The organism is Streptomyces sp. NPDC051315 (assembly GCF_044455165.1).
In the GTDB taxonomy this organism is placed as follows: Bacteria; Actinomycetota; Actinomycetes; order Streptomycetales; family Streptomycetaceae; genus Streptomyces.
Window position 1 is genome coordinate 170,051 of the sequence record NZ_JBITEN010000016.1, and the last position, 43,905, is coordinate 213,955.

General features: G+C 69.3%; 46 protein-coding genes and 5 pseudogenes. 35 read left to right on the top strand and 16 right to left on the bottom strand.

The window, feature by feature from the left end; translation table 11 throughout:
- Nucleotides 1–173: 173 nt before the first annotated feature.
- Nucleotides 174–353: pseudogene (locus ACIBBD_RS28200) on the top strand (hypothetical protein); the annotation flags it as partial.
- Between the two features lie 72 nt (nt 354–425).
- On the opposite strand, the pseudogene ACIBBD_RS28205 reads toward ACIBBD_RS28200, so the two are convergent.
- The 3 genes and pseudogenes from ACIBBD_RS28205 to ACIBBD_RS28215 form a co-directional block, all read right to left on the bottom strand.
- A pseudogene (locus tag ACIBBD_RS28205) lies at nt 426–701 on the bottom strand (glycerate kinase); the annotation flags it as partial.
- Between the two features lie 561 nt (nt 702–1,262).
- Nucleotides 1,263–2,987, bottom strand: a complete 1,725-nt coding sequence (locus ACIBBD_RS28210) for an acyl-CoA dehydrogenase family protein (protein WP_399422383.1) — start codon at nt 2,985–2,987, stop codon at nt 1,263–1,265.
- A gap of 98 nt (nt 2,988–3,085) precedes the next feature.
- Nucleotides 3,086–3,658, bottom strand: coding sequence for a PadR family transcriptional regulator (locus ACIBBD_RS28215; RefSeq protein WP_399422384.1), 573 nt, complete (start codon nt 3,656–3,658; stop codon nt 3,086–3,088).
- Nucleotides 3,659–3,771: 113 nt separating this feature from the next.
- Here ACIBBD_RS28215 and ACIBBD_RS28220 point away from each other — a divergent pair.
- From ACIBBD_RS28220 to ACIBBD_RS28270, 11 genes and pseudogenes are all read left to right on the top strand, one after another.
- Nucleotides 3,772–3,879 (top strand): annotated as a pseudogene (locus tag ACIBBD_RS28220) (IS5/IS1182 family transposase); the annotation flags it as partial.
- A gap of 104 nt (nt 3,880–3,983) precedes the next feature.
- Nucleotides 3,984–4,637, top strand: coding sequence for an SUKH-4 family immunity protein (locus ACIBBD_RS28225; RefSeq protein WP_399422385.1), 654 nt, complete (start codon nt 3,984–3,986; stop codon nt 4,635–4,637).
- A 6-nt stretch (nt 4,638–4,643) separates the two neighbouring features.
- Nucleotides 4,644–5,630 carry an alpha/beta hydrolase gene (locus tag ACIBBD_RS28230; RefSeq protein WP_399422386.1) on the top strand — a complete coding sequence of 329 codons (987 nt, stop codon included), beginning with the start codon at nt 4,644–4,646 and terminating at the stop codon, nt 5,628–5,630.
- 70 nt (nt 5,631–5,700) lie between these two features.
- Nucleotides 5,701–6,300 carry a flavodoxin family protein gene (locus ACIBBD_RS28235; RefSeq protein ID WP_399422387.1) on the top strand — a complete coding sequence of 200 codons (600 nt, stop codon included), beginning with the start codon at nt 5,701–5,703 and terminating at the stop codon, nt 6,298–6,300.
- A 48-nt stretch (nt 6,301–6,348) separates the two neighbouring features.
- Nucleotides 6,349–6,741, top strand: coding sequence for a nuclear transport factor 2 family protein (locus ACIBBD_RS28240; protein ID WP_399422388.1), 393 nt, complete (start codon nt 6,349–6,351; stop codon nt 6,739–6,741).
- Between the two features lie 25 nt (nt 6,742–6,766).
- The gene (locus tag ACIBBD_RS28245; protein WP_399422389.1) at nt 6,767–7,465 is read left to right on the top strand and encodes a type 1 glutamine amidotransferase domain-containing protein; all 699 of its coding nucleotides are present in this window, start codon (nt 6,767–6,769) and stop codon (nt 7,463–7,465) included.
- 153 nt (nt 7,466–7,618) lie between these two features.
- The gene (locus ACIBBD_RS28250; RefSeq protein WP_399422390.1) at nt 7,619–8,488 is read left to right on the top strand and encodes a helix-turn-helix domain-containing protein; all 870 of its coding nucleotides are present in this window, start codon (nt 7,619–7,621) and stop codon (nt 8,486–8,488) included.
- A gap of 74 nt (nt 8,489–8,562) precedes the next feature.
- A complete protein-coding gene (locus ACIBBD_RS28255; RefSeq protein WP_399422391.1) occupies nt 8,563–9,021 on the top strand; it encodes an alcohol dehydrogenase catalytic domain-containing protein in 459 nt (152 codons plus the stop codon).
- 65 nt (nt 9,022–9,086) lie between these two features.
- A complete protein-coding gene (locus tag ACIBBD_RS28260; protein ID WP_399422392.1) occupies nt 9,087–9,257 on the top strand; it encodes a hypothetical protein in 171 nt (56 codons plus the stop codon).
- 55 nt (nt 9,258–9,312) lie between these two features.
- Nucleotides 9,313–9,786 carry a transposase gene (locus ACIBBD_RS28265; RefSeq protein WP_399422393.1) on the top strand — a complete coding sequence of 158 codons (474 nt, stop codon included), beginning with the start codon at nt 9,313–9,315 and terminating at the stop codon, nt 9,784–9,786.
- A complete protein-coding gene (locus ACIBBD_RS28270) occupies nt 9,738–10,178 on the top strand; it encodes a transposase (protein WP_399422394.1) in 441 nt (146 codons plus the stop codon). Before ACIBBD_RS28265 ends, ACIBBD_RS28270 begins: the two co-directional genes overlap by 49 nt.
- Before the next feature lie 144 nt (nt 10,179–10,322).
- Here the strand turns inward: ACIBBD_RS28270 and ACIBBD_RS28275 are convergent, their stop codons facing one another.
- A complete protein-coding gene (locus ACIBBD_RS28275; protein WP_399422395.1) occupies nt 10,323–10,787 on the bottom strand; it encodes a hypothetical protein in 465 nt (154 codons plus the stop codon).
- Between the two features lie 152 nt (nt 10,788–10,939).
- Here ACIBBD_RS28275 and ACIBBD_RS28280 point away from each other — a divergent pair.
- A pseudogene (locus tag ACIBBD_RS28280) lies at nt 10,940–11,116 on the top strand (RidA family protein); the annotation flags it as partial.
- Nucleotide 11,117: 1 nt separating this feature from the next.
- Here ACIBBD_RS28280 and ACIBBD_RS28285 read toward each other — a convergent pair.
- Together ACIBBD_RS28285 and ACIBBD_RS28290 are read right to left on the bottom strand one after the other, a co-directional pair.
- Nucleotides 11,118–11,987: a helix-turn-helix domain-containing protein gene (locus tag ACIBBD_RS28285; RefSeq protein ID WP_399422396.1), complete on the bottom strand. Its 870-nt coding sequence runs from the start codon at nt 11,985–11,987 to the stop codon at nt 11,118–11,120.
- Nucleotides 11,988–12,007: 20 nt separating this feature from the next.
- Nucleotides 12,008–12,961 carry a helix-turn-helix domain-containing protein gene (locus ACIBBD_RS28290; protein ID WP_399422397.1) on the bottom strand — a complete coding sequence of 318 codons (954 nt, stop codon included), beginning with the start codon at nt 12,959–12,961 and terminating at the stop codon, nt 12,008–12,010.
- A 422-nt stretch (nt 12,962–13,383) separates the two neighbouring features.
- Between ACIBBD_RS28290 and ACIBBD_RS28295 the strand changes: the two genes are divergently transcribed.
- The 8 genes from ACIBBD_RS28295 to ACIBBD_RS28330 all read left to right on the top strand — a co-directional run bounded on the left by ACIBBD_RS28295 (nt 13,384) and on the right by ACIBBD_RS28330 (nt 19,879).
- Nucleotides 13,384–13,722 (top strand): carboxymuconolactone decarboxylase family protein, encoded by a 339-nt coding sequence (locus ACIBBD_RS28295; protein ID WP_399422398.1) that lies wholly within the window; start codon nt 13,384–13,386, stop codon nt 13,720–13,722.
- 93 nt (nt 13,723–13,815) lie between these two features.
- Nucleotides 13,816–14,217, top strand: a complete 402-nt coding sequence (locus tag ACIBBD_RS28300; RefSeq protein ID WP_399422399.1) for a cupin domain-containing protein — start codon at nt 13,816–13,818, stop codon at nt 14,215–14,217.
- Nucleotides 14,218–14,251: 34 nt separating this feature from the next.
- Nucleotides 14,252–15,268 carry a zinc-dependent alcohol dehydrogenase family protein gene (locus ACIBBD_RS28305; RefSeq protein ID WP_399422400.1) on the top strand — a complete coding sequence of 339 codons (1,017 nt, stop codon included), beginning with the start codon at nt 14,252–14,254 and terminating at the stop codon, nt 15,266–15,268.
- Nucleotides 15,269–15,290: 22 nt separating this feature from the next.
- A complete protein-coding gene (locus tag ACIBBD_RS28310) occupies nt 15,291–15,716 on the top strand; it encodes a nuclear transport factor 2 family protein (protein ID WP_399422401.1) in 426 nt (141 codons plus the stop codon).
- A 105-nt stretch (nt 15,717–15,821) separates the two neighbouring features.
- Nucleotides 15,822–16,193, top strand: coding sequence for a DUF2255 family protein (locus ACIBBD_RS28315; protein WP_399422402.1), 372 nt, complete (start codon nt 15,822–15,824; stop codon nt 16,191–16,193).
- Nucleotides 16,194–16,263: 70 nt separating this feature from the next.
- The gene (locus ACIBBD_RS28320) at nt 16,264–17,850 is read left to right on the top strand and encodes a Na+/H+ antiporter (RefSeq protein ID WP_399422403.1); all 1,587 of its coding nucleotides are present in this window, start codon (nt 16,264–16,266) and stop codon (nt 17,848–17,850) included.
- A 56-nt stretch (nt 17,851–17,906) separates the two neighbouring features.
- Nucleotides 17,907–18,872 carry an amidohydrolase family protein gene (locus tag ACIBBD_RS28325; protein ID WP_399422404.1) on the top strand — a complete coding sequence of 322 codons (966 nt, stop codon included), beginning with the start codon at nt 17,907–17,909 and terminating at the stop codon, nt 18,870–18,872.
- A gap of 20 nt (nt 18,873–18,892) precedes the next feature.
- Nucleotides 18,893–19,879: an aldo/keto reductase gene (locus tag ACIBBD_RS28330; RefSeq protein ID WP_399422405.1), complete on the top strand. Its 987-nt coding sequence runs from the start codon at nt 18,893–18,895 to the stop codon at nt 19,877–19,879.
- Here the strand turns inward: ACIBBD_RS28330 and ACIBBD_RS28335 are convergent.
- The 3 genes and pseudogenes from ACIBBD_RS28335 to ACIBBD_RS28345 form a co-directional block, all read right to left on the bottom strand.
- Nucleotides 19,843–20,184 (bottom strand): hypothetical protein, encoded by a 342-nt coding sequence (locus ACIBBD_RS28335; RefSeq protein ID WP_399422406.1) that lies wholly within the window; start codon nt 20,182–20,184, stop codon nt 19,843–19,845. The two genes, ACIBBD_RS28330 and ACIBBD_RS28335, sit on opposite strands and share 37 nt — an antisense overlap.
- A 7-nt stretch (nt 20,185–20,191) precedes the next feature.
- Nucleotides 20,192–20,494 (bottom strand): annotated as a pseudogene (locus ACIBBD_RS28340) (IS5/IS1182 family transposase); the annotation flags it as partial.
- Nucleotides 20,495–20,706: 212 nt separating this feature from the next.
- On the bottom strand, nt 20,707–21,060 hold the full coding sequence (locus ACIBBD_RS28345) for an ArsR/SmtB family transcription factor (RefSeq protein ID WP_399422407.1): 354 nt from the start codon (nt 21,058–21,060) through the stop codon (nt 20,707–20,709).
- Nucleotides 21,061–21,172: 112 nt separating this feature from the next.
- Between ACIBBD_RS28345 and ACIBBD_RS28350 the strand changes: the two genes are divergently transcribed.
- From ACIBBD_RS28350 to ACIBBD_RS28390, 9 genes are all read left to right on the top strand, one after another.
- A complete protein-coding gene (locus ACIBBD_RS28350) occupies nt 21,173–22,282 on the top strand; it encodes an alkene reductase (RefSeq protein WP_399422408.1) in 1,110 nt (369 codons plus the stop codon).
- A gap of 134 nt (nt 22,283–22,416) precedes the next feature.
- A complete protein-coding gene (locus ACIBBD_RS28355) occupies nt 22,417–22,695 on the top strand; it encodes a hypothetical protein (protein WP_399422409.1) in 279 nt (92 codons plus the stop codon).
- Between the two features lie 296 nt (nt 22,696–22,991).
- Entirely contained in the window at nt 22,992–23,318 is a 327-nt protein-coding gene (locus tag ACIBBD_RS28360; protein WP_399422410.1) for a PadR family transcriptional regulator, read from the top strand.
- Entirely contained in the window at nt 23,315–23,671 is a 357-nt protein-coding gene (locus ACIBBD_RS28365) for a DUF1048 domain-containing protein (RefSeq protein ID WP_399422411.1), read from the top strand. Before ACIBBD_RS28360 ends, ACIBBD_RS28365 begins: the two co-directional genes overlap by 4 nt.
- Before the next feature lies 1 nt (nt 23,672).
- Nucleotides 23,673–23,999: a DUF1048 domain-containing protein gene (locus ACIBBD_RS28370; RefSeq protein WP_399422412.1), complete on the top strand. Its 327-nt coding sequence runs from the start codon at nt 23,673–23,675 to the stop codon at nt 23,997–23,999.
- Between the two features lie 345 nt (nt 24,000–24,344).
- Nucleotides 24,345–25,331, top strand: coding sequence for an ATP-binding cassette domain-containing protein (locus ACIBBD_RS28375; protein ID WP_399422413.1), 987 nt, complete (start codon nt 24,345–24,347; stop codon nt 25,329–25,331).
- Nucleotides 25,328–26,113 (top strand): ABC transporter permease, encoded by a 786-nt coding sequence (locus ACIBBD_RS28380; protein WP_399422414.1) that lies wholly within the window; start codon nt 25,328–25,330, stop codon nt 26,111–26,113. Before ACIBBD_RS28375 ends, ACIBBD_RS28380 begins: the two co-directional genes overlap by 4 nt.
- 223 nt (nt 26,114–26,336) lie before the next feature.
- Nucleotides 26,337–26,771 carry a DUF1707 domain-containing protein gene (locus ACIBBD_RS28385; RefSeq protein ID WP_399422432.1) on the top strand — a complete coding sequence of 145 codons (435 nt, stop codon included), beginning with the start codon at nt 26,337–26,339 and terminating at the stop codon, nt 26,769–26,771.
- The gene (locus tag ACIBBD_RS28390; protein WP_399422415.1) at nt 26,768–26,995 is read left to right on the top strand and encodes a ferredoxin; all 228 of its coding nucleotides are present in this window, start codon (nt 26,768–26,770) and stop codon (nt 26,993–26,995) included. The genes ACIBBD_RS28385 and ACIBBD_RS28390 overlap by 4 nt, the downstream gene beginning before the upstream one ends.
- A 135-nt stretch (nt 26,996–27,130) precedes the next feature.
- On the opposite strand, the gene ACIBBD_RS28395 is transcribed toward ACIBBD_RS28390, so the two are convergent.
- From ACIBBD_RS28395 to ACIBBD_RS28425, 7 genes are all read right to left on the bottom strand, one after another.
- Nucleotides 27,131–27,769 (bottom strand): FMN-binding negative transcriptional regulator, encoded by a 639-nt coding sequence (locus ACIBBD_RS28395; RefSeq protein ID WP_399422416.1) that lies wholly within the window; start codon nt 27,767–27,769, stop codon nt 27,131–27,133.
- 50 nt (nt 27,770–27,819) lie between these two features.
- The gene (locus ACIBBD_RS28400; protein WP_399422417.1) at nt 27,820–29,340 is read right to left on the bottom strand and encodes an FAD-dependent monooxygenase; all 1,521 of its coding nucleotides are present in this window, start codon (nt 29,338–29,340) and stop codon (nt 27,820–27,822) included.
- A 66-nt stretch (nt 29,341–29,406) separates the two neighbouring features.
- Nucleotides 29,407–30,456: a zinc-binding alcohol dehydrogenase family protein gene (locus tag ACIBBD_RS28405; protein WP_399422418.1), complete on the bottom strand. Its 1,050-nt coding sequence runs from the start codon at nt 30,454–30,456 to the stop codon at nt 29,407–29,409.
- Nucleotides 30,457–30,638: 182 nt separating this feature from the next.
- The gene (locus ACIBBD_RS28410) at nt 30,639–31,577 is read right to left on the bottom strand and encodes a 3-oxoacyl-[acyl-carrier-protein] synthase III C-terminal domain-containing protein (protein WP_399422419.1); all 939 of its coding nucleotides are present in this window, start codon (nt 31,575–31,577) and stop codon (nt 30,639–30,641) included.
- The gene (locus ACIBBD_RS28415; protein ID WP_399422420.1) at nt 31,574–32,122 is read right to left on the bottom strand and encodes a biotin/lipoyl-containing protein; all 549 of its coding nucleotides are present in this window, start codon (nt 32,120–32,122) and stop codon (nt 31,574–31,576) included. The genes ACIBBD_RS28410 and ACIBBD_RS28415 overlap by 4 nt, the downstream gene beginning before the upstream one ends.
- Nucleotides 32,119–33,099, bottom strand: a complete 981-nt coding sequence (locus ACIBBD_RS28420; protein ID WP_399422421.1) for an alpha-ketoacid dehydrogenase subunit beta — start codon at nt 33,097–33,099, stop codon at nt 32,119–32,121. The genes ACIBBD_RS28415 and ACIBBD_RS28420 overlap by 4 nt, the downstream gene beginning before the upstream one ends.
- The gene (locus tag ACIBBD_RS28425) at nt 33,099–33,938 is read right to left on the bottom strand and encodes a thiamine pyrophosphate-dependent dehydrogenase E1 component subunit alpha (RefSeq protein ID WP_399422422.1); all 840 of its coding nucleotides are present in this window, start codon (nt 33,936–33,938) and stop codon (nt 33,099–33,101) included. Before ACIBBD_RS28425 ends, ACIBBD_RS28420 begins: the two co-directional genes overlap by 1 nt.
- A gap of 457 nt (nt 33,939–34,395) precedes the next feature.
- Between ACIBBD_RS28425 and ACIBBD_RS28430 the strand changes: the two genes are divergently transcribed.
- From ACIBBD_RS28430 to ACIBBD_RS28450, 5 genes are all read left to right on the top strand, one after another.
- Nucleotides 34,396–34,611: an MbtH family protein gene (locus ACIBBD_RS28430; RefSeq protein ID WP_399422423.1), complete on the top strand. Its 216-nt coding sequence runs from the start codon at nt 34,396–34,398 to the stop codon at nt 34,609–34,611.
- Nucleotides 34,612–34,789: 178 nt separating this feature from the next.
- On the top strand, nt 34,790–36,463 hold the full coding sequence (locus ACIBBD_RS28435) for an amino acid adenylation domain-containing protein (protein WP_399422424.1): 1,674 nt from the start codon (nt 34,790–34,792) through the stop codon (nt 36,461–36,463).
- Entirely contained in the window at nt 36,411–36,644 is a 234-nt protein-coding gene (locus ACIBBD_RS28440) for a phosphopantetheine-binding protein (RefSeq protein ID WP_399422425.1), read from the top strand. Before ACIBBD_RS28435 ends, ACIBBD_RS28440 begins: the two co-directional genes overlap by 53 nt.
- 9 nt (nt 36,645–36,653) lie before the next feature.
- Nucleotides 36,654–37,841 carry an NAD(P)/FAD-dependent oxidoreductase gene (locus tag ACIBBD_RS28445; RefSeq protein ID WP_399422426.1) on the top strand — a complete coding sequence of 396 codons (1,188 nt, stop codon included), beginning with the start codon at nt 36,654–36,656 and terminating at the stop codon, nt 37,839–37,841.
- A gap of 52 nt (nt 37,842–37,893) precedes the next feature.
- Nucleotides 37,894–43,905: amino acid adenylation domain-containing protein (locus ACIBBD_RS28450; protein ID WP_399422427.1), on the top strand; the 6,012-nt coding region annotated here is incomplete at its 3' end.

Sequence of the window (43,905 nt, forward strand, 5' to 3'; positions counted from 1 at the left end):
TCTGGCGGGTGCGTTGGTCGCGCCGCGTCTGCGGCTGCCGGTCTCGTCTTTCCCTCCAGGGATCCCCCTCGGCGGCCGAGGGGGAACTCGTCGTCGCCCGCCGTCAGTTGGATGAGGGTGGTCAGCGGCTCGATGCCGGGCGAGGGCATCGTGGCCACCTCGACCGTGCCGCCGTGCAGCCCGGCGAGCGCGGCGGCAGTGTCGCGTACGGCGGCCAGGTCCCGCAGGACGCGGCGGCTGGGCTCCAGCAGTTCCACGCCCGCCTCGCTGAGGAACCGCTGACCGCCACCAGCCGAGGCATCGGTCAGGCCGTCCAGTACGCCCTGGCAGGTGGGGCCGACACCATCGTCCTCGCCCTCGGCGGGGTCGCCACCACCGACGGTGGCGCGGGCCTGCTCCGCCTTGCGGCCGCCCGGCAGGACGCCGAGGCCGCAGACGGCCGCGGCTTCGACGAGGACGGTACGGCCGTCGACCGCGACGGGCGCCGTCACGGGCTGCCCGGTGGGTCCGGTGACGGTGATCGTCTCCGCGCGGAAGCGGCCCGCGCAGACGGCGGTGACGCTGCCCTCTCCTCCGTCGGCCAGGGCGAGTCGGGTCACGCGGGTGTGCGGGGCGGCTTCGCGCAGCCCGCGCTCCAGCGCGCGGGCCACGGCGTCGGCGGTGAGGGAGCCTTTGATGCGATGAAACCGCAGCCAGGTCATGGCGGACGCAGACGTCGCTCCCAAGGTCACCGAGTGCGGTCCGGCGAGGCGGAGCTGAGCCGGATCACCGGCGCCAAGGCACCCTCCGGGGAGCCTCTCGACGGGGGTCGGCCGTAGCCCCCCTAGAACCACAACGCTCCGTTCCGCGGCCTGGACAGCGCCAAGGACGTGAAGAGCGGCTCCGGTGGCAGGTCGTTCCGCAAGAGCAGCGAGGCCCGCAGGCTCGCGGAGGCCCGCAAGGCGGCCCGGGTGCGGCACGGCGGCTGAGCCCGGCTTCCCGGACCGCCGGGCGGTGTCTTTCGTCCACGCTGCTTGACGGACACGCGGGACCGGAGATCGGCCGCGGTGCGCCGGACGGCGTCCGGTACGGGCGATCGTGCGCAGGGGGAGGCGTGCAGGCGATGGACGACGGCGCAACCTGCCGCGGCGGATCGGTGTCTGCACCGTCGGGTCGTCGTAGTACCGCGCCAAATCAGCCGGTCAGGGCCATTGAGCGGGGCTCTGAGCGACCGGTGGCCGGGCACCTGCGCGGCCCAGCCACCGGTGATGCGTACGGCCCGACTACGGGGCCATCTCGTACGCGCCGGACAGCGCCTCGACCCGCTGCCAGACTCGGTCCGTGCGCGCCTTGTCGACGACCGGCCGCCGGACCGAGCTCAGCGCCCACTCCTGCTGCTGTTCGGTCGCCGAGTCCTTGCCGTGCAGTTCGATGGCGTGCCCGGAGAAGTCGCGTACGAGGACGGCGAAGAGTTCGTCGAGTACGTCCTCGTCGAGTCCGGTCAGGCCGGCCTGCTCCAGGACGAGCTGCCCGTGCACGACGAGCGCGAAGAGCTGGCCGATCGCGAGGACGAGGTCGAGGTCGCGGCTCTGCTCCGCGTCGGGGGCGGCTGTGGCGACGAACTCGCAGAGCGCGTCGGCCTGTTCCCGCAGGCGAGCGACGTTGGGCAGATGCGCGTACGCCTCGAAGGCCGGGCGCCAGTCGTGGAAGCGCACGGAGCCGAGGCCGCGGGCCGGCCCTTGGCGGAACAGGAAGTCGTCGTCGGCCGCGTCGAGGCGGGTGGGCACGCTGGGGTACTCGGCCGGGTCGAGGAGGTGGTTGCGCATGAACTTCAGGATCAGTGCGAGGTTGACGTGGACCGTGCCCTCCAGCTTCGGCAGACTGCGGATCTCCACGGCTGCCTGGCCGAAGTAGTTGTCCTTCTCGAAGCCCTTGGCCGCGATGACGTCCCACATCAGGTCGATGACCTTCTCGCCCTCCGTGGTCACCTTCATCTTCGTCATCGGGTTGAAGAGCAGGTAGCGGCGGTCGTCGGGGCCGGCGGAGCGGAAGTAGTCGACGGCGCGGTCGCTGAACAGCTTCATGCCGACGAGCCTGACGTATGCGTCGGTCAGCTCCCGCCGCACGTGCGGGAAGGCGGTGACGGGGCGGCCGTAGAGGATGCGGTTGTGGGCGTGGGTGACGGCCTCGTACATCGCGTGTTCGCAGATGCCGATCGAGGCGGTGCACAGGTTGAACTTACCGACGTTGACCGTGTTGAGGGCGGCATCGAAGGCGGCGCGTCCGGTGTGCAGGACGTCCTCGGCCGTTACGGGGTAGTCCTCCAGGCGGAACTCGCTGACGAACTTCGACGAGTCGACGACGTTCTTGACCAGGTGGTAGGCCGGGTGACGGCTCTCGGCGGCGAAGAACACGTAGCCGTCGGGGCCCTCGACGTCGGTACGGCGGCCGAAGACGGAGACAAGTCCGGCGGCGTTGCCGTTGCCGATGTAGTACTTGGAGCCGGTGGCGCGGAAGCCGCCGTTGCCGTCGGGCTCGAGCAGCATGTCGGTGGAGTAGATGTCGGCGCCGTGGGCCTTCTCGGACAGGCCGAACGCGAACACCTCTCCCTGGGCGAGGAGTTCCGCGGCACGGGCTCGCGCGGCCGCGTTGTCGCTCTGCCAGACCGGGCCGAGGCCAAGGATGGTGACCTGCCAGGCGTACCAGTAGTCCAGGCCGTAGAAGCCGAAGATCTCGTTGAGCGCGGCGATACGGGCGGTGTCCCACCGCTTGTCCGGCTCCCCCTCCCCGGCGGCGGACGACGGCGTCAGGAAGGTGGCGAACAGATTCTCCTTGGCGGCGAAGGCGAGGAAGTCACCGAGCCACGCACGGGTCCGGTAGTCCTCTATCAGCTGCCGCTTCCCGCGCTCCTCGAACCAGTCGACGGCGGCACGCAGCAAGCGGCGTGTCTCGAGGTCGAAGTGCGCGGGGTCGTAAGTGCGCGGGTTGAAGAGCAGTTGGTCAGCCATGGTGAGGACCCCTTTCGGCTGATGGACGGACGGCAATCGGAAGGTTCGGCGGCTGGAGGAGCCGAGGGGAGAGGAGTCGTCGGCGGGTGCGGCAGTAATCAGCGGCTCGGGCCGAAGCGGGCCAGCGTGGTGAGCACGTCGTCCAGCCAGTCGATCATCATCCGCTCGTACGCGATGCCGCCGCGCAGAACGGCGTGCTGGAGCTCTCGCTCCGCGTCGAGCGGCGCCTCGGGAGCGGCCGCGCTCGCCTCGGGCCCAGTGAAGTCCCGCTCCTCGCCCGCGAGATAGTGCGCCAGCCGGTCAAGGTGCGCCCGCCGGTGCCGCTCCACCTCGCGGATCAGGGCGGCCGGGTCGTCGAAGGCGGCACCGCGGATCTTCACCGCCAGGTCGTGGCGGACGCTCTCGGGCTCGATCGGATCGTGCAGCCACGAGGACAGCGCGGCCCGGCCGAGGTCGGCGACGGAGTACTCCTTCTTGTCCGGCCGGCCCTGCTGCGCGACATCCCGGACGTCGACCCAACCATCGTTCTCCATGCGCTTGAGCACGCGGTAGATCTGCTGGTGGGTCGCGGTCCAGAAGTAGCCGATGGACCGCTCGAATCGCCGGGCCAGCTCATAGCCGGATCCCGGCTTCTCCAAGAGCGACACCAGGATCGCGTGCTCGAGCGCCATGACACCGATCGTGCTATGCAACTCGTTGCATAGCAAGTCTCATCGGCTCCGATGCGACGCGGCTCACCCTCCGGACGTGACCCATGCCTCAGCGGCAGAGCCCCGTCCAGTGACCCAAGGACTTCGTCGTCCTCCCAGGCCGCTGGCGCGTCGAACACACACGGGGATGGATCATGAACGCCCGTCGTAACGCGAGGGACTACGAGCGGCTTCCCCAACACTGCTCGTTAACCGAACTAAGGGTTGTCCCGCAAGTGCGGTCGCGCTCTGAGCAGAGGCCGGCTCGATAGGGTCAGAACCGCAGCCAGCCGAAGAGGATCGTGCCATGGCGACCTATGACCAGCTGACTGAGTGGGCCGGTCGCGGCCATGTCACGCGAGCCAGACGGGACGTTGTGGCCGGCTGGCGGATCCCGGACTTCATGAAGATACAGCTCGTCGAGGTGGGCATCCCGGTAGCTCCACGCCTCATCGAGCGAGTAGCGATTCAGAGCGAGGCCGATCCGGTCCTGTTCCCGTCCCGCCGGCCGCTCTACCGTCTCACCGAGCAGGCGGACCCCGATGAGCCGACCGAGCGGTCATCGTTCGGCGTCCAGCCGGAGACCGGGGCGGTCTTCTTCGTTGTGCCGCACGGGGAGGCATGGTTCGCCAACTCGAGTGTCGATGTGTGGCTCGACGTCCTTCACCGGTACGGCAGCTGCGTCACCGCCTCAGAGCTTCTCAGCGAGCCGGACGGCCCGGAGGAATACCTCTCCGAAGAGGAGGAAGAACAGGCTCTCGCCTGGCTGAACCGACTGGCCGAGGAGCTGAAGGAGATCGACCCTCTGGTCCTCGCAGGGCTGCGTGCCTCGGCCGCCGACCGGCCCACCCGACCGCGCTGCCCGGCACCGCACCCACCACTTATGGACCCTGGAACCCGCCCGAGGAATGGCCTGCCCGGTAAATCATATCCAGAGGACAGTTTCTTCCCCCCATCGTGAGTGGACATGATCTCGGCGCCGGCGAATCATGGTGTGCGGATCGTCGGTCGGCGGATCGAGGGCGACAAAGGGACAGGCGCAATGGTCGAGACTGTTTCATTCAGGAACAAGGCAGTAGAAATCGCGGGACACCTTCACCTGCCGGACGAATTCGACGAAGGAGAGAAGTACCCGGCTCTCGTCGGAATTCATCCGGCCGGCGGCGTGAAGGAACAGACCGTCGGCCAGTACGCGAAGCGGCTGGCCGCCCACGGATTCGTCACCGTGGTCTACGACTCCTCCTATCAGGGAGAAAGCGGCGGCGAACCGCGTCTTCTGGAGGACCCGACGACCAGAGTAGAGGACGCCCGCTGCGCGGCGGACTTCCTCACCACTCTCCCGTACGTCGACACCGAGCGGATGGGCGTCTTCGGCATCTGCGCCGGCGGCGGTTACGTGATCAGCGTGGCGCAGACCGAACGCCGCTTCAAGGCGGTGGCCACCGTCAGCGCAGCTCCGATGGGCGAAGGCTCCAGAGGCTTCCTGGGGCACCTGTCTCCGGTGTCCGAGCAGATCAAAACCCTGGAAATGGTGGCTCAGCAGCGCACGGCGGAGGCGAAGGGAGCAGCGCCTGTCTACGCTCCGTTCGTCCCGGAGGCGCTGGAAGAGATCGACGACAACACGCCGGACCTCCTTCGTGAGGGATACGACTACTACCGGACTCCGCGTGGCCAGCATCCCAATTCGAAGGGGCGTTTCCTGCTGACCAGCATGGACAAGATGTACGCCTTCTCGGCATTCGGCCAGATTCCGGAACTGCTGACCCAGCCGATACTCCTCGTCGCGGGGAGCAAGGCGGACACCAAGGTGTTCAGCGACCAGGCGTACGAGCTTTCCAGGGGCCCGAAGGAACTGTTCGTCGTCGACGGCGCGACGCACATCGCCATGTACGACGTTCCCGAGTACATGGACCAGGCGATCACCAAAATGGTGAAGTTCTTCGCCGTCCTTTAGTGAACGAACCGCAGGGGAAACGCCCGGAGAGCCGGTCCCGCAGAAAAATCATTCGAGGAGCACGATCACCATGTCCCATCCCGGCCGGCCCACCGTCGCCATCGCCTTTCATTCGGGTTACGGCCACACGGCCGTCATCGCCGACGCCGTGGCGCGTGGTGCTGCCGGAGCCGGCGCCGAGGTCGTCTCGATCTCCGTCGACACAATCACCGACGAGCAGTGGGCACAGCTGGACGCCGCCGACGCGATCATCTTCGGTTCCGCCACGTACATGGGCACCGCCTCTGCGGCCTTCCACACCTTCGCCCAGGCCAGCAGCAAGCGCTGGTTCCCGCATGCCTGGGTGGACAAGCTCGCCGCGGGCTTCACCAACTCCGGCGCCAAGAGCGGCGACAAGTCATCCACCCTGGGTTACTTCGCCACTCTGGCCGCCCAGCATGGCATGCACTGGATCAGTCTGGGTCTGCTGCCGGGCCGGGATTCCACCAAGGGCAGCGAGGACGACATCAACCGGCTGGGCTTCTTCCTGGGCGTCGGCGCCCAGAGCCCGACCGACGCCGGCCCCGAGGCGGTCCACACGTCGGACATCGCCACCGCGGAACACCTGGGCGCGCGCGTCGCACGCCAGGCCGCGATCTTCCGCGCGGGGCGAACCGCCCTCGCCGCCTGATCACAGGACCTTTTCCCGCTTCATCCACCCCCCTGCAAGGAGCACGCCATGTCCGATTCCCCGAGCCTCGCCCTCGTCCGCCGGGTCTACGAGTTCCGAATGGCACCCGAGGTCACCAAGGAGGTGATGGCTGCGGACTTCGTCTGGGACATCACCCCCGGCTTCCCGAACAGCGGTGTCTACCACGGCTGGGGCAGCGTGGCCACGGACTTCTTCGGCAAGACGATGCCGAACTACGAGTCCTTCGCCGCGGTGCCCGAGGGGTTCTACGCGGACGAGACCGGCCATGTCTTCGTCTACGGGCACTATCACGCCGAGACCAAGACCGGGAACAAGGCCGACGTCCGGTTCATCCACATGTGGACCGTCCGTGACGGCAAGGCCGTGGAAATGCGGCAGGCCGCCGACAGCCACGTCCTCCAGGAAGCCTTCAAGGGCTGACCCTTCCTCTCATCAGGAGCTCCCCGTGGCGAAGATCCTCTTCGTGATCACCGCGTCCGACCACTGGACGCTGGCCGACGGAACCCGCCAGCCCGCCGGCTTCTGGGCCGAGGAGGCCCTCGGCCCGTACCAGGTCTTCAAGGAGGCCGGATACGAGATCGCGGCCGCGACACCGGGCGGGGTGCCGCCCACGGCGGACGCCCTCAGCCTCACTCCCGACTTCAACAACGGCGAGGAAGGCGCGGAGCGCATGCGGACCGCGCTGCGGGAGGCGACCGAGCTGGCGCACCCGATGCGCATCGAGGACGTGGGCATCGACGACTACGTGGCCGTCTTCTACCCCGGCGGCTGGGGTCCCATGGAGGACCTACCCGAGGACGCCGCCTCCGGCAAGCTGCTCACCGACTGGCTCGCCTCGGGCAAACCGGTGTCCCTGGTGTGCCACGGCCCCGCCGCACTGCTGGCGACCATCGGGCCCGACGGGACCTCCCCGTACGCCGGCTACCGCCTGACCGGCCTGTCCAACGCCGAGGAGAAGCAGAACGGTCTCGCGGACCGCGCGAAGTGGCTGCTGCAGGACCGCCTCGTGGGCGAACTCAAGGCCGACTACCGTGAGGCCGACCCGTTCACCCCGCACGTCCAGGTCGACCGCACCCTGTTCACCGGACAGAACCCGTACTCGGCCGTCCCCCTGGCCCAGGAACTGATCAAGGCACTGAGCTGACGACCCTGAAGGCTCACGCCGGTGGCCCGGTGGCCCGGTGGCCCGGTGGCCCGGTGGCGCTCGCGCTCTGGGCAACCGGCCCCGTCGCAGGATCAGACAGGGGAAGGATCTGTCCCCCTCACACGACGCGGCGTTTGTGCCAGGCTGAGGGCCATGAACCGCAACCCGCGTCTGAACGAGCTGGGTGAGTTCCTCAAGGCCCGTCGGGCCGAGCTCACCCCCTCCGAGGTCGGCCTCCGCGGCGGGCCACGGCGGCGTGTGAAGGGTCTGCGCCGTGAGGAAGTGGCACTCCTCGCCGCGATCAGCACCGAGTACTACACACGGATCGAGCAGGGTCGGCTCCAGGCGTCGACTCCCCTCCTCGACGAGATAGCCCAGGCCCTGCGACTGAACGACGACCAGCGCACCTACCTCTTCGACCTCGCGGCGAAGGAGAAGGTGCGCCCGTCCACGTACCGCGAGCGCCAGCAGGTGGACCCGCAGCTGCAGCGCATGCTGAACGATCTCACCGCCTCCCCGGCCTTCGTCATCGGCCGGTGCACCGACATCCTCGGCTGGAATCAGCTCGCCGCCGCCCTGTGGACCGATTTCGGGCGCTACCCCGAGCAGGAGCGCGTGTTCGTCCGGCTGCTGTTCACCGAACCCTGGATGCGCGATCTGTACGTTGACTGGGAAGAGGTCACGCGACTGGCCATCGCCCAACTGCGCATGGAGAGCGCGCGCTACCCCGACGACCAGCCCCTCACCGCCCTGGTCGAGGAACTCTCCGCCCGTGACGGGCAGTTCCGGCAATGGTGGACCGAACACGACGTTGCGATGCGGGGCCAGGGCGTCAAGAAGCTGCGCCACCCGGTGGTGGGTGAGCTGACGCTCGACTGGAACACGCTCACCTGCGGCACGGACCCCGACCAGCACATCATCGTGTGGAACGCCGAACCCGGCACCCCCTCCCACCACGGACTGCGCCTCCTCGCTTCCTGGGCCGCCGACCACAAGAGGACGGCGTCCGACGCGGCGACCTGATCCGTCTGTGCGCGCGCCCACAAGGGCTGACCGGCGGCGTGATGTCACGCATAGGGGGAGAGATGTGTCCCCCTATGACCGTATCCCCGCCAAGATGTTTCCCCTTGTCCAGGCGGACGCGAGACGGAAAGGTCGGGCGCCTCAACGACCGCGTGTCAGACAACGAGGTGCTTCGCGTGAAGGCTGTAGGTATCACGGAATTCGGTGGCCCGGAGGTGCTTCAGGTCCTTGAGCTGCCTGTCCCGGATGCGAGGCCGGGGGAGGTGCGCATACGGGTGCGCGCCGCGACCGTCAACGCGGTCGACGCCCTCCAGCGCAGCGGACCCGCCCGGTCCCCGGAGGCCCGGCTGCCGTTCGTTCCCGGCATGGAGGCCGCCGGCGTCGTGGACCGGATCGGCGCGGGTACCGACACGGACCTGAGCGTCGGTGACCACGTGAACTGGTCAGATCCAGCGAACTCTCGGCCCACCAGACCCGCGCGGGGCTTGCCTGCCTGCGGGACATCATCACCGAACGCGGCTGGCCGCCGCTGATCTGGAACCTGAAGGACGGCTACAAGTTCTGCGCCGACCCCGCCAAGCTCCATGCATACGAGGTCGTGATTCTCCGGGACAAGCTCACCCAGATCCGGCGGTTCATCACCGGAACCGTCGCCCCGCATACTGCCCTCCCTCCCGAAGGCCGGTGGGTCAAGCACTTGAACACCCAGCTCAACTCGGTCGAGTCCACGCTCGACGTCATCGCCGACTACACCGATGCCGACGCCTGATCGGCGGGCCCGGCCGCTTCGCGACCGGGCCCGCCCCGTCTCTGACGGAGGAACATTGCCACGCAGGCCTTGCTACCCCTCCGACACCTGGGACGACGAGTGGGTGCTGATCGAACCACTGCTGCCGGTTCCGGCCTGCGAGACCCCGGCCGGCGGCCGTCCAGAGAAGCACCCCCGCCGGGAGATCGTGGACGCGATCCGCTACGTCGTGGACACGGGTTGCGTGGCGGGCCTCGCCCAAGGACTTCCCGCCCTGGCGCACGTGTACGGGTTCATGGCCCGCTGGGCCGCCCGCGGCGTCGTCGGCCAGATTCGTGACCATCTCCGCATGCGGATCCGCCGCGAGATGGGCCGGGCGCCAGGGGCGGTGGCCACCGTCATCGATTCCCAGTCGATCAAGCCCGCCGACACCGTCGGCAAGGATTCCCGCGGCAACGACGCCGGCAAGAAGATCAACGGCCGCAAGCGGCACACCTGGTCGTGGACACCAAGGACCTGCCGCTGTTCGTGGTCACCCCGGCCGACATGACCGACCGCAACGCGGCCAAGGAAGTGCTGTTCCGGCTGCGACTGATGCACCCCGAGATCACCATCGTCTGGGCCGACTCCGCCTATGCCGGACAGCTCGCCGACTGGGCGAAGACCTTCCTGAACCTGACGATCAAAACCGTCAGCAGGCCGAAGAACGTCCCCGGGTTCGTCGTCCTGCCCCGGCGCTGGGTCGTCGAACGTTCCCATGCCTGGGTCATGCGTGCCCGTAGACACGCGCGCGACTACGAACGGCTCATCCAGCACTCAGAACCGCTCATCACCTGGGCCGCGATCACCCTGATGACCAGGCGTATCACCCGTCGAAACTCACGCAGGAGCAGACAGTCGGCCTCCCGCGAGACCCACCGCGACCGATCCTCTCGGCACTGACGGTCAGCAGTGCCACCAAGAGGTCACCAGGCCCCAAGCCCGCCCAATTCTCGCAGCCCCACAACGGTTTCACCGGGCAACCGGCAACCAGCACCGTTCGAATCAGGCTGGACAAACGCGCAGCTCCAGGACTGAGGCAGGAATTCAGGCGTCGTTTGCTTGCTGATTTGGGCGAGCGCTGCCGAGGTCAACCGTCTCGGCGGTGATCTGCGCGAGGGCGCCCTGGAGTCGGCGGACGGCATCTTCCGCCTCCGTGTATTCACCAGGGCTCGGGAGGATGGTGCCGAAGGTGCCGCCGCCGTCAGATGGCAGAGCGCGCCAGCGCAGGACCGGTTCGAGGGCGTTGAGAGCGCCGGAGAGGAACCAGGCCAGGCGGCCGTGAGTGCGCGCGAGGGAGATGGCCAGAACGGCGAGGGTTTCGCGCAGGTGTTCGAGCCGCTTGATCTGCGGCAATGCCTCCTGGACGTCCTGCGGGCCGACAGCGTCGCGCAGGCGGGCCTCGGTCTCAAGGGCGAGTGCGCGGTCGCTCGGCTCCAGTTTCCACACCTGACCTTGGATCTGCTGTTCAGCTTCCTCAGCCAGCACTGCGACGATTCTCCGCATGTCCATGCGGATCACTCTAAATGAACGGACCCCGCCGCTCGACGCGGCCTCTGTTCGAACAGGTACTGAGCTTGTTCTTTTACCTCGCGCCGCGTCGGACGGTCGCGCGGTAAGGCAAATCTCGGTGCGTGTCGGGGCGGCGTGGTCAGACTCGCGGCATGACAGCGAAGATCAGCCGCATCAACCCCGATCAATTGCATGAGACGCCGGGCTACCACCACATCACCGTGGTGGAGACGGGCCGAACGGCTTACCTGGCGGGGCAGTGCCCCCTCGACCAGGGCGGCTCTCTCGTCGGCCCGGGCTCCCTCGAGGTGCAAGTCGCTCAGGTTGTCGTCAGACTGCCGCATCCTGTGCGGGCTGGTCCGGTTCCGCGGTCCACGACGCCAGGAACAGAAGCCCGTCGTGGGACGGAGTACCGGGATCGGCGGTCGCGATCACCAGCTTCTGTGTGGGATCGGCGGTGCAGGTCAGGCTGTCCCAGTCGAGGGTGAGGTCGCCGACGATCGGGTGGCGCAGCCTCTTGGTGCCCATCCGTCGGCCGTTCATCTGGCGTCCTGCCCACCACTGCCGGAAGTCGGCGTCGGCGACGGACAACTCGCCGACGAGCGCGGTCAGTCCGGGGTCGCCGGGGTGCCGGGCGGCCTCCATGCGCAGATGGGCGACGCAGGTGCGGGCGTTCGTCCTCCAGTCGAGGCAGAGCTCTCGGAAGGCGGGGTCGGTGAACATCAGCCGCGCGTAGTTGCGCTTCTTGGCGGGCACGTTGTCGAAGTCGGTGAGCAGAGCGGCCGCCAGGGGATTCCAGGCGAGGATGTCGAGGCGCCGTCCGAGGACGAGTGCGGGGGTCGTGGTCAGCTCGTCCAGGATGCGTCTGAGCTGTGGGTGAACCTTCTGTACCGGTCGACGGCGCGGTTCGCACGTGCCCCTCGCCGCCAGCTCGAACAGGTGGTCGCGCTGGACGTCGTCGAGATGCAGGACGCGGGCGAGCGTGGCGAGCACCGACCTCGACACGGGGGCGCGCCCCTGTTCCAACCGCGCGTAGGCGTGGGTGCTGATCCCCACGAGTTGAGCGACCTCCTCACGGCGCAGCCCGGGAACTCGCCGGGGCGTCCCGGACTCGGGCAGACCGACGGTCCGCGGGCTGAGCTGGGCCCGGCACACCTTGAGGAATTCTCCCAGTTCAAGCATTTGCACCTTGGCGTACATGGCAGCGAGTGTCACAGTATTCAGTCGGACTGTAAGGGGGAGGTTTTTCTCCCAGGTCTCTCGTCTGTTCTTCGCGAATCGGCGGAGCCGGTGAGACCGTCGTAGCAGCCGGGCTGACCGGCCGTGAGCCCGCCGGGCCGACCGGTGGCTCGCGAGGCGAGGGCGCGCAGTCCGTCGTACGACGGCGTGCCCGGCTCCGCCGTCCAGACGACGAGTTCCTGATCGGGATCGCCGCCGCAGACGAGGGTGTCCCAGTCCAGGACGAGTTGGCCCACGAGGGGATGGTGGAACCTCTTGACGGCCGCCCTGCGCGACGGCGCACGACGACTTCCCCACCATTGACCGAATTCCGTGTCCTCCATGGAGAGTTCGCCGACCAAGCTGATCAACTGAGGATCGCCGGGGTGTTTGGCGGCCTCCATGCGCAGATGGGACACGCAGTCACGGGCGACGGCCCGCCAGTCCGCGTGGAGCGTCCGCATGGAGGGATCGGTGAAGAGGATGCGGACGTAGTTCCGCCTGCCTTCCGGCACCTTCGCGAAATCGGTGAACAGAGCGACGGCGAGCGGATTCCACGCCAGGATGTCCATACGGCGGCCGATCACCAAGCCAGGACTCAGAGTGAGATCGTCGAGCAGGCGGCGCAACTGCGGATGCGCCTCCTGTGCGGCCGGACGGCGGTGTCGTGTCCGTTGCCGGCCGCCCAGCTCGAACAAGTGGTCACGCTGGTGATCGGACATGTGCAGCACATGGGCGAGAGCGGCCAGCACTGACGCGGACGGTTGGATGCGGCCCTGCTCCAGCCGTGTGTAGTAGTCGGTGCTGATGGTGGCGAGCAGGGCGACTTCTTCCCTGCGCAGGCCGGGTACCCGTCGGCCGGCGGTGTCGGGCAGACCGACGGCGCGGGGGGTCAACTCGGCCCTCCGCGCCTTGAGGAATTCTCCCAGCTCATTCAGATGCGCGTCGCCGGTCATGACGTCAGTGTGGCATCGCTCGGCCGCCAAGAGGGGGGTAGAAATCTTCCCCCTGGATAAGGCGTTCCCCGGATGGAATTATCCCCTTTGCAGGTTCCCGTGAAAGTGACAGGGTCGGTGGCGCGTTCGGTGACCGGGATCGGTCTGCGGAGCGCCACGAGCGGAATGTCCGACCTCCGGAACAAATCAGCCCTCGGATGTCACCGATATCCAGCATTTCTGTGCAGGCGGAGGAGGCGAGGAGGGACAGTGCGGACGGATGCCCTCTTCCTCGGCAACAGCCCGGCGCTCACCGGTGACCCGCTGCGCGTACCTCTCCTCTGCCCTCGCCTCGATGCCCGGTGGGCCCACCCAGCCCCCCGGGTCGAAGCCGGGCAGCGTGGAGTCCCCCCACCCGAAGACCACGCCAGGAGCACCACCCCATGTCTGAACGGAAGAAGTTCGCACCGCCGGCCATCCAGGAGTTCGCCCCCAAGCTCGCGGAGGTGACCGACACCGTCCTGTTCGGCGACATCTGGGAGCGGCCGGGCCTGTCCCCGCGCGACCGCAGCCTCGTCACCGTCACCGCTCTGGCCTCTCTGTACCGGATCGACCAGCTCGGCTTCCACCTCGGCAAGGCGCTGGAGAACGGTGTCACCAAGGACGAACTGATCGAGGCCATCACCCATCTGACCTTCTACGCCGGATGGCCCAACGGCATGTCGGCGATGACCCAGCTCAAGGCGATTGTGGACAAGGCCGACCAGTCCGAATCCGGCTGAGGCCCTCCCCACCCCGCGCCACCATCGCGGGCTCGCCCCCCACGCTGCCGCCGCACCACCGGCGGCAGCACCGCCCAAGGGAAAAGACGCACGATGGAACTGCTGAAGCAGCCCCCGACCATGAAGCTTCCCGCCGAGTGGTTCACCGGCGACGCCTACGCCGATGTGATCCACCGCGGCGAAAACCCCTCCCGCATGCGGGCGAACATGGTCCGGTTCACTCCCGGGGCCCGCACCGCGTGGCACTCCCACGGCCTGGGCCAGACCCTCTACATCGTCGAGGGCATCGCCCTGGTGCAGTCCCGTGGCGGTCACATCATCGAGGCCCACCCAGGCGACGTCATCCACACGCCCCCGGGTGAGGAGCACTGGCACGGCGCCGCGCCCGACCAGTTCATGACCCACATCGCCTTGTGGGAGACGGACGACACCACGTGGCTCGAACACGTCTCGGACGACGAGTACAACGGCCCGCGCGTCAGCACCCGCGCCTGACGCGTCGGCACATCCAGAAGCCGGAGAGAGCATCATGCGAGCAACCATCATTCACGCGCCCGGTGACATCCGGGTGGAGAACGCTCCCGAGCCGAAGATCACGGCGCCGACCGACGCGGTCATCCGCACTGTCGCCACCTGCGTGTGCGGCTCCGACCTGTGGAGCTACCGGGGCATCAACCCGGTCACCGAGCCGCAGCCGATCGGCCACGAGTACGTCGGCATCGTCGAGGAGGTCGGCAGCGACGTATCGACCGTCATACCCGGCCAGTTCGTCATCGGCTCCTTCATCGCCTCCGACAACACCTGCCCGATCTGCCGGGCCGGCTACCACACCTCCTGTCTGCACCGGGACTTCCCCAACGGCTGCCAGGCCGAGTACATCCGCGTCCCCCTCGCCGACGGCACCCTCGTCGCCACCCCGGAGCAGCCCGCCGGGGAACTGATCCCCAGCCTGCTGACCCTCTCCGACGTCATGGGCACCGGCTGGTACGCCGCCAAGGCGGCCGAGGTGAAGCCCGGCTCGACCGCCGTGGTCGTCGGTGACGGCGCGGTCGGCCTGTGCGGCGTCATCGCCGCGAAGGAACTGGGCGCCGAGCGCATCATCGTCATGAGCCGGCACGCCTCCCGGCAGAAGCTGGCCCTGGAATTCGGCGCCACCGACATCGTCACCGAGCGCGGCGAGGAAGGCGTCGCCCGCGTCAAGGAACTGACGAACGGCATCGGCGCCGACTCGGTCCTGGAGTGTGTCGGCACCCATCAGTCGATGCACCAGGCCCTGCAGTCCACCCGACCCGGCGGCAACGTCGGCTTCGTCGGTATGCCGCACGGCGTGCAGATCGACGGCCAGGAGCTCTTCTTCTCCCATGTCGGCCTGCGCGGCGGCCCTGCCCCCGTACGCGCCTACCTCCCCGACCTCATCGACCGCGTCGCCGGCGGCCGTATCAACCCCGGCAAGGTCTTCGACCTCACCCTGCCCCTGGACGAGGTCGCCGAAGGCTACAGGGCCATGGACGAGCGCCGCGCCATCAAGACGCTGCTGCGTCCGTGACCGGAAGAACGGGCCGGCCGCCATGACCAGCCAGGCGATCGCCACTGTCGAGGCGTACTTCGATGCCCTCGGCGCGCGCGACATGGAGCGCGTCCTTTCCCACTTCCCGCCCGATGCGACCTGGACGATCCCGGGAAATCCGGCTCTGACGCCCTGGGCGGGGAGCCGCACCGGCCCGGAAGGGATCCGGCAGTCCCTCACCGAGTTCTTCACGGCTGTCGAGCCGCTCGCGTTCGAACTGGGGCCCATGGTGGAGGCCGACGGGCGGGTCCTGGCACCGGGCCGGTACGCGTCCCGGTTCCATCCCTCGGGGCAGGTGCTCGAAAGCGAGATGATCATGCGTTTCACCGTCGCGGATGGCCTGATCACCGACTACCGCGTCTTCGAGGACTCATTCGGTATCACCCGTGCCCACCTCGGTGGCTCCCTCACCGCCACTCCCACCTGAGTCCCCACGTGACCGCGCCCTTGGCCCCTTCCCGGCCGACCGCAGGCGCCCGACGAGCTTGACGGGCTTTTCTCCCGGAGGAGCCCAAGGATTGGAAGGTCACCGATGACGACCTGGACGAGCGACGAACTCGACCGCATCGCCAAGGCCGACGAACTGGAGATGGCCCCGCTCCGGCGTGACGGCACGCTGCGCGAGCCGGTGCCGATATGGGTCGTCCGCGACGGCGACGACCTGTACGTCCGCTCCTTCCGCGGTACGGGCGGCAGATGGTGGCGCACCGCCCGCGTGACCCACGTGGGACGCATCCGTTCCGGCGGGGTCGACAAGGACGTCACCTTCGCCGAGGTGCCGGACCCCGAGACCAACGACCGCGTCGACACGGCGTACCGGAGCGAGTACGGCCCGTTCGGCGGCGCGTACGTCGACCCCATGGTGGCGGCACGTTCCACGACGCTGCGGCTGCTCCCCAGATGACCAGGACGATCCCGATGGAAGCCGCTGAGCCACCGCCCACGCGGGCCGGCCCCGCACAGGAGTAAGTGTCATGCTCGGTCTCGAACTCGTCGTCATCCTGGGTGCAGCCGTGCTGGCGGGGAACTTCCTGGGACAACGCTTCCGTGTCGCGCCACCTGTCGTGCTACTGGCCCTGGGCGCCCTCATCGGTCTCGTCCCGGCCGTCCGCCGGTCCCAACTCCCGCCCGAAGTCGTGTTGTTGCTGTTCCTTCCCGTACTGCTGTACTGGGAGAGCCTGACCACGTCGATGCGGGAGATCCGCTCCAACCTGCGCGGCATCGTCCTGCTCAGCACCGTGCTGGTGATCCTCACCGCAGGAGCTGTGGCGGTCACCGGGCACGCACTCGGATTGCCATGGGGGCCGGCGTGGGCCTTGGGCGCGGCCGTGGCGCCGACCGACGCCACAGCGGTGAGCGCCCTGGCAGGTTCCCTGCCGCGCCGTCAGATCACGGTCCTGCGCGCGGAGAGCCTCGTCAACGACGGCACCGCTCTGGTGGTCTACGGCCTGGCGGTCGGTATCACCGTGGGCGAGGAGCACCTCACCCTCGCGCATGTAGGCGCGCTGTTCCTGCTGGCGTACGGCGGCGGAGCCGCGGTCGGCGTCGCGGTCGCCTGGGTCAACATGAACCTGCGCCGCCGACTGGACGATCCCCTGCTCGGCAATCTGGTCATGATCCTCGCGCCGTTCACGGCGTATCTGCTGGCCGAGTTGATCCACGCCTCCGGTGTCCTCGCGGTCGTGGTGAGCGGCCTGATCATGGCCCAGGTGGCGCCCAGCCTCATCCGCGCCGAGCACCGTCGCCAGGCCCTGGCCTTCTGGCCCCTGGCCACGTTCATCATCAACGGGGCTCTGTTCGTCCTGGTGGGAGTGGAACTGCAGTACGCGTTGCGCCACCTGAGCCGGGCCGACCTCAGGGACGCTCTCATCGCGGTCGGGGCGGTCAGCGTGGTCCTCGTCGCAGTCCGGTTCGCGTTCCTGTTCTCCTCCGCCTACCTGATCCGCGCGATCGACCGGCGTCCCGAGCAACGGCTGCGGAGAATGAGCGACCGGGCACGGGCGGTCAGCGGGCTGGCGGGCTTCCGGGGCGCGGTGTCGCTGGCCGTGGCACTGTCCGTGCCGGAGACCCTCGACTCCGGTGCGCCGTTCCCCGGCCGGGCGTTCATCGTCTTCGTCACCTCGGGCGTCATCGTGGTGACCCTCGTGGTGCAGGGGCTGCTGCTGCCGGGCGTGGTGCGCTGGGCCCGGCTGCCGCGCGACACCTCCGTCGACGAGGAGCAGATCCTCGCCGAGACCACGGCGACCGAGGAGGCCATCAAGGCGCTGCCCCAGCTCGCGGCGCACCTGGGCACCACCCCCAAGGTCACGGAGTGGCTGCGCCAGGAGTACGAGGCCAACCTGGCGACCGTACGAGCAAGGGGGGCGGGCACCGACGACGATCCCGCCCTGCTCCACAACCGGCACTACACCGACCTCCGCCTCGCCCTCATCGCCACGAAGCGCGCGACCGTCGTCCGTCTGAGGGACGAGTCGCATATCGACGACACCGTGCTCCGCCGGCTCCAGGCCGCCCTGGACAACGAGGAGGTCCGGCTGGCCGGGGGCGAACAGGTGGAGTAGGCGCAGCGACCACCCGGCCTCGACGCCCCCAGCCCAAGAGAAGGAATCCCGCCGCCATGACCTCCGGCCTCATCGACGTCCACGCCCACCTCCTGCCCGACTTCTACGTCCAGCAGGCGACTGCGGCGGGCCACGCCCACCCCGACGGCATGGGCGGCTGGCCATCATGGTTCGTGCGGGACCACCTCGATCTGATGGACCGCAACGGCATCGAGATCGCCATGCTCTCCATGTCCTCTCCCGGCGTGCACTTCGGCGACGACGACAAAGCGGCCCGACTCCTCGCGCGCCGCGTCAACGCGTACACCGCCGAAGTGGCGCGGGACCACCGGGGCCGCTTCGGCAACTTCGTGTCGCTTCCGCTGCCGGACGTGGACGGCGCGTTGGAGGAGATCGCCTTCGCCTTCGACGAGCTGGGCGCCGACGGTGTGGCGTTGCTGACTCACACCCACGGTGTGTATCTGGGCGACGAACGCCTCGAGCCGGTGTTCGCGGAGCTGGACCGCCGGGGGGCCGTGGTCTTCCTGCACCCCACCTCACCCGTGTGCTGGGAGCAGTCCGCTCTCGGCAGGCCGCGCCCGATGGTCGAGTACATCTTCGACACGGCTCGGACCGTCGCAAACCTGATGATGGCGGGCGTCCTGACACGTCACCCGGACATGCGCGTGATCGTCCCGCACTGCGGTGCCGCGGTCCCGGTCCTGGCCGACCGCATCAACGAGTTCATGCAGCTCATCGTGCCTTCGCGGGAGGCGCCCGCGCGCGACGCCGTGCAACAACTGGGGTCCCTGTACTACGACATGGCGGGTACGGCCTTCCCACGCCAGGTTCCGGCCTTGCTGAAGCTGGTCGGCCCCGACCGCGTGCTCTTCGGCAGCGACTACTGCTGGACGCCGGCACCGCTGGCCGACGCCCACATCGCGGCGATCGACGCGGCCGAGCCACCGGCGGAAGGCGCCACGTGGCGCTCGCTCACGACAGCGAACGCCTTGCGCCTGTTCCCGCAGGCGCCGCCACGGTGAAACATCCACAAGGAGGAAGAATGCACACGCGAACCCTTGGGAGCGACCTCCGGGTCTCCGCCATCGGCCTGGGTGCCATGGGCATGTCCCAGAGTTACGGCCCGAACCCCGGTGACCGGAGCGACATGATCGCCGTGCTCCGTGGAGCCGTCGATCTGGGGGTCACGTTCTTCGACACCGCGGAGGTGTACGGCCCCTACGTCAATGAGGAACTCGTCGGAGAGGCCCTGGCCCCGGTGCGGGACGAGGTGGTCATCGCCACCAAGTTCGGATTCCGGATCGAGGACGGTGCGTCCGTCGGACTGAACAGCCGGCCCGAGCAGATCCGCTCCGTCGCGACGGCTTCCCTCAAACGGCTGGGAGTCGAGAGGCTCGACCTGTTCTACCAGCATCGCGTCGACCCGCAGGTGCCCATCGAGGACGTCGCAGGCACGGTGGGCGAGCTCGTGCAGGAGGGCAAGGTCCGCTGCTTCGGACTCTCGGAGGCCAGTGCGCAGACCATCCGGCGTGCCCACGCCGTCCACCCGGTGACGGCGGTGCAGAGCGAGTACTCGTTGTGGACGCGGGATCCGGAGCCGGAGGTCCTGCCGACGTGCACGGCGCTCGGCATCGGATTCGTGCCCTTCAGTCCACTCGGCAAGGGGTTCCTGACCGGAGCGGTGGACGCCTCGACACCGTTCGCGGCCGACGACGTACGCACCACCATTCCCCGGTTCACGGCCGAGAACCGGGCAGCGAACCAGGCGCTGGTCGAGCACGTCGCCGCCCTCGCGTCGGCGAAGGACGCCACACCGGGGCAGGTGGCCCTCGCCTGGCTGCTCGCTCAGCATCCGTCGATCGTTCCGATCCCCGGAACCCGGCGCACCGCGCGCATCGAGGAGAACGCCGGCGCCACGAGCGTTCCGCTCTCCGCTGACGAACTGTCGGACCTCAACAAGCTCGCAGGGCGGATCGGCGTGAAGGGAGACCGTTACAACACGCACCACATGTCGCTGGTGAACAGGTAGCGGACCCGCGCTTCCCGCTCGAGGTTCTTGTCCTGCTTGTCGATCACGCGGGCGGGGGCGGTCGCGAAGAGCTTTTCTGCCATCGGCCAGCCCTTGGCGCGAGGCCGGACCCGGGCCCGGGCACGCCCGTACACCGGGTCGTGCCCGGCCTCGACGCGATGCCGTTCGGAGATCGAGAGCGGCCGCCGGGCGAGCTGCTGCGGGCGGCCGAGGTCGACGCGCTCGGTGGAGCGCATCACCGGGCGCCGCTCGCCGTCGGCGGACAGCAGGAACAGCCGGCGCACGTGGTAGAGCGCCCACGGCATGTCGAGCTCGCGCCGTGTGACCGGCCTCGGTGACGGCGGTGGCGAAGGCCTGCGCGGTCACCCACTTCGGGTCGGTGCGTACCTTGCCGAGCACGCGCCAGTTCTTCAGATGCGCGAAGCCGTGCTCGGCCGGCGCCCGGACCGCGGCCAGCGCCGTGTTGGACAGTTTCTGCCCGCGGGGCAGCGGCCGGTTCCGGGCAGCCTTGTAGCCGGTGATCACCGCCGGGTCGGCAACCGGGCCGCTGTCGTCGAGGCCGACGAAGCCCAGGTCGGCGATCGCGCCGAGCCCGGCCGCGCGGAGACGGGCGGTGGGGATACGCGGCCGGTACCACCGTCCACCGATTCACGTGGCGGCGCGCCCGGCGTCGGTGGCGATCGAGGCGGCCGTGCGCCGGTGCACGTGTCCGATGCCGTGGTGCGAGGCGGTCGCGTTCGTCACTCGGGTTCAGGGCCAACCAGGCCGTATGCGTCAAGCCGCTGCGACGGATCCGGTTCGTCGCGTCCACAACGGCTCACTCAGCGTCACGCGCTGTCGCAGTTCGTGTAGGGCTCCACGCGGCCGACGCTCTCCTTCAGAACGAGGTCGATCAGTCCGGGGAACCGCTGGTCCAGCTCATCCTTGCGCAGGGTGTTGATGCGGCGGGTGCCGACGTCGTGCTGCCGGATGAGACCGGCCTCGCGCAGGACGCGGAAGTGGCGGGTGAGCACGGACGCGGTGATGTCCCTGTTGAAGCCGCTGCAGGTCAGACCGGGTGAGGCGGCGAGAGTGACGACGATGGTGAGTCGGAGCTCGTCGGTCAGCGCGCTCATGATCTTGAAGAGGTCGAAGTCCTCTACGTCGGGGTGGACGAGCGGGGACGAAGTACGGCTGGCCATGAGGGAAGGATAACGCGCCGAGCTACATGTACGCGTCGACGCGTACATGAGCTACGGTGGAGGAACGGAATGACCTTCATTCCGTTTCCCATCGCATCGCAAGAGGACGCCCATGTCTGTCAACGCTTCAGAACTTTCGCCTACTCCGTCGCTTTTCTCCCCTGTCTCTCTCGGGAAGATCGAGCTCGCCAACCGCATCGTCATGGCACCGCTGACCCGGGTCCGGGCCGATTCCTCCGGCATCCCCGGGGACCTCATGGTCGAGTACTACCGGCAGCGGGCGAGCGTCGGAATGATCATCACCGAGGGCACCTACCCCGACCACGCGTCGCAGGGGTATGTCGGTGAGCCGGGCATCGCCACCGACGAACAGGCGGCCGGCTGGCAGCGGGTGTTCGAGGCGGTGCACGCCGAGGGCGGCCGCATCGTCCTGCAGATCATGCACGCCGGCCGCGGCACCCACCCCGACATCAACGGCGGCCGCCGCATCCTCGCCCCCAGCGCGATCGCCATCGACGGCAAGACGTTCACCGAGAAGGGCGAGCAGCCCTACCCCGTACCGGAAGCGATGACCACCGCAGAGATCCGGGCAGCCCTGGAGGACTTCGTCACCGCGGCCCGCCGGGCCATCGAGGCGGGAGCGGACGGCGTGGAAATCCACGGCGCCAACGGCTACCTGCTCCAGGAGTTCCTCTCCCCGGCGGCCAACCGGCGCACCGATGGATACGGCGGCTCGCCGCAGAACCGCGCCCGTTTCGTCGTCGAGGTCGTCACGGCGGTCGCCCAGGCCGTCGGTGCCGAGCGGGTCGGGCTGCGGATCTCGCCGGAGGTCGACCTCGGGGACGTCTTCGAGACCGACCGGGACGACGTTCTTGCCACCTACGGCACCCTGGTGGACCAGCTGCGCCCGCTGGGCCTGGCCTACCTCTCCGTGCTGCACGCCGAGCCGGGCGGCGACCTGGTGCAGGAGCTGCGGCGGCGTTTCGACGGCAAGCTGATCGTCAACAACGGCTTCGAGAGCCAGACCACCCGCGAGCAGGCGCTCCAGCAGATCGAGGCCGGCCACGCCGACGCCGTGGTCGTGGGCCGGGCCCTCATCGCCAACCCCGACCTGGTCGAGCGCTGGCAGGGTGGCCACCCGGAGAACGAGCCGCGACCGGAACTCTTCTACGCACCGGGCGCCGAGGGCTACACCGACTACCCCTTCCTCGAAGCGGCTTGAGGCTAACGGTCGCGCTTGTCCGTACCGCGAGGCTTGGGGGGTTGAGGCAGAGCGGGAGGAGTTGGTGATCGCCGAGCGGGTGCTGCACCGTCTGGCGGAGCGGAACCACGGCCGAGGCGGAGGCCGCCGCGGCCGTGGTTCTGGTGAAAGCGCAGGTGGCGGTGCGGTCCTGCTGGTCCCACACCGCGGCGGTGATCCGGACGAGACTCGCGCTGCCTGGCGACTGCCGCCGGATCCTCCGGATCGTTCAGGCCGCCGACGGTCCGGTGCGGGTCAGGACGGTGGGCGAGGAACTGGGCTTGGAGGCGGTGGTGCGCGGGAAGCTGGAGCCGCTGCGGGCGAAGCTGACGAAGCTCGCCGATCGCGGCTGGCTGTACAAACGCTTTGACGGGCGGTTCACCGCACGCCGGTAGCCCGCACCGTAACCGGCGGGCCGACGACGGCAGTTGAGTTGGTGTGAAGAACAACAACGAAACCGTCGAGGGCCTGCCAGCCTTGTCTACGGGGATCGGGGCGTTGCGGTGATGACCTACGAGCCCCCACTGACTGCGGAGCTGGCCCGACGCGTGGCCTCCGCTGTGGAGCCCCGGTCCTCGCCGACCGGTCCCGGCTTTACGCCTACCGGAGATACTGACGTCCTCCAGTACTCGGTGCTACCGTATAGTGGTACTCGGTACCACGCAGTACCGGCAGCTGAGGAGCACCCGCGATGGACGACCTGACGGAGATGTTGAAGGGCACGCTCGAAGGATGCGTGCTCGAAATCATCGGCAACGAGGAAACCTACGGGTACGCCATCACCCGTCAGCTGAACGAGCTCGGCTTCACCGACGTCATCGAGGGGACGGTGTACACCATCCTGCTGCGGCTGGAGAGGAACGGACTCGTCCAGGTGACCAAACGGCCATCCGGGGTCGGTCCGCCGCGCAAGTTCTACGCGCTCAACGACGCAGGACGCGAAGAACTCGCGAAGTTCTGGGCGAAGTGGCAGTACGTCTCATCACGCATCGACAGGCTCAAGGAGGGCGGAAGATGAACTTCTGGGAGAAGGTCACAGGCAGCGATCTCACCAGGGAATGGAAGGCGTTCCAAGCCCGGGCCGAGACCCTGCCGGACGACTACCGGGCGGCGTGGGGACAGATCACCACCCACATCTTCCCCTACGGGGACTTCACCGGCCGCAACCTGATGCCGATCCTCGACGCCGCCCTGGGGCTGCTCGAAGTAGCAGCGGCGGACGGACAGAGCGTCCACGAGGTGCTCGGCGACGACATCCAAGGCTTCTGCACCGCGCTCGCCGGTGGAGAAGGGGCTCGAACCCATCGCGACCGGTGGCGCGAGCAGTTGAACAGGAACGTCGCAAGGAAATTGAGCCGGTTGGGAGACTGACGTGAGCATCCAGGACATCATCGAGGGAAAGAAGCAGTGGCGGGCGCACGTGGCTCGGGTCAAGGCCCTCCCGCCGGACTACCAGATCGTCTACAAGGAAATGCAGAAGTACCTGTTCAAGGTCGGGCCGATCAGCCTGCCTGACGGGCCCCTGCTCCCTGGGATCGTCGACTTCTTCGAGGAGGGCGTCGCCACAGGCAAGGGAGTCTTGGAACTCATCGGCACCGATGTCGCCGCGTTCTGCGACGACCTGATCAAGGACTCTCCCACCTACGCGGACGTCTACCAGGAATCCATCAGCGGGGAACCTGGCGCGGACGAGAAGTGACACCCGTCGCCCCATGCCAGCGGGCGTAGCCCGCCCGAGCGGTTCGTGAAACTGCCGCAGATCCTGTCCACCGAGGTGGTCGAGCAGGTCGGCGAGACCTGACTCAGCCGCGCCAATGTCGGCAACGTCCTCGGAGCAGCAGTCCAGGCGAGGGGGCCCGCGTCTTCACCGCCCGGCCGCGGGCCGGGATCGAGGGCACTGCGTAACCGTCGAGCAGCACCCTCGCGCTCACTCCTCGCCCTCTTCGTCCTCATCCAGCCGCTGGTGCTGTAGCGCACCCGTCTCGCCGACGCGCCGCATCCCTTCATCCAAGCCTCAATGGGAGTACCCATGCCCTCTTCTGTCATGCCTGCATCAAGGCAAGAGAGCGACCGGCAGTCGCCCGCGGCCGTCTCCGTCGTGGGCCTGCGCAAGTCATATGGCGACAAGGTTGTCCTGGACGGCATCGACCTGCGGATTCCGGCCGGTTCCGTGTTCGCCCTGCTCGGTCCGAACGGCGCCGGCAAGACCACCGTGGTGCAGATCCTGTCCACACTCATCGCCGCCGACGGCGGGCAGGCCCAGGTCGCGGGCCACGACGTCGCCGCCTCGCCCGGTGGGGTCCGCGCGGCGATCGGCGTCACCGGCCAGTTCTCGGCCGTGGACAACCTGATCACCGGTGAGGAGAACATGCTCCTCATGGCGGACCTGCACCACCTGTCGAAGGCCGAGGGGCGGCGGGTGACCGCGGAGCTCCTGGAGCGCTTCGACCTCACCGAAGCCGCGAAGAAGCCCGCGGCCACCTACTCCGGCGGCATGAAGCGCCGCCTCGACATCGCCATGACGCTGATCGGCAATCCGCGGATCATCTTCCTCGACGAGCCGACGACCGGCCTCGACCCGCGCTCCCGCCACACCATGTGGGGGATCATCCGCGAGCTGGTCGCCGACGGCGTCACCGTCCTCCTCACCACCCAGTACCTGGAGGAGGCCGACGAACTCGCCGACCGGATCGCGGTGCTGAACGACGGCAAGATCGCCGCCGAGGGCACCGCCGGCGAGCTCAAGCGCCTCGTCCCCGGCGGGCACGTCCGGCTGCGCTTCACCGACCCGGCCGCCTACAGGGCCGCCGCCACCACGCTGGACGAAGCCGCCGGGGACGACGAAGCCCTCACGCTCCAGGTCCCCAACGACGGCAGCCAGCGTGAGCTGCGCGCCATCCTCGACCGGCTGGAGGCCGCGCACATCGAGGCCGACGAGCTGACCGTGCACACGCCCGACCTCGACGACGTGTTCTTCGCCCTGACCGGCGGTGTCGGCGTCCTCGACCAGGCCAAGGAGGCCACCCGATGAGCTCCTTCTCCCTCGCCGTGCGCGACTCGACCACGATGCTGCGGCGCAACCTGCTGCATGTGCGGCGCTACCCGTCCATGACGCTGAACCTGCTCCTGACGCCGATCATGATCCTGCTGCTGTTCGTCTACATCTTCGGTGATGTGATGAGCGCGGGCATCGGCGGGAACGACCGCTCCGACTACATCGCCTACCTCGTGCCGGGGCTCATGATGATGACCATCGGCAGCACGGTGATCGGGGCCGCGATGTCGGTCTCCATCGACATGACCCAGGGCCTCATGGCCCGCTTCCGCACGATGGCGATCTTCCGGGGCTCCCTGTTCATCGGGCATGTCGTCGGCAGCGTGCTCCAGGTGCTCGCCAGTCTGGTGATCGTCGGCGCCGTCGCCGTGGCCATCGGTTTCCGCACCACGGACGCCACCCCGCTCGAGTGGATCGCCGCCGTCGGCCTGCTCGCCCTGTTCGCCCTGGCGCTCACCTGGATCGCGGTGGGGATGGGCATGGCCAGTCCGACCCCCGAGGCGGCCAGCAACATGGCCATGCCCCTGATCCTCCTCCCGCTCATCTCCAGCGCGTTCATCCCCGCGGAGACGATGCCGGGCTGGTTCCAGCCGATCGCCAAGTACCAGCCCTTCACCCCGGCAACCGAGACTCTGCGTGGCCTGCTGCTCGGCACGCAGATCGGCAACAACTGGTGGATCGCCCTGATCTGGTGCGTGGTACTGACAGCGCTCGGCTACCGCTGGGCGCAGGCCGTGTTCAACCGCGGTCCGAAGTAGACGGGACCGGGACGCGGACTCCCCGCGATCCGGTCCGCCCGGGGCGGCGGAATCCGACGGAGCGTCGGTGCCCGCCGTCCCCGCGGCGTGGCCGGTCCGTGACCCGGAGGGTCCGCACCTCGGCTTCGGCTTCGACCTCGGCTTCGTCAAGGAGTGGCCCGTGAGAATCGACGCAGACCTCAAAAGCGGAGGGACCTTGGTGGAACAGCACCGGGATGCGGGTGTGCCGGGGGAGAACCCTCCGTTTGGGCAGGCCGGGCTACGGGCCTCGCACGGGGACCAGGACTGGACGGTGGAGGTCCTGCGGGTCGCCGCGGGGGACGGCCGGCTCATCTCGGACGAACTGGACGGGCGACTGGAGGCCGCGCTGTCGGCGGCTCGCCTTCAGCGGGTTCAAGTACCGTCGCCCCAGGGCGAATCGCGACAGGCCGCACGTGCTGAAGGTGGAGCTGTCGGGGCAGAATGTCTACGGGCGCATCGTGGGCAGGTCCTCGCGTCGGCTGTTCGGGCGGCAGCCGTGACCTCTTCCCGCTCCGTGTACGAGGTGTCCCGCGACGCCCAACCCCCTTTGCGGGGAGGCCTGTTGCACCCTCGGGTGCAGCGCGCCGGCCGGATATGCTCGCACCCCCGTCACCTCGCCGAAGAGGAGCTGTCATGAGCCCGCGTACCGAGGAGTCGGGCGGGGCAAGAGCCCGTATCCAGGTGGACCGGGACCGGTGCGTGGGTGGAGGAATGTGCGCTCTCGTGGCTCCGGACGTCTTCACACAGGACGACGACGGGCTGAACGAAATCATCGAGGGCCAGGAGCACAGCTCCGGATCGGCAGTGCGTGCGGCGATCCGGGCCTGCCCCGTCCAGGCCATCCGGATCGGCGGTGCGTGAGCCGTCGGCCGTGCCGGCACTCCGTCCTGCGGTCCGGAGCCCGGAAAAGGCCACCGTGCCGGACCGCCCCGACGGGCAGACCGGCACGGCAGCGTGTCACCTGTGATATGAGGGGAGAGGTGCGCCCGGCCCCCCTCAGGGCAGTCGGTCCATCAGCCCGGCGACGGCCCGGCAGTGCGTGCTGTGCTGCGCGTGGAAAGAACTCCGCACGCGGTCACGCACTTCAGCGGTCTGCTCCTGGCTCAGCTTGAAGATCCCGTCGGCGCCGGTCACCTGGACACGAAAGGCACCGACTCCCGGCAGGATCTTGCGGAAGTAGCCGATCGACTCACTCATGTCCCAGTCGCTGCCGAAGCGGCCCTCGAAGGCACGCACCGTGGCCGTGAGCACCTCCAGGGTCTCCTCGGCCGCATCGATCTTCTCCACCGCCCCGCGCACGTGCACCGAGGTGAAGTTCCAGGTCGGTGCGGCCGGGGTGTACGCGTACACGGAAGGTGTCACGTATCCGTGGGGCCCGGTGAAGGTCAGGAGTACGGGGTCGCCGCTGCGCAGTGCCGACCAGTGCGGGTTCTGCCGGTTGAGATGGCACAGCAGGACACTGCCCGACAGATCGGCCGTCTTGGTGTCGAACGACTCGGGGATCACCGGCAGATGCGTGGCGAACGGGACCTCTCCCGGCGCGCCGTTGCTCGTGAGCAGTGCCAAGGGGTGCTCCTTGACGACGTCGGTCATCCACGAGCTGTCGGGCGGACGGTAGAAGGGGGGGACGAACATCAGGACTCCTCGATACGGACGTGGTCAAGAACGTGGCGGCGTTCGCGCTCTCACCCCGGCAGGGCGGGGCCGAACCACTTGGCCAGAGCGCTGCGCAGGCCGGGGGAGGCGGGTGCGCCGTCCGAGGCGGCAGCCCAGGCGACATGTCCGTCGGGCCGGATCAGAACGGCGCACGGAGCGGGTGTCCCGTCGGCAGCGGGGACGGCCCAGTAGGCGTCGTCGCTCCGCGCCTCGACGTGGTCGACGCGGTCGGCCCACCCTCGGGCGGCCGCCGCCACCTCGGTGCCGCCGCCGAGGTCGAGCAGTACGGGGCGGGCGGTGCGCAGCAGTTCGTGGACGCGTGTGGCGCCGTCGGGCCTCTTGAGGTTGGCGTCGGGCACCCGGTGGCCGGCGAGGGGGTGATCGCCGTCGACCGGATACCGGACGTCCAGCCCGGTGAGCATGCCGCACAGATGGCGGTTGACCTCGTCGAACGTGATGAGCGAGCCGAACACCTCGCGCAGCGCGTCCATCTGCTCCCCGGGGCGGGCCAGGGCCGACTGCGCCCGGGTGTTGCGCAGCACCCGGGCCGCGACCGGGTGCCGCTCGTCGTGGTAGGTGTCCAGCAGGCTCACAGGCGCTCGGCCGCGCACCACCGAGGCCAGCTTCCAGCCGAGGTTGACCGCGTCCTGCACCCCCACGTTCAAGCCCTGCCCGCCGGCCGGATAGTGGATGTGCGCGGCATCGCCTGCCAGCAGCACCCGCCCGTTGCGGTACCGGGAGGCCTGCCGCGCCGCGTCGCCGAACCGGGAGACCCAGCGCGGGCTGTGCATGCCCCAGTCCGTGCCCGCCAGCCTGACCAGCGCCGCACGGAGCTGTTCGAACGTCGCCGGATCGTCCCGGCCGGCGACATGGCCGTACTCTGACGTGATGACCCGGTACCAGCCCGGTTCAAGTGCGATCACCGAGAAATGGCCTCCCGGGCAGCGCCGCATGAAGATGTAGTCCTCCGGCAGATCGGGGAGTTCGACGTCGCCCAGCAGCGCGGTCATCGTCGCCTCGGTGCCGGGGAAGCCGATGCCCGACAGCTTGCGCACGGCACTGCGCCCGCCGTCGCAGCCCACGAGATAGCGGGCGCGCAGCCGTGCCGGTGCCGACGACTGCGACGATGACAGTTCCGCCGTCACACTCAGCGGGTCCTGGCGGACCCCGGTCACCTCCGACGACCAGCGCACCCGTACGCCGAGTTCGGCGGCCCACTCCTCCAGCAGCCGCTCGATGGCCGACTGAAGGATCATCAGCGGCCTGGCGTGCCGGGACGCGGACTCGTCGAAGTCCAGCCAGAGGCCGGAGAAGTGGCCGACCGACTGGATCTCGCCCGCCGCGAGGAACCGGTCCAGGACCCCGCGCTGGTCCAGCACCTCCAGCGTGCGGGCGTGCATCCCGCCGGCCCGCGACTCACCGGTCCGCCCCGCGAGCCGGTCGACCACCACTACGTCGGCGCCCGCGAGCCGCAGCTCACAGGCGAGCATCAGTCCCGTCGGCCCGGCGCCGGCGATCACCACCTCCGTGTCCATCCCGGCGTGGCCCATGGTGTCTCCCTCCCTCGGATCACGTCCCCGACCTCGTCGAAGGACCTTTGCTGCGGCCCGGGCGGGTCACAGCGGGTTCACGCAGTACGTAGGGAAGTACGAGCCGATCCTGCCGTTCGCGTAGTCGTCGGCCAGGTCGGGCACCCGGTCGAAGCCGTACTGCACCTCGGACCCCGCCGGTGGCATCCAGCCCTCGGCCTCCTGGAAGTCCCGTATCGCCGGGGAGTCGGACAGCCGCCAGACGTGCGTGTTCACATGGATGTGGCGGCTGATGCTCTCGACGCTCCGCAGATGAGTCAGGCGCATACCCGCCTTCCACCCGCAGGTGGTGACGACCCCCTGACGTGCCAGGGCGCCCAGGGTGACGTCGTACAGGGGCTCGCCGATGTTGTCGACGAAGATCGCGACTCCGTGACCGTCGCTGAGATCCCGGGTCACGTGCAGGAAGTCCTCGACCGATTTCCGGTGCTGTTCGTGCCTCTCCCGGTCCGTGTGCCGACGGCGGGTGGGGCGGGAGAGAGCGGGGAACCGGCGGCGGTCCACCGGAGTGATGCCGTGCTCCCGCAGAAAGGCGACGCGCTCGTCGGAGCCCGCCGCCATGGCGACGCGGAACCCGGCCCGTCTGGCCAGCAGCAGCTCGGCGAACGCCACGCCTCCGCCCCACCCGAACACCAGATGTCGCGCCGGATCGTCGTCTGGGACCTGGGTGCGCCAGCATCCGTACGCCTTGTTCCAGTTGTCCCAGGCGGTGAAGTACCGCCCGTAGGAAGCCCATTGGGACAGCGAGTAGGCCGTGCCGTCTGGCAGCGGGAGAAGCAGCCGCGCGTCCATCTTCGACTGCTTGGTCAGCAGGCCGATGGTACCCGGTGCGTCGTAGGCGTGCGCGAGTTCCGCGTAGCCGAAGCGGTCCATCCTGCCGAAGGGCATCAGCAGACAGAGATCGCCCTCGCGGATCCTGACATCCGCCCCGCGCCCCGCGGTCACCTTGAGCACACGCACCACGCCCAGGTTCCCCAGGACCACCGCGTCCTCGCCGCGGCTGCTGCAGACGTCGATGGGCGAGCGCGTCAGCGCGTGGTCCATGTTGGCTTCCCAGGAGCCGATGATCGGCTCCACCAGGGCCTCGCCTTCCTTTAGGGGACCGAAGGCGAACCGGCCGTAGCGCAGTGCGGCACGGGGGCCGCCGTCCTGAGGGCCGGTCGTGGCGCCGGAGTGCAGAATCCAGGCTTCTGGCCTGTAGATGACAGCCTCCCAGATCGGTGGGACCGAGTAAGTGGGGTAAGAAGATCCGGTGTGTGTCACGGAGCCGCGGTGACTGGCACCCGGTAGTCCACCGCGACGCCTCCCCATGCCTCGCCGGCGCCGTAGGCCACCGCACCGAGCCGCCCCCGGGAAGGGAGGACAGCCGCCTCCAACTCCTCGGCGAACGCCAGCGGGATGGACGCGGACGAGGTGTTCCCGGAGTGCTCGATCCGGTTCACGAAGGGAACATTGAGATCGGTGGTGAAGCCGCGGACCTGCTCCAGGATGCGGCCGTTGGCCTGGTGACCGACCAGGACCGTCGGCGCGGGGCCGTTGTCGACGAGATACCGCGCCGACTCCGTCATCCGGCGCACGGCACGGTCGTACACCTGCGCGCCGTCGAGATGGATGCCTCCGGTGTCCGTCTCCCGCATGAGCCCCTCCTGGGAGCCGTCACAGCCGGCCACCTGGCACGAGAGCGCGAACTCGGCCCGGTCCGCCAGCAGCACGGCCGCGGCGCCGTCGGCGAAGATGCAGGCCGTCTGCCGGTCCGACGGGTCCACCAGCCGTGACATGGCCTCCACCGAACACAGGAGCACCGAGCGCGTCCGCCCGGCATCGCAGAGCGAGAGCCCGGTGACCAGGCCGTAGACGAAGCCGCAGCAGGCCGCGTTCATGTCGAAGGCCAGCACCGAAGGCCCGAGACCGGCCAGTTGCGCCACCTTCTGCGCGATGCCGGGCACACGCTGCCGCGCCGAGGTACTGACCACGATCAGGGCGCCGATCGTGGACGGGTCGTCCACCCGGGCCACGATCGGCGCGCACACCTCGGCCGCCACCTCCGCCAGCGGGGTGTCGGCCGGCAGCCAGGAGCGGGACGCTATGCCGCTGCGACGGCGGATCCACTGGTCCGTGAGACCGATCGGCTCGAACTGGTCGTTGCCGACCGTACGTCCCGGCTTCACCGCGACGAGATCGACGATGCCCGCGCTCATTTCCCGCTCGCCAGCTTCATGAAGTAGGCGCTGAAATCCGAGAGGAGGGGGAAGCCCGCGGTCTCCCGCAGGTCGCCCTTGACATGGAGTTCACGTTCCAGCCGCTGGTGCAGCTCGACCAGGTCGAGCGAGTCGAGATCGAGCTCGGCGACCGACCGGGTGAGGTCCTCCGGGCCCGACGACGGCTCCCGCTCCCGCAGTTTGGCCAGCATGACGTCGCTGATGCGCTCTTCCATCTCGCTCATGGATGTTCTCCGCTCATCTGCCGGGATCGAGGGCTGCGACGCGTGGCTCGGTTGGTCGGCCGCCAATCGGTACAGCACCTCACCGGACTTGAGGATCGTGCCGGCGGTCGCCGAGTGCTCCATGACCCGTCCGTCGCGCTCCGCCAGGATCTCCGTGCTGGCCTTGTCGGTCTCGACGACGGCGACGACGTCGCCGCGCCGGACCCGGTCACCGACGCCGGCGACCCACTCGACAAGCAGGGCCTCGTCGAGGCTGTGCCCGAAACCGGGAACCGGCATGTCCTCGAACGAACCGCTCACCCCGTCATCACCAACACCTCATCCTTGATCTCCTGCACACCGATCAGGTACTGCTGCTCGAAATCCGCCGGGGGATAGACACGACGGTCCGGAGCCAGCCGGCGGACCGGACGCCGGAGCGAGCCGACGTCACGCTCCACGACCGACGCGGCGATCTCGGCGCCGACACCCAGGTCCCTCGACCCCTCGTGCACGATCAGCAGGCGTCCCGTGCGGGACAGCGACTGAAGGATCGTGTCCATGTCGAGCGGGGCCACCCAGCGCAGGTCTACCACCTCGACATCGACATCGGGGCTGAGCTCGTGCGCCGCTCGCAGCACCTCATGGGTGATCGCGCCGTACGTGACCACGGTCAGGTCCGTGCCCCGTCGCGCGATGCGGGCCGCGGTCGCGGACTTCGCCGGCGCCGGATCGCGGGGCGGGCCGGCTTTGCGCCAGTACAGGCGGATCGGCTCGTACATCACCACGGGCGCGCCGAGCGTCACGGCGTACCGCAGGATCTGGTCCGCGTCCTCACCAGTGGAAGGGCACGCCACCGAGATGCCCGGGACGCGCGCGAAGAGCGCTTCGTTGGACTCGCTGTGGTGCTCGACGCCCCGGAATCCGCCGCCGGTCGGGACCCGCACCACCAGGCTCGGGCTGAGCTGCCCGTTCCACCGGGCGCCGACACGGGCGGCCTGGGTCACCAATTGGTTCACGCCGGGGTAGGTGAACCCGTCGAACTGGATCTCGCAGACCGGGACCAGGCCGCTCATCGCCATGCCCACGGCCTGGCCGATGATGCTGGATTCGGCGAGGAGCGTGTCGCGGACCCGCTCCTTGCCGAAGCGCTCCTGCAGGCCGCGGGTCACACGGAACACGCCGCCCAGGCGTCCGATGTCCTCACCGAGCAGCAGCAGCCCGGGCTCCTGCTCCAGCAGATCGGCAAGGGTCGCGTTGATCGACGCCGCGAGGCCGTCCGACCGGGCCGTAGTCATCACGCGTACTCCTTCATCAACAGCTCGCGCGCCTCCCGCACTTCCGCGTCGACGGCGTCCCGCCACGCGTGGTCCACCACACCCAGGTCGTGCAGCCGGGCCGCATACGCCGCCACCGGATCAGCGGCCCTCGCCCGGGCGATGTCCTCGCTGCTGCGGTACAGCTCCTGGGCGTCGGAGGTCGAGTGTCCGTGGATGCGGCTGACCTCGATCTCGACGAGGCAGGGTGCTCGCCGGTGGCGTATGTGGGCGGCCGCACGGGAGCAGGCCGTGAAGACCGCTTCCGGGTCGTGGCCCGACAGCCTGACGGACTCGATCCCGAAACCCCGGGCGCGCTCGGCCAGCGAGGTGCGCATCTGCTCCTCGGCCGGTGTCGACAGCGCCCAGCCGTTGTTCTGGCAGATGAACAGCACGGACGCCGACTCCACGGCGGCGAGGTTCATGGCCTCCGCCATGTCGCCCTCGCTGGTGGCACCGTCGCCGACGTAGACGACGACGAAATCCTCGCGTTCCTGGAGGCGTTGCCCGATCGAATAGCCGACGGCGTGCAGTGTCTGCGCGGCCAGCACCAGGGTGTAGGGGAAGAAACCCAGTCGGCGCGGATCCCATCCGCAGAACGTGCGGCCGGCCCACTGCCTCAGCAACTGGTCCGGTGTGATGCCCCGCACAAGTGCCACCGCGTGCTCGCGATAGCTGGGGAAGACGGTCGCCGAAGGCGGTACGGCCAGCGCGGAGCCCACCTGCGCGGCCTCCTGCCCCTGGCAGGAGGCCCAGAGGTCGAGAGCGCCCTGCTTCTGGAGCTGACAGGCCTCTTCGTCGACACCTCTTGCCACCAGCATGTGACGCAGCAGCGAACGTCGAGTGCCGTCATCTGGAGCTGTTCCGTGCTCGGATTCTGACTTCAGAGTCATGGATCACCAGTCGTCGGTTCGTCGATGGGCTTTCCGTCGCCGTGCCGCACGCGCTCGCGATCGCCTCGGCGGTGGTGGATTGGGGGAACCCGAATGTGAGCGGACCCATTTAGGGGCTACATCTCGGTCATGGTGGCACATGAGGCCGGGGGGAAACAGGCCCGGCGGATCGGGCGGGAGTGCACCGAATCCGCCGTCCTTGCGGCCCTGGCAGGCGCGTCCTAGCGTCCCCCACCGTGGCATCGGCACTGTCCGGTGCCCGCTGATGCGGGATGTCCCGTCGACAGGACAATGCCGGACCGGAAACCACCCGTCCGGCCATTTCTCTCCCGCGCCGTTCCGCATTTCATCCGGATTCATGCCGTGACCGCTAAGGACGGTGGCAGTGAGCACGAACCCATTCGACGACGAGAACGGAACCTTCCACGTCTTGGTGAATGACGAGGGCCAGCACTCCCTGTGGCCGGTGTTCGCCGATGTACCCGACGGCTGGCGTGTGGTCCTCGGCGACGCAGCACGGGACGAATGCCTGCAGTACGTCGAGGAGAACTGGACGGATCTGCGGCCCAGGAGCCTGCGAGAGGCCATGGCCGCGGACTGAAAAGGCGAGGCGCCCCGGCCGGTGGCGGCTCCGCAGTGCGCGGGCCGGCGCCGCCGGGCAGCGGCGGACGCCGCCGTGCCACCGCAGGGCCGCCGAGTCCGCGCCCGCACCCGCCCGTCGGCCGGGACGCACGTACCACTCGCCCCCGGCCGAACCACCGTCACGACGGAGTTGGTTGATGATCCTCCAGGGAACACGGGTTCCCCTGCCACCCCTGCCCCTCGTGCACAAGCGGTTCGAGGCGCACGCCCGCACCACTCCTGAAGCCGTCGCCCTCCGCTGCGCCGGACAGCAGATCACCTACGCGCAACTGGACGCGCGCGCCAACCAGTTCGCGCACTTTCTGGCAGCGCGCGGCTATGGGCGGGGCGACAAGATCGGTCTCTGCCTCGACTACTCGGTCGACCTGGTCGTCGCCGTCCTCGGCACGCTGAAGGCGGGTGCGGCCTATGTGCCGCTCGATCCCACCTATCCGCCGGCCAGACTGCGGCTGCTGCTCGGGCAGATTCCCGGCCTCGCCCTGGTGGTGGCCTCACCGCCGACCGCCGACCTGGTGGAGTCGACGACCGCCGAGGTCGTCGCTCCCGAGCGGTGGACGGACCGGCTCGACGGCCTGCCGGTGACATCGCCGGAGATCCTGGTCAGCGGGGACGACCTGTGCTACGCGGTCTTCACGTCCGGGTCGACCGGCGCGCCGAAGCTCGCCGGTGTGCGCCACGAGGGCTGGTTCAACCTGCTGAACTGGCTGACCCTCGAATACGGCCTGCACCACGGGTCGGACAACCTGGTCGTCAGCGCGTTCGGATTCGACCTCTCCCAACGCAGCCTGATGATCCCGCTGTTCTGCGGTGCCACCCAGCACCTGATGGCAAGCCGCCACTTCGACACCGCGATGGCCTACCGCATGCTGTCGCAGCACCAGATACGCACCGTGCACTGTGCCTCCAGCACCCTCTACCTGCTGGTGGACTGGGAAACGGAACGTCGGGGCACGGCACTCGCCGGGCTGGACTACGTGCTGTTCGGCGGTGAGCCGCTGCATTTCGACCGGATAGCGGACTGGGCCCGCGTGGACGGGAACACGTGCACGCTCCTTCACCAGTACGGCGTCGCCGAGTGCACGGACATCGCCTCCTCGTACGACCTCGTCGGCTACCGGCCCGCCGAACACGGGGCGGCGCCGGTCGGCCGGCCCGTCCACAACACCGAGATCCACATACTCGACGAAAAGTCACAGCCGGTCGGGGCGGGGGAGTACGGCGAGATCTGCCTCTCGGGAAAGGGGGTCGGCGCCGGCTATCTCAACCCCACGGGACCCGAGAGCGAACGCTTCACCACCGTGGTACTCGACGGCACCCCGCGCCGGCTGTACCGCACGGGCGACCGCGGCCGCGTGACCCCGGCCGGCGACCTCGTCGTCGCCGGCCGCATGGACGACCAGGTGAAGGTGCGGGGCATGCGCATCGATCCCGCCGACGTCGAGCGCGCGCTCGACAGCCTCGACGGCATCCGGCAGGCCGCCGTCGTGGCCAGGGAAACCGGCTCCGGAGACCACGAGCTGATCGCCTTCGTCGTACCGGCGGCACAGGACCTCGCGGAAAGCGAGGTACGCGCCCGATTGCTGGAGACGCTGCCACGGAACATGGTTCCGACGCGATTCCTCAATATCCGTGAGCTTCCCCTGAGTCCGCACGGAAAAGTGGACCGCGCGGCCCTGGCCGAGGAGTCCCGAATCCAGCACGCCGACAGCGGTACGGCGGCCAACTCGCAAGGCCTTGATGGCGCAGAGGAGGGGTGTGATGATTACCGAAAAGGTGCGGGCCATTTGGTGCCGAGAACTCCAGCGCGATGACATAGCGGTCGACGACGACTTCTTCGCGCTGGGCGGCCACTCCATGATCATGGCCAAAATCCAAGCGGGATACATCGACGAACTCGATGTCGAAGTCCCTATGGATCAGATGTACCTCAACCCGACGGTGGCCTTGATTTCCACATACATCGAAGCCACGGGTGCCGTGACTCGATCCTAAGCGAGGGCCATGTACGACGTAGTTGTCATAGGTGCCCGGTGCGCGGGCTCGCCGGCGGCCATGCTGCTCGCCCGGCAGGGTTACCGCGTCCTGCTCCTTGAGAAGGCACGGTTCCCGCAGGACACCCTGTCCTCGCACTACATCCATCAGCCGGGGGTGGCGCTGCTCGCCCGCTGGGGCCTGCTCGACCGGCTCCGTGCCGCGGGCTGCCCGCCGATCGACCACCAGAGCTACCAGGCCCCGGGGGTCCGGCTGGACGGCTTCTCGCTGCCGGTCGATGATCAGCGCACCACGTACGCGCCGAGGCGTTTCGTGCTCGACCCGATCCTCGCCGAGGGCGCCGCGGCAGCCGGCGTGGATGTCCGTGAGGGGTGCACCGTGGGCGACCTCCTCCTCGACGGCCACCGGGTCGCGGGGGTGCGCTACACCACGCCCGGGGGCTCCGAGGAGACGCAGCGGGCGCGGCTGGTCATCGGCGCCGACGGCATGCGGTCGCTGGTGGCCCGCAAGGTCGGCGCGCCCTGCGTCATCGAGCACCCGCGGATGACCTGCACCTACTACAGCTACTGGTCCGGGGTGCCCGGGCACTTCGAGCTGTACGAGCGGCCGGGACGGTGGCTCGGCGTCATCCCCACGAACGACGACCTCAAGCTGATCATGGCCTACTTCCCGCAGAGCGAGTTCGCCGAGGTCCGTACCGCCGTCGAGCCCTCCTTCCTGGAGGCCGTCCGCTCCACGGCGCCCGAACTGTACGAGCGGATGTCGGCGGGACAGCGCGAGGAGGTGTTCTACGGCACGGGACGTCAGGAGAACTTCTTCCGCAAGGCCTACGGCCCCGGGTGGGTCCTGCTCGGCGACGCGGTGCACCACAAGGACTCCATCACCGCCCGCGGCATCACCGACGCCTTCCTCCAGGCGCAGTCGCTCACCGACCACATCGGCGACCGGCTGCACGACGACACGGCGCTCGACATGGCGCTGAGGCGTTATGAGAGCGGTCTGACCGACAGCTTTCTCGATCTCTACCAGGGCGCTCTCAACGTGGCCGAACTCAAGCCCGGCAGGCAGTCGGAGATGCTGCGGAAACTGGTCGGTCACCAGCACCTGATCGACCGCTACTTCTCGACGGGCTCCGGCGCGTGCTCCATCGACGACTTTTACAACGACGAGCTCTTGGCAGTGCTCGACCAGGGTTGAGCAGCGCATCGCTCCCGGCTCGTCCCGCGGATTTGGAGACACATTGATCCCGTTGTCCTTCGCGCAGCGCCGACTGTGGTTCGTGGACTGTTTCGAGGGTCCATCGCCGACGTACAACGGCGCTTTCGCACTGCGACTGACCGGCGAGCTGAGCGTCGGTGCGCTGGAGTCGGCCTTCCTCGACCTCATCGGCCGGCACGAGGTCCTGCGCACCGTGATCGTCGAGGACGGCGACGGCGTTCCGCACCAGCGGGTACTGGCCACGGAATCGGCGCCCTTCACCCTGGACCTCGTCGAGGCCGCGGACGAGACGGAGCTGTCCGCGGCCGTCGCGGAGACCGCCACCGCCTCCTTCGACCTCGCCTCCGACGTGCCGATCCGCGCCCGCCTGGTGCGCAGCGCGCCGCGGGAGCACACACTGGTCCTGGTGGTGCACCACATCGCCCTGGACGGGGAGTCCATGGGGCCGCTGCTGCGGGACCTGACGGTGGCCTACGCCGCCCGGGGCGCGGGCCGCGCGCCGGCCTGGGAGCCGCTGCCGGTGCAGTACGCCGACTACACCCTGTGGCAGCAGGACGTGCTCGGTGACGAGTCCGACCCGGACAGCCTGGCGGCCCGGCAACTGGACTACTGGCAGCGGACGCTGGCCGGTCTGGCCCAGCCGCTGGCCCTGCCCACCGATCGCCCGCGCCCGCGGACGACGAGCCGCCGCGGCGACGTGGTCCGGTTCCGGCTGGACGCGGAACTGCTGCACGCCGTGGAGAGGCTGGCCGCGCAGGAGGACAGCACCGTCTCGATGGTGATGCACTCCGCGCTGGCCGTCCTCCTGCACCATCTCGGCTGCGGGGACGACGTCCCCATCGGCGCCCCGATCGCGGGACGCACCGACGAGGAACTGCGCGACCTCGTCGGCTTCTTCGTCAACACCTGGGTCCTGCGCGTCGATCTCACGGGCAACCCCACCTTCGCCCAGTTGCTCCGGCGGGTGCGGGAGCGGTCCCTCGCCGCCTACGACAGCCAGGACATTCCGTTCGAGCGCCTCGTGGAGGTCCTCAACCCGGACCGCTCCACCGCCTACCACCCCCTGTTCCAGGTGATGCTCTCCTGGCAGCCTCCGGTGCCGGACCTGGACATCGCGGGCCTTGAGGTCAGGGCCGAGCGGATCGAGACCTCGACGGCCAAGTTCGATCTGTTCTTCGACATGATCCCGGTGGACTCCGGCGGGGCGCAGTGCCGTCTGGAGTACGCCACCGACCTGTTCGACCGGGCCACGGTCGAGGCCATGGCGAACCGGTTCGTCCGCGTGCTCGGCCGGCTGGTCGCCGACTGCGGGCGGCACATCGGCTGCATCGACGTGCTGGACGCGACGGAGCGGGACCGGCTGCTCCACCGGCTGGGCGGCCGTACCGAAGCCGTGTCCGACCTGACGGTGCCGGAGCTGTTCGAAGCACAGGTGGCCAGGACTCCGCACGCTCCCGCCGTGGTGTGCGAGGGCCGGACCCTGACCTACCGCGACCTCGACGACCGGGCCGACCGTGTCGCGCGGGAGCTGATACGACGCGGAGCGAGGCCCGAAGACCTGGTGGTCCTCGCGCTGCCGCGTACCGAGGACCTCGTCGTCGGTCTGCTCGGCATCCTCAAATCCGGCGCCGGCTACCTGCCGATGGACCCCCGGCATCTGGGCGGACGGGCGGCCACGGTGCTGTCCGAGGCCGGGCCGCGGTTCGCCGTGACGGACACCCGGACATGGCAGGCCATGCCGGAGAACGACATCCCGGCTCTTCGCCTCGACGACGCGGCCGAGTGGGCCGAGCGGGACGCAGCCGGCCAGAAGGTCCCGGAGGACGCGGACCGGACCGGCCCGTCGAGCCCGGACAACCTGGCCTACGTGATGTACACCTCCGGCTCCACGGGCACGCCCAAGGGCGCGGTGATCACCCACCGCAACCTCGTCAACGGGGTACGGGAGCTGGCGCGGGTACTGGACGCGCCGCGCGGCTGGCGGATGCTGGTCGGCACATCGGTGAACTTCGACGTGTCGGTCTTCGAGCTGCTGACCACGCTGTCCACCGGCGGGACGGCCGAGGTGGTGGAGGACGCACTGGCGCTCGCCGAGCGCGACATCTGGGACGGCCATGTGATCAGCGCGGTCCCCTCGGTGCTCGCCGAACTCGTGGACCACCTGGGGCGGAGCACCGCTGTGCGCACGGTCGTCCTCGCGGGCGACGTGCTGCCAGCCCGGCTGGTGCGGCAGGTCCGCGAGGCCCTGCCCGGGGCGCAGGTCGTGAACGGCTACGGGCAGAGCGAGAGCTTCTATGCCACCACGTTCTCCCTCGCCGCCGACGAGGAGTGGACGGACGGCGATATCGCGCCCATCGGCACCCCGCTGGCCAACATGCGCGCGTACGTACTGGGCCCAGGACTGGCTCCGGTGCCGCCGGGGGTGGTCGGGGAGCTGTACGTGGCCGGCACCTGCCTGGGCCGCGGTTACCAGGGCCGCCCGGCGATGACCGCCGAGCGTTTTGTGGCCAGCCCCTTCGGCCCGCCGGGGACACGGATGTACCGCACCGGCGACCTGGCCCGCTGGAACACGCGGGGCCTGCTGGAGTGCGTGGGCCGCAGCGACGGCCAGGTGAAGGTGCGCGGCTTCCGGATCGAGACCGCCGAGGTCGAGGCCGTCTGCGCGAGGCACCCCGGGATCAGCGAAGCGGTGGTGGTCAGCCGCGAGGCGCCCTCGGGCGGACGGCGACTCGTCGCGTACGTGATCCACAACTCGGGGCCGGTGGCGGGCGACGACGGCCGGGGCGGCATCGCCGACGTCGACATGCAGGCCGGGGTGTCGGCCGCCGAGCTGCGCGCGTTCGTCGCGGGGCACCTGCCCGACTACATGGTGCCGTCGGCCTTCGTGGTCCTCGGCCGCATGCCCCTGGGGCCGACCGGCAAGCTCGACCGGTCGGCGCTGCCCGAACCGGAGTTCCTGGGCGAGAGCTCCCGGGCGCCGCGCACCGAGGCCGAAGCGATCATCACCGCGGCGTACGCGGACGTCCTCGGCGTGGAACGCGTCGGTGTCGACGACGACTTCTTCGCGGTGGGCGGGGACAGCCTGCGATCGATCCAGGTGGTGGCGCGTACCCGGGCCCGGGGCCTGGAGCTGACCACGCGGGAGATCTTCGAGTGCCGTACGGCGTCGCGGCTCGCGGAAGTGGCCGCTGCCCGCCAGAACCCGCTTCCCGCACTTGCGGAGGACGAGGACGACGGCGACGGCGCGATGCCGCTGCTGCCGGTGGCGCGGCAGGTGTTCGAACACGGTGGCGGAACGAAGCGTTTCTCGATGGGGATGGCTCTGGAGCTGCCCGCAGGCATCGACCGGCCCGGCCTCGCCGCGACGCTGGACGCCGTGCTCGACCGGCACGACCTGCTGCGCGCACGGCTGACGCACGACGAGGAGCCCGCCCTCGTCGGCCGTCCCGAGGGCAGCGTGCGAGCGGACGACCTGATCCGCCGGGTCCCGTGCGACGGCCGGTGGGACGAGCCGTCCACCCTGGCCGTGGCGAAGGCGGAGGCCGACGCTGCGGCGGGGCGCCTGGACCCGGAAACCGGAGTCATGGCGGACTTCGTATGGTTCGATGCCGCGTCGGGCCCGGGCCGACTGCTCGTGGTGCTGCACCACCTGGTGGTGGACGGGGTCTCCTGGCGCATCCTCATGTCGGACTTCGCCGAGGCCTGGCAGCAGGTCCGGTCCGGCCGTACGCCCGAGCTGCCCCGGGTCGGTACCTCGGCCCGCCGCTGGGCATCGGTCCTCCAGGAGGAGGCCCGCACCCCCGAGCGGGAAGCGGAACTGGCGTACTGGCAGGACCTGTTGAGCGCTCCTGACTCCCCGCTGGGCGAACGGCGGTTCGACCCGGCGGTGGACGTCATGGCGACGGTCGACACCGTACGGGTGGACCTGCCCGCCGATGTCACCGACGCCGTGCTGACCAGGCTGCCCGCCGCCTACCGGGGCACGGGCACCGATGTGCTGCTCACCGCGCTCGCCCTGGCGGTGAACCGATGGTGCGGTGCGGACGACTCCACCCTCGTCCGCCTGGAGGGACACGGCCGCGAGGAGCACGTCGTGCCCGGGGCCGACCTGTCCCGCACGGTTGGCTGGTTCACCAGCATGTACCCGGCCCGGGTGGACGTGCGGGGAGTGGACCTGACCGACGTGCTGGGGGGAGGACCGGCGGCCGGAAGAGCCATCAAGCTGGTCAAGGAGCAGTTGCGCGGTGTCCCCGACAAGGGTGTGGGGTACGGCCTGCTGCGCTACCTCAACCCGGACACCGCGCGACAGCTCGCCGCGTGCCCGGTGCCGCAGCTCGGGTTCAACTACCTCGGCCGGATCTCCGACGCCGACGTGCCGGAGCACCTGCGCGCCGACGGCTGGGGACCCGCGTCCTGGGCCGCGGAACTGTCGCCGATGCCCGACCCGGATCTGCTGGCGCTCTCCGCGCTGGAGGTCAACGCGATGGCCACGGACGGCTCCGGCGGCGCCCGGTTGCAGGCGGCCTTCATGTTCCCCACCGGCGTGCTGTCCCGCGAGGCGGTGACCGAAGTCGCTGCCCTGTGGGTCGAGGTGCTGCACGGCATGGCCGCGCACGCCGCGGACCCGGGGGCCGGCGGACTGACGCCCTCGGACGCCACGCTGGTGCCGGTACGGCAGGACGAGATCGAGGACTGGGAAGCCAGCTACGGCCGGCTCGTCGAGATATGGCCGCAGGCCCCGGGACAGTCAGGCATCCAGTTCCAGGCCGCGCTCGCCGACGGCTCCTTCGACGTCTACCACATGCAGTTCGTGCTGCACCTGAGCGGCCGGGTGGACCCGTCACGGATGCGGTCCGCGGGGCAAGCGCTCCTGGACCGCCATCCGAACCTGCGCTGCGCGTTCGTCACCGGGGCCGACGGCGACCCGGTGCAGGTGGTACCGGAGCATGTCGACCTGCCCTGGCGCCACGTCGACCTGGCCGGCCGGCGCGCGGCCGAGGACACGGCGCTCGACCAGGCCCTTGCCGACGACCGCGCCGACCGGCTCGACCCCTCGCGGCCCCCACTCATCCGCCTGTCGCTGCTCACCTACGGCCCACAGCGGGCGAAGCTCATCATCACGGCCCACCACACCCTGTTCGACGGCTGGTCGTCCACGTCCGTCATCAGGGACCTGATCCTGCTGTACGCCGGCGGCCACGAGCTTCCTCCGGTCCGCAGCTACGGCGACTACCTGGCCTGGCTGTCTACGAAGGACCGCGAGACGTCGGCAGCCCGATGGCGAGCCGAACTCGCCGGATTCGACCAGCCGGCCCTCGTGGCCGCCGGCCGGACGGCCGGGGGAGAGGCGACCGCCCATGGGCGCATCGAGGTCCCGCTGTCGATTGACAAGGGAAAGGAGCTGGCCCGGCGCGCGGCGGGGCTCGGCGTCACGCTGAACACCCTGCTGCAGGGCGCCTGGGCGATCCTGCTCTCCAAGCTGACCGGACAGCAGGACGTGGTGTTCGGGGCCGCGGTCAACGGCCGCCCGGCGGACCTGCCCGGCTCCGACGAGATGGTGGGCCTGTTCGTCAACACCCTCCCGATCAGGGTGCCCTGCCCGCCGGACCGCAGCCTCGCCGACGTCATCGTCGAGCTCCAGGAGCGGCAGACCGCGCTGCTCGACCATCACCACCACGGGCTGGCCGACATCCAGCGGGACGTCGGGATGGCCGCCCTGTTCGACTCGATCATCGCCTTCGAGAACTACCCCCTCGACCGGCAGGGCATCATCGACGCGAACGTCTCCGCAGGCTTCACGATCGACGGCATCCGGCCGATCGCCGGATCGCACTACCCGCTCACCCTCAACGCGTCCGACCCGTACCTGCGGCTGACGCTCGACTACCAGAACCACCTCTACGACCGCGACTCGGCGGAAACCATCGCCGCCCGACTGGTCCGTGTCATGGAGCAGTTGGCGGTGGATCCGTCGTTGGCGGTGAGTGGTGTCGATGTGCTGGGGGCCGAGGAGCGGGAGCGTTTGGTGGGGGAGGCCAATGAC

What these genes read in the sequence shown, in the direction of transcription:
- ACIBBD_RS28225 (WP_399422385.1), top strand. Translation starts at nt 3,984, where the DNA reads ATGGCGACCTATGACCAGCTGACTGAGTGGGCCGGTCGCGGCCATGTC.
- ACIBBD_RS28345 (WP_399422407.1), bottom strand. Translation starts at nt 21,060, where the DNA reads ATGGCCAGCCGTACTTCGTCCCCGCTCGTCCACCCCGACGTAGAGGAC.
- ACIBBD_RS28315 (WP_399422402.1), top strand. Translation starts at nt 15,822, where the DNA reads ATGACGACCTGGACGAGCGACGAACTCGACCGCATCGCCAAGGCCGAC.
- ACIBBD_RS28365 (WP_399422411.1), top strand. Translation starts at nt 23,315, where the DNA reads ATGAACTTCTGGGAGAAGGTCACAGGCAGCGATCTCACCAGGGAATGG.
- ACIBBD_RS28435 (WP_399422424.1), top strand. Translation starts at nt 34,790, where the DNA reads ATGATCCTCCAGGGAACACGGGTTCCCCTGCCACCCCTGCCCCTCGTG.
- ACIBBD_RS28240 (WP_399422388.1), top strand. Translation starts at nt 6,349, where the DNA reads ATGTCCGATTCCCCGAGCCTCGCCCTCGTCCGCCGGGTCTACGAGTTC.
- ACIBBD_RS28255 (WP_399422391.1), top strand. Translation starts at nt 8,563, where the DNA reads ATGACCGTATCCCCGCCAAGATGTTTCCCCTTGTCCAGGCGGACGCGA.
- ACIBBD_RS28425 (WP_399422422.1), bottom strand. Translation starts at nt 33,938, where the DNA reads ATGCTGGTGGCAAGAGGTGTCGACGAAGAGGCCTGTCAGCTCCAGAAG.
- ACIBBD_RS28445 (WP_399422426.1), top strand. Translation starts at nt 36,654, where the DNA reads ATGTACGACGTAGTTGTCATAGGTGCCCGGTGCGCGGGCTCGCCGGCG.
- ACIBBD_RS28375 (WP_399422413.1), top strand. Translation starts at nt 24,345, where the DNA reads ATGCCTGCATCAAGGCAAGAGAGCGACCGGCAGTCGCCCGCGGCCGTC.
- ACIBBD_RS28410 (WP_399422419.1), bottom strand. Translation starts at nt 31,577, where the DNA reads ATGAGCGCGGGCATCGTCGATCTCGTCGCGGTGAAGCCGGGACGTACG.
- ACIBBD_RS28360 (WP_399422410.1), top strand. Translation starts at nt 22,992, where the DNA reads ATGGACGACCTGACGGAGATGTTGAAGGGCACGCTCGAAGGATGCGTG.
- ACIBBD_RS28285 (WP_399422396.1), bottom strand. Translation starts at nt 11,987, where the DNA reads ATGTACGCCAAGGTGCAAATGCTTGAACTGGGAGAATTCCTCAAGGTG.
- ACIBBD_RS28320 (WP_399422403.1), top strand. Translation starts at nt 16,264, where the DNA reads ATGCTCGGTCTCGAACTCGTCGTCATCCTGGGTGCAGCCGTGCTGGCG.
- ACIBBD_RS28295 (WP_399422398.1), top strand. Translation starts at nt 13,384, where the DNA reads ATGTCTGAACGGAAGAAGTTCGCACCGCCGGCCATCCAGGAGTTCGCC.
- ACIBBD_RS28325 (WP_399422404.1), top strand. Translation starts at nt 17,907, where the DNA reads ATGACCTCCGGCCTCATCGACGTCCACGCCCACCTCCTGCCCGACTTC.
- ACIBBD_RS28440 (WP_399422425.1), top strand. Translation starts at nt 36,411, where the DNA reads ATGATTACCGAAAAGGTGCGGGCCATTTGGTGCCGAGAACTCCAGCGC.
- ACIBBD_RS28275 (WP_399422395.1), bottom strand. Translation starts at nt 10,787, where the DNA reads ATGGACATGCGGAGAATCGTCGCAGTGCTGGCTGAGGAAGCTGAACAG.
- ACIBBD_RS28215 (WP_399422384.1), bottom strand. Translation starts at nt 3,658, where the DNA reads ATGGCGCTCGAGCACGCGATCCTGGTGTCGCTCTTGGAGAAGCCGGGA.
- ACIBBD_RS28210 (WP_399422383.1), bottom strand. Translation starts at nt 2,987, where the DNA reads ATGGCTGACCAACTGCTCTTCAACCCGCGCACTTACGACCCCGCGCAC.
- ACIBBD_RS28310 (WP_399422401.1), top strand. Translation starts at nt 15,291, where the DNA reads ATGACCAGCCAGGCGATCGCCACTGTCGAGGCGTACTTCGATGCCCTC.
- ACIBBD_RS28250 (WP_399422390.1), top strand. Translation starts at nt 7,619, where the DNA reads ATGAACCGCAACCCGCGTCTGAACGAGCTGGGTGAGTTCCTCAAGGCC.
- ACIBBD_RS28305 (WP_399422400.1), top strand. Translation starts at nt 14,252, where the DNA reads ATGCGAGCAACCATCATTCACGCGCCCGGTGACATCCGGGTGGAGAAC.
- ACIBBD_RS28235 (WP_399422387.1), top strand. Translation starts at nt 5,701, where the DNA reads ATGTCCCATCCCGGCCGGCCCACCGTCGCCATCGCCTTTCATTCGGGT.
- ACIBBD_RS28290 (WP_399422397.1), bottom strand. Translation starts at nt 12,961, where the DNA reads ATGACCGGCGACGCGCATCTGAATGAGCTGGGAGAATTCCTCAAGGCG.
- ACIBBD_RS28300 (WP_399422399.1), top strand. Translation starts at nt 13,816, where the DNA reads ATGGAACTGCTGAAGCAGCCCCCGACCATGAAGCTTCCCGCCGAGTGG.
- ACIBBD_RS28395 (WP_399422416.1), bottom strand. Translation starts at nt 27,769, where the DNA reads ATGTTCGTCCCCCCCTTCTACCGTCCGCCCGACAGCTCGTGGATGACC.
- ACIBBD_RS28380 (WP_399422414.1), top strand. Translation starts at nt 25,328, where the DNA reads ATGAGCTCCTTCTCCCTCGCCGTGCGCGACTCGACCACGATGCTGCGG.
- ACIBBD_RS28335 (WP_399422406.1), bottom strand. Translation starts at nt 20,184, where the DNA reads ATGCCGTGGGCGCTCTACCACGTGCGCCGGCTGTTCCTGCTGTCCGCC.
- ACIBBD_RS28350 (WP_399422408.1), top strand. Translation starts at nt 21,173, where the DNA reads ATGTCTGTCAACGCTTCAGAACTTTCGCCTACTCCGTCGCTTTTCTCC.
- ACIBBD_RS28390 (WP_399422415.1), top strand. Translation starts at nt 26,768, where the DNA reads ATGAGCCCGCGTACCGAGGAGTCGGGCGGGGCAAGAGCCCGTATCCAG.
- ACIBBD_RS28400 (WP_399422417.1), bottom strand. Translation starts at nt 29,340, where the DNA reads ATGGGCCACGCCGGGATGGACACGGAGGTGGTGATCGCCGGCGCCGGG.
- ACIBBD_RS28420 (WP_399422421.1), bottom strand. Translation starts at nt 33,099, where the DNA reads ATGACTACGGCCCGGTCGGACGGCCTCGCGGCGTCGATCAACGCGACC.
- ACIBBD_RS28330 (WP_399422405.1), top strand. Translation starts at nt 18,893, where the DNA reads ATGCACACGCGAACCCTTGGGAGCGACCTCCGGGTCTCCGCCATCGGC.
- ACIBBD_RS28230 (WP_399422386.1), top strand. Translation starts at nt 4,644, where the DNA reads ATGATCTCGGCGCCGGCGAATCATGGTGTGCGGATCGTCGGTCGGCGG.